55 protein-coding genes (2 of these 55 running past the window's edge) are annotated in these 55,410 nt (G+C 63.3%); 30 read left to right on the forward strand and 25 right to left on the reverse strand.

What is annotated here, in order from left to right; genetic code table 11:
- The 5 genes from XM53_RS01370 to XM53_RS01390 form a co-directional block, all read left to right on the forward strand.
- On the forward strand, positions 1-300 hold the 3' end of the coding sequence (locus XM53_RS01370; RefSeq protein ID WP_057789515.1) for an endonuclease/exonuclease/phosphatase family protein. 402 nt of this gene lie to the left of the window's left edge; only the last 300 of its 702 coding nucleotides appear in the window; its start codon lies beyond the left edge, outside the window; it ends in the stop codon at positions 298-300.
- 75 nt (positions 301-375) lie between these two features.
- A complete protein-coding gene (locus XM53_RS01375) occupies positions 376-789 on the forward strand; it encodes a Fur family transcriptional regulator (RefSeq protein WP_057789517.1) in 414 nt (137 codons plus the stop codon).
- Positions 790-873: 84 nt separating this feature from the next.
- Entirely contained in the window at positions 874-1,752 is an 879-nt protein-coding gene (locus tag XM53_RS01380) for a DMT family transporter (RefSeq protein WP_057789519.1), read from the forward strand.
- A gap of 100 nt (positions 1,753-1,852) precedes the next feature.
- Positions 1,853-3,130: a phosphopyruvate hydratase gene (gene eno / locus XM53_RS01385; RefSeq protein ID WP_057789521.1), complete on the forward strand. Its 1,278-nt coding sequence runs from the start codon at positions 1,853-1,855 to the stop codon at positions 3,128-3,130.
- A 1-nt stretch (position 3,131) separates the two neighbouring features.
- A complete protein-coding gene (locus XM53_RS01390; RefSeq protein WP_057789523.1) occupies positions 3,132-3,551 on the forward strand; it encodes a cupin domain-containing protein in 420 nt (139 codons plus the stop codon).
- Here XM53_RS01390 and pgi read toward each other — a convergent pair.
- The 3 genes from pgi to zwf are packed head-to-tail and all read right to left on the reverse strand — an operon-like array spanning position 3,548 to position 7,308.
- Positions 3,548-5,143, reverse strand: a complete 1,596-nt coding sequence (gene pgi, locus XM53_RS01395) for a glucose-6-phosphate isomerase (RefSeq protein WP_057789525.1) — start codon at positions 5,141-5,143, stop codon at positions 3,548-3,550. The genes XM53_RS01390 and pgi overlap by 4 nt on opposite strands.
- A gap of 42 nt (positions 5,144-5,185) precedes the next feature.
- Positions 5,186-5,857: a 6-phosphogluconolactonase gene (pgl, locus tag XM53_RS01400; RefSeq protein ID WP_057789527.1), complete on the reverse strand. Its 672-nt coding sequence runs from the start codon at positions 5,855-5,857 to the stop codon at positions 5,186-5,188.
- Entirely contained in the window at positions 5,854-7,308 is a 1,455-nt protein-coding gene (gene zwf / locus XM53_RS01405; protein ID WP_057789529.1) for a glucose-6-phosphate dehydrogenase, read from the reverse strand. Before zwf ends, pgl begins: the two co-directional genes overlap by 4 nt.
- Positions 7,309-7,436: 128 nt before the next feature.
- Here zwf and XM53_RS01410 point away from each other — a divergent pair, with 128 nt between their 5' ends.
- The 3 genes from XM53_RS01410 (at position 7,437) to XM53_RS01420 (ending at position 10,484) form a co-directional block, all read left to right on the forward strand.
- Positions 7,437-8,390 (forward strand): radical SAM protein, encoded by a 954-nt coding sequence (locus XM53_RS01410; RefSeq protein WP_057789531.1) that lies wholly within the window; start codon positions 7,437-7,439, stop codon positions 8,388-8,390.
- 194 nt (positions 8,391-8,584) lie between these two features.
- A complete protein-coding gene (locus XM53_RS01415; protein ID WP_057789533.1) occupies positions 8,585-9,733 on the forward strand; it encodes a M24 family metallopeptidase in 1,149 nt (382 codons plus the stop codon).
- Between the two features lie 49 nt (positions 9,734-9,782).
- Positions 9,783-10,484: a M48 family metallopeptidase gene (locus XM53_RS01420; RefSeq protein WP_057789535.1), complete on the forward strand. Its 702-nt coding sequence runs from the start codon at positions 9,783-9,785 to the stop codon at positions 10,482-10,484.
- Positions 10,485-10,512: 28 nt separating this feature from the next.
- On the opposite strand, the gene XM53_RS01425 is transcribed toward XM53_RS01420, so the two are convergent.
- The 5 genes from XM53_RS01425 to XM53_RS01445 all read right to left on the reverse strand — a co-directional run bounded on the left by XM53_RS01425 (position 10,513) and on the right by XM53_RS01445 (position 16,094).
- The gene (locus tag XM53_RS01425) at positions 10,513-11,058 is read right to left on the reverse strand and encodes an RSP_2648 family PIN domain-containing protein (protein WP_057789537.1); all 546 of its coding nucleotides are present in this window, start codon (positions 11,056-11,058) and stop codon (positions 10,513-10,515) included.
- Positions 11,055-12,251 (reverse strand): RSP_2647 family RNA methyltransferase, encoded by a 1,197-nt coding sequence (locus XM53_RS01430; RefSeq protein ID WP_057789539.1) that lies wholly within the window; start codon positions 12,249-12,251, stop codon positions 11,055-11,057. The genes XM53_RS01425 and XM53_RS01430 overlap by 4 nt, the downstream gene beginning before the upstream one ends.
- A 19-nt stretch (positions 12,252-12,270) precedes the next feature.
- A complete protein-coding gene (locus XM53_RS01435; protein ID WP_057789541.1) occupies positions 12,271-12,924 on the reverse strand; it encodes a DUF6778 family protein in 654 nt (217 codons plus the stop codon).
- Between the two features lie 127 nt (positions 12,925-13,051).
- Positions 13,052-13,315 (reverse strand): hypothetical protein, encoded by a 264-nt coding sequence (locus XM53_RS01440; protein ID WP_057789543.1) that lies wholly within the window; start codon positions 13,313-13,315, stop codon positions 13,052-13,054.
- Complete coding sequence (locus XM53_RS01445; protein WP_057789545.1) at positions 13,308-16,094, reverse strand: [protein-PII] uridylyltransferase family protein; 2,787 nt, start codon at positions 16,092-16,094, stop codon at positions 13,308-13,310. Before XM53_RS01445 ends, XM53_RS01440 begins: the two co-directional genes overlap by 8 nt.
- 176 nt (positions 16,095-16,270) lie before the next feature.
- On the opposite strand from XM53_RS01445, the gene XM53_RS01450 reads away from it, so the two are divergent.
- The 5 genes from XM53_RS01450 to XM53_RS01470 all read left to right on the forward strand — a co-directional run bounded on the left by XM53_RS01450 (position 16,271) and on the right by XM53_RS01470 (position 20,150).
- Positions 16,271-16,729, forward strand: a complete 459-nt coding sequence (locus XM53_RS01450; RefSeq protein WP_057789546.1) for a DUF2852 domain-containing protein — start codon at positions 16,271-16,273, stop codon at positions 16,727-16,729.
- 68 nt (positions 16,730-16,797) lie between these two features.
- On the forward strand, positions 16,798-17,247 hold the full coding sequence (locus XM53_RS01455) for an RDD family protein (RefSeq protein WP_057790283.1): 450 nt from the start codon (positions 16,798-16,800) through the stop codon (positions 17,245-17,247).
- A gap of 85 nt (positions 17,248-17,332) precedes the next feature.
- On the forward strand, positions 17,333-18,163 hold the full coding sequence (locus XM53_RS01460) for an arginyltransferase (RefSeq protein WP_057789548.1): 831 nt from the start codon (positions 17,333-17,335) through the stop codon (positions 18,161-18,163).
- 139 nt (positions 18,164-18,302) lie between these two features.
- Entirely contained in the window at positions 18,303-19,313 is a 1,011-nt protein-coding gene (locus XM53_RS01465) for a serine hydrolase domain-containing protein (protein WP_057789549.1), read from the forward strand.
- 120 nt (positions 19,314-19,433) lie between these two features.
- Positions 19,434-20,150, forward strand: coding sequence for a DUF1194 domain-containing protein (locus tag XM53_RS01470; RefSeq protein ID WP_057789551.1), 717 nt, complete (start codon positions 19,434-19,436; stop codon positions 20,148-20,150).
- A gap of 12 nt (positions 20,151-20,162) precedes the next feature.
- Here XM53_RS01470 and XM53_RS01475 read toward each other — a convergent pair whose 3' ends face one another.
- From XM53_RS01475 to XM53_RS01490, 4 genes are all read right to left on the reverse strand, one after another.
- A complete protein-coding gene (locus tag XM53_RS01475) occupies positions 20,163-20,705 on the reverse strand; it encodes an AAA family ATPase (RefSeq protein ID WP_057789553.1) in 543 nt (180 codons plus the stop codon).
- Positions 20,706-20,779: 74 nt separating this feature from the next.
- The gene (locus XM53_RS01480) at positions 20,780-23,134 is read right to left on the reverse strand and encodes a TRAP transporter large permease (RefSeq protein ID WP_057789554.1); all 2,355 of its coding nucleotides are present in this window, start codon (positions 23,132-23,134) and stop codon (positions 20,780-20,782) included.
- Positions 23,134-24,060 carry a TRAP transporter small permease subunit gene (locus XM53_RS01485; protein WP_057789555.1) on the reverse strand — a complete coding sequence of 309 codons (927 nt, stop codon included), beginning with the start codon at positions 24,058-24,060 and terminating at the stop codon, positions 23,134-23,136. The genes XM53_RS01480 and XM53_RS01485 overlap by 1 nt, the downstream gene beginning before the upstream one ends.
- Before the next feature lie 172 nt (positions 24,061-24,232).
- Entirely contained in the window at positions 24,233-25,318 is a 1,086-nt protein-coding gene (locus tag XM53_RS01490; RefSeq protein WP_057789556.1) for a TRAP transporter substrate-binding protein, read from the reverse strand.
- Positions 25,319-25,579: 261 nt separating this feature from the next.
- Between XM53_RS01490 and XM53_RS01495 the strand changes: the two genes are divergently transcribed.
- From XM53_RS01495 to XM53_RS01505, 3 genes are all read left to right on the forward strand, one after another.
- Positions 25,580-27,001 (forward strand): cache domain-containing protein, encoded by a 1,422-nt coding sequence (locus tag XM53_RS01495; RefSeq protein ID WP_057789557.1) that lies wholly within the window; start codon positions 25,580-25,582, stop codon positions 26,999-27,001.
- Positions 26,998-27,642, forward strand: coding sequence for a response regulator (locus tag XM53_RS01500; protein WP_057789558.1), 645 nt, complete (start codon positions 26,998-27,000; stop codon positions 27,640-27,642). Before XM53_RS01495 ends, XM53_RS01500 begins: the two co-directional genes overlap by 4 nt.
- 130 nt (positions 27,643-27,772) lie before the next feature.
- A complete protein-coding gene (locus XM53_RS01505) occupies positions 27,773-28,099 on the forward strand; it encodes a hypothetical protein (protein ID WP_144435413.1) in 327 nt (108 codons plus the stop codon).
- 63 nt (positions 28,100-28,162) lie between these two features.
- On the opposite strand, the gene XM53_RS01510 is transcribed toward XM53_RS01505, so the two are convergent.
- Complete coding sequence (locus tag XM53_RS01510; protein ID WP_057789562.1) at positions 28,163-30,067, reverse strand: PhoX family protein; 1,905 nt, start codon at positions 30,065-30,067, stop codon at positions 28,163-28,165.
- A gap of 378 nt (positions 30,068-30,445) precedes the next feature.
- Here XM53_RS01510 and XM53_RS01515 point away from each other — a divergent pair, with 378 nt between their 5' ends.
- Together XM53_RS01515 and ilvN are read left to right on the forward strand one after the other, a co-directional pair.
- On the forward strand, positions 30,446-32,203 hold the full coding sequence (locus XM53_RS01515; protein ID WP_057789564.1) for an acetolactate synthase 3 large subunit: 1,758 nt from the start codon (positions 30,446-30,448) through the stop codon (positions 32,201-32,203).
- A gap of 49 nt (positions 32,204-32,252) precedes the next feature.
- Positions 32,253-32,813, forward strand: a complete 561-nt coding sequence (ilvN, locus tag XM53_RS01520; protein WP_057789566.1) for an acetolactate synthase small subunit — start codon at positions 32,253-32,255, stop codon at positions 32,811-32,813.
- Between the two features lie 18 nt (positions 32,814-32,831).
- Here the strand turns inward: ilvN and XM53_RS01525 are convergent, their stop codons facing one another.
- Entirely contained in the window at positions 32,832-33,221 is a 390-nt protein-coding gene (locus XM53_RS01525) for a hypothetical protein (protein WP_057789568.1), read from the reverse strand.
- A 228-nt stretch (positions 33,222-33,449) separates the two neighbouring features.
- Here XM53_RS01525 and XM53_RS01530 point away from each other — a divergent pair, with 228 nt between their 5' ends.
- The 4 genes from XM53_RS01530 (at position 33,450) to XM53_RS01545 (ending at position 36,324) form a co-directional block, all read left to right on the forward strand.
- Positions 33,450-34,271, forward strand: coding sequence for a helix-turn-helix domain-containing protein (locus XM53_RS01530; RefSeq protein ID WP_057790285.1), 822 nt, complete (start codon positions 33,450-33,452; stop codon positions 34,269-34,271).
- Between the two features lie 134 nt (positions 34,272-34,405).
- A complete protein-coding gene (locus XM53_RS01535) occupies positions 34,406-35,566 on the forward strand; it encodes an aromatic ring-hydroxylating oxygenase subunit alpha (RefSeq protein WP_057790287.1) in 1,161 nt (386 codons plus the stop codon).
- On the forward strand, positions 35,563-35,778 hold the full coding sequence (locus tag XM53_RS01540; RefSeq protein ID WP_057789571.1) for a hypothetical protein: 216 nt from the start codon (positions 35,563-35,565) through the stop codon (positions 35,776-35,778). The genes XM53_RS01535 and XM53_RS01540 overlap by 4 nt, the downstream gene beginning before the upstream one ends.
- Positions 35,779-36,135: 357 nt before the next feature.
- On the forward strand, positions 36,136-36,324 hold the full coding sequence (locus XM53_RS01545) for a hypothetical protein (RefSeq protein ID WP_057789573.1): 189 nt from the start codon (positions 36,136-36,138) through the stop codon (positions 36,322-36,324).
- Here XM53_RS01545 and XM53_RS01550 read toward each other — a convergent pair.
- Both XM53_RS01550 and XM53_RS01555 read right to left on the reverse strand, forming a co-directional pair.
- Positions 36,321-37,037, reverse strand: coding sequence for an RlmE family RNA methyltransferase (locus XM53_RS01550; protein WP_057789575.1), 717 nt, complete (start codon positions 37,035-37,037; stop codon positions 36,321-36,323). The two genes, XM53_RS01545 and XM53_RS01550, sit on opposite strands and share 4 nt — an antisense overlap.
- Positions 37,037-38,167 (reverse strand): Ppx/GppA phosphatase family protein, encoded by a 1,131-nt coding sequence (locus XM53_RS01555; protein ID WP_057789577.1) that lies wholly within the window; start codon positions 38,165-38,167, stop codon positions 37,037-37,039. Before XM53_RS01555 ends, XM53_RS01550 begins: the two co-directional genes overlap by 1 nt.
- Positions 38,168-38,399: 232 nt before the next feature.
- Between XM53_RS01555 and XM53_RS01560 the strand changes: the two genes are divergently transcribed.
- The 4 genes from XM53_RS01560 to XM53_RS01575 all read left to right on the forward strand — a co-directional run bounded on the left by XM53_RS01560 (position 38,400) and on the right by XM53_RS01575 (position 42,481).
- On the forward strand, positions 38,400-38,705 hold the full coding sequence (locus tag XM53_RS01560; RefSeq protein WP_057789579.1) for a virulence factor: 306 nt from the start codon (positions 38,400-38,402) through the stop codon (positions 38,703-38,705).
- Positions 38,706-38,737: 32 nt separating this feature from the next.
- Complete coding sequence (locus XM53_RS01565) at positions 38,738-39,670, forward strand: methylenetetrahydrofolate reductase (protein WP_057790289.1); 933 nt, start codon at positions 38,738-38,740, stop codon at positions 39,668-39,670.
- Between the two features lie 3 nt (positions 39,671-39,673).
- Positions 39,674-40,735 (forward strand): methyltetrahydrofolate cobalamin methyltransferase, encoded by a 1,062-nt coding sequence (locus XM53_RS01570; protein ID WP_057789581.1) that lies wholly within the window; start codon positions 39,674-39,676, stop codon positions 40,733-40,735.
- Positions 40,736-41,089: 354 nt separating this feature from the next.
- Positions 41,090-42,481, forward strand: a complete 1,392-nt coding sequence (locus XM53_RS01575) for an Nramp family divalent metal transporter (protein WP_201455362.1) — start codon at positions 41,090-41,092, stop codon at positions 42,479-42,481.
- A gap of 109 nt (positions 42,482-42,590) precedes the next feature.
- Here the strand turns inward: XM53_RS01575 and XM53_RS01580 are convergent, their stop codons facing one another.
- The 4 genes from XM53_RS01580 to XM53_RS01595 form a co-directional block, all read right to left on the reverse strand.
- Complete coding sequence (locus XM53_RS01580) at positions 42,591-43,031, reverse strand: universal stress protein (RefSeq protein ID WP_057789584.1); 441 nt, start codon at positions 43,029-43,031, stop codon at positions 42,591-42,593.
- A gap of 13 nt (positions 43,032-43,044) precedes the next feature.
- Positions 43,045-44,331, reverse strand: a complete 1,287-nt coding sequence (locus tag XM53_RS01585; protein ID WP_057789586.1) for a TRAP transporter large permease — start codon at positions 44,329-44,331, stop codon at positions 43,045-43,047.
- 3 nt (positions 44,332-44,334) lie between these two features.
- On the reverse strand, positions 44,335-44,961 hold the full coding sequence (locus XM53_RS01590) for a TRAP transporter small permease (RefSeq protein ID WP_082630669.1): 627 nt from the start codon (positions 44,959-44,961) through the stop codon (positions 44,335-44,337).
- Between the two features lie 71 nt (positions 44,962-45,032).
- The gene (locus tag XM53_RS01595; protein WP_057789588.1) at positions 45,033-46,046 is read right to left on the reverse strand and encodes a TRAP transporter substrate-binding protein; all 1,014 of its coding nucleotides are present in this window, start codon (positions 46,044-46,046) and stop codon (positions 45,033-45,035) included.
- 444 nt (positions 46,047-46,490) lie between these two features.
- Between XM53_RS01595 and XM53_RS01600 the strand changes: the two genes are divergently transcribed.
- The 3 genes from XM53_RS01600 to XM53_RS01610 are packed head-to-tail and all read left to right on the forward strand — an operon-like array spanning position 46,491 to position 47,910.
- Positions 46,491-46,892 (forward strand): hypothetical protein, encoded by a 402-nt coding sequence (locus XM53_RS01600; protein WP_144435415.1) that lies wholly within the window; start codon positions 46,491-46,493, stop codon positions 46,890-46,892.
- A gap of 17 nt (positions 46,893-46,909) precedes the next feature.
- Positions 46,910-47,380 carry an SMI1/KNR4 family protein gene (locus XM53_RS01605; protein WP_057789592.1) on the forward strand — a complete coding sequence of 157 codons (471 nt, stop codon included), beginning with the start codon at positions 46,910-46,912 and terminating at the stop codon, positions 47,378-47,380.
- Entirely contained in the window at positions 47,380-47,910 is a 531-nt protein-coding gene (locus XM53_RS01610; protein WP_057789595.1) for a hypothetical protein, read from the forward strand. The genes XM53_RS01605 and XM53_RS01610 overlap by 1 nt, the downstream gene beginning before the upstream one ends.
- Positions 47,911-47,965: 55 nt before the next feature.
- On the opposite strand, the gene XM53_RS01615 is transcribed toward XM53_RS01610, so the two are convergent.
- The 3 genes from XM53_RS01615 to XM53_RS01625 all read right to left on the reverse strand — a co-directional run bounded on the left by XM53_RS01615 (position 47,966) and on the right by XM53_RS01625 (position 51,689).
- Positions 47,966-49,564: an ABC transporter substrate-binding protein gene (locus tag XM53_RS01615; RefSeq protein ID WP_057789597.1), complete on the reverse strand. Its 1,599-nt coding sequence runs from the start codon at positions 49,562-49,564 to the stop codon at positions 47,966-47,968.
- A 260-nt stretch (positions 49,565-49,824) separates the two neighbouring features.
- On the reverse strand, positions 49,825-50,574 hold the full coding sequence (locus XM53_RS01620) for a maleate cis-trans isomerase family protein (protein WP_057789599.1): 750 nt from the start codon (positions 50,572-50,574) through the stop codon (positions 49,825-49,827).
- Positions 50,571-51,689 (reverse strand): anhydro-N-acetylmuramic acid kinase, encoded by a 1,119-nt coding sequence (locus XM53_RS01625; RefSeq protein WP_057789601.1) that lies wholly within the window; start codon positions 51,687-51,689, stop codon positions 50,571-50,573. The genes XM53_RS01620 and XM53_RS01625 overlap by 4 nt, the downstream gene beginning before the upstream one ends.
- 63 nt (positions 51,690-51,752) lie before the next feature.
- On the opposite strand from XM53_RS01625, the gene tyrS reads away from it, so the two are divergent.
- Positions 51,753-53,006: a tyrosine--tRNA ligase gene (gene tyrS / locus XM53_RS01630; RefSeq protein WP_057789602.1), complete on the forward strand. Its 1,254-nt coding sequence runs from the start codon at positions 51,753-51,755 to the stop codon at positions 53,004-53,006.
- 89 nt (positions 53,007-53,095) lie between these two features.
- Here tyrS and XM53_RS01635 read toward each other — a convergent pair whose 3' ends face one another.
- Together XM53_RS01635 and XM53_RS01640 are read right to left on the reverse strand one after the other, a co-directional pair.
- Positions 53,096-54,580 (reverse strand): peroxidase family protein, encoded by a 1,485-nt coding sequence (locus tag XM53_RS01635; protein ID WP_057789604.1) that lies wholly within the window; start codon positions 54,578-54,580, stop codon positions 53,096-53,098.
- A gap of 289 nt (positions 54,581-54,869) precedes the next feature.
- Positions 54,870-55,410: the 3' portion of a zinc-binding dehydrogenase gene (locus XM53_RS01640; RefSeq protein ID WP_057789606.1), read on the reverse strand. The gene runs 440 nt beyond the window's last position; only the last 541 of its 981 coding nucleotides appear in the window; the start codon falls outside the window, past its right edge — the gene reads right to left on this strand; the stop codon is at positions 54,870-54,872.

Below are 55,410 nucleotides of genomic sequence, written 5' to 3' on the forward strand. Positions count from 1 at the left end.
CGGCTGTTGCAGATGAAGGCGGTGATGCGGGCCGTTGCCCGGAGCGAGGCGATGCCGCTGGTGCTGGCGGGGGATTTCAACGAGTGGCGCCCTCCTGCCGCGCTGCGCGACGCGGCAGGTGACGTGGAATTTGCGCCGACCCCGGCCAGCTATCCCGCGCTGCGCCCCGTGGGGCGGCTGGACCGGATCGCCCATTGCGCCCAGCTTGATGTCGCCGCGATAGGCGTGCACAGGGCCAAACCCGCGCATATCGCGTCGGACCACCTGCCCGTCTGGGCGGACGTGACACGGCATCCCTGAAGCGCGTCGCAAAAAGCTGGATTTCCGATGTCACACCCGTTATCCAACCCTCCGGAAAGCGCGAAGAAGGCCGGCATGACAGAGACCATCATCGACCGTTGCGAGGCAAAGGGCTTGAGGATGACCGACCAGCGGCGCACCATCGCTGCGGTCTTGGAAGACTCCGAGGATCATCCGGACGTGGAGGAGCTTTACTCCCGCGCCAGCGGCCGCGACCCCAAGATTTCGATCGCCACGGTCTATCGCACCGTGAAGCTGTTCGAAGAGGCCGGTATCATCGACAAGCTGGAATTCGGGGACGGGCGCGCGCGCTACGAGGATGCCGAGCGTGACCACCACGATCACCTGATCGACATGCATTCCGGCGAGGTGATCGAGTTCGTAGACCCCGACATCGAGAAGTTGCAGGAAAAGATCGCCGCCAAGCTTGGCTACAAGCTGAAGGGTCACAAGCTGGAACTTTACGGCGTACCGATTCGCAAAGGCTGACCGCGCATGGGCCTGGCGACGGCCTTGTATCGCCCCGCAAAGCCGCCTATCGCGGCAGGGTAACTTTCGGGCGGTGCGGCGATCATGGACAACATTCGCGGAATAATGCTGGTGATCCTGTCCATGGCGGCCTTCACCGTCGAGGACATGTTCATCAAGAAAATGTCGGCGGATATCTCCGTTGGGCAGATCCTGATCTTTCTTGGCATCGGCAGTGCGTCGATCTTTGCGATCGTTGCGCGGCTGGGCGGGCACCGTATTCTCGCGCCGGAAGCCTGGCGCAGACCGTTCCTGCTGCGCGCGGGGTGCGAGGCGGGAGCGGCGCTGGCCTTTACCACCGCGCTGTCGCAGGTCGATATCTCGGTCGTGGCCTCGGTATTCCAGGCGACGCCGCTGTTCATCACCATGGGCGCGGCGCTGTTTCTGGGCGAGGACGTGGGCTGGCGCCGGTGGAGCGCGATCCTGATCGGGTTCTGCGGTGTCCTGTTGATCATTCGCCCGGGCCTTGCGGGATTCGATCCATCGGCGTTGCTGGTTCTGGTGTCCGTGACCTGCGTGGCCGCGCGCGATTTGATCACCCGACGCATCGACGTCACCGTGTCCTCGACCGTGGTGTCGTTTCAAGGTTTTGCCGCAGTGGTCCCGGCTGGGATTCTGCTGATCGTGCTAGGGCCCCAGACGCTGTCCCCGCTGACGCCGCCATTGTGGGCCATGATAGGGTGCGGCATGGTGTTCGGGGCATTGGGGTATTACGGAATCGTTGCGGCCATGCGCATGGGCGATGCGGCGGTGGTCACGCCATTCCGGTACACCCGCCTGCTTTTCTCGTTGATCGTCGGCGTCGTGGTCTTTGCCGAGCGGCCCGACACCCTGACGTTGCTGGGGGCCACGCTGATCATCGTGACCGGGCTTTATACCTTTCTGCGCGAGCGGCGGCTGGCCCGGCGGGCGCGGGCCGCCTGAGCGGTCGAAAGATTACCGCGACACCGCCTTGCGTCGCAGTTCCCATTCGCGCGCGTTCTTGCTATGGGACCGGCAACTGCATTCTGCCAAAGGGTTCCAGATGAGCATCATTCTCGACATTCACGCACGCGAAATCCTCGACAGCCGCGGCAATCCGACGGTCGAGGTGGACGTGATCCTCGAAGACGGCACCATGGGTCGCGCCGCCGTCCCGTCGGGCGCGTCCACGGGCGCGCACGAGGCGGTGGAAAAGCGCGACGGCGATGCTGCCCGTTACATGGGCAAGGGCGTGCTGGAGGCCGTGGCGTCGGTGAACGGCGAGATCGCAGATGCCCTCGCCGGATTCGATGCCACGGAACAGGTGGCGATCGACGAGGCGATGATCGAATTGGACGGCACGCCGAACAAGGGGCGGCTGGGCGCGAACGCCATTCTAGGCGTCAGCCTTGCCGTGGCCAAGGCCGCGGCGGATTTCGCGATGCAGCCGCTCTTTCGCTATGTGGGCGGCACCTCGGCTCGCACCCTTCCGGTGCCGATGATGAACATCATCAACGGCGGTGAGCACGCCGACAACCCGATCGACATCCAGGAATTCATGATTATGCCCGTCAGCGCGGGCAATATCCGCGACGCGGTGCGTATGGGGTCGGAAGTGTTCCACACGCTGAAGAAAGAGCTGTCCGGCGCGGGGCTTTCGACCGGGATCGGCGACGAGGGCGGGTTTGCCCCCGACATCGCCTCGGCCCGCGATGCGCTGGATTTCATCCTGCGCTCGATCGAGAAGGCCGGCTACAAACCGGGCGAGGATATTTACCTTGCGCTTGATTGCGCCGCGACGGAGTACTTCAAGGACGGCAAGTACGAGCTTGCCGGCGAAGGAAAATCCCTGTCGCCGGACGAGAATGCGGCGTATCTGGCCGCGCTTGTGAACGACTATCCCATCATCTCGATCGAGGATGGCATGTCCGAGGATGACTGGGACGGTTGGAAGGCCCTGACGGACCAGATCGGCGACAAGGTGCAGCTGGTGGGTGACGATCTGTTCGTGACCAACCCGACGCGTCTGTCGGACGGGATCAAGCGCGGGGTCGCGAACTCTATGCTGGTCAAGGTCAACCAGATCGGCAGCCTGACAGAGACGCTTCAGGCGGTCGAGATGGCGCACCGCGCAGGCTATACCAACGTCATGTCGCACCGTTCGGGCGAGACCGAGGATGCCACCATCGCCGATCTTGCCGTGGCCACCAATTGCGGGCAGATCAAGACCGGCTCGCTTGCGCGCTCGGACCGGCTGGCGAAGTACAACCAGCTGATCCGCATCGAAGAGGCGCTTGGCGACACGGCGATATATGCCGGGCGCTCGATCCTGCGGGACTAACGTGACCGCCGACGAGATCATCGCCGCCCTGGACCTGTCCCCCCATCCCGAGGGCGGGTTCTTTCGCGAGACATGGCGCGCGTCCAATGACGGGCGCGCCCATGGTACGGCGATCTATTTCCTGCTGCGGGGCGAGGACGACAACCAGAGGCACAAGGTGGACGCGGCCGAGATCTGGCATTTCTACGCCGGGGCGCCCCTGGTGCTGTCGATCTCGGAAAGCGAGGCCGGGCCCGCACGGGACGCGGTGCTTGGCCCGGACCTAAGCCAAGGTCAGCTGCCGCAAGTGATCGTGCCGCCCGACGCCTGGCAGATGGCGCGTTCGACCGGGGACTACACGCTTGTCGGCTGTACGGTGTCCCCCGGATTCGAGTTCGAGCAGTTCACGCTTGCGCCTGAGGGGTTCGACATTCCGCGCTAGCCGCGGATGGCTTTGAGGAAGGCCAGAAGGTTCCGGGTCGAGCCGTCCTTTTCATCGGGCGCAGCCTCGCCCGACACCAGCGGCTCCATTTGCTTGGCAAGTTCCTTGCCCAGTTCGACCCCCCATTGATCGAAGGAGTTGATCCCCAGGATCACACCTTCGACAAACACCCGGTGTTCGTAAAGCGCGATGATCTGGCCGAGCCGGTAAGGTGTCAGCCTGTCATAGACCAGCGTGGTCGACGGGCGGTTTCCCGGAAAAACCCGGTGCGCGGCCTGCCGCTCCAGCTCGGTGCCCTCAAAACCGGCCTTGCGCATCATCTCGCGCGCAGTTTCGATGTCACGGCCTCGCATCAGCGCCTCGGACTGGGCGAGGCAATTGGCGATCAGCAGGCGGTGATGATTGTCCATCCCCGGCTCGAACCCTCGGGCGGCCACCATGAACTCGCAGGGTACGACCTGGGTTCCCTGGTGGATCAGCTGGTAAAACGCGTGCTGTCCATTGGTGCCCGGCTCACCCCAGACGATGGGGCCCGATCCGCCTTCCACCGGGTCACCCTGCATGGTCACGCCCTTGCCGTTGCTTTCCATTTCAAGCTGCTGAAGATAGGCGGGCAAGCGCGAAAAACGCTGGTCGTAGGGCAAGACGGCCCGCGTGGGATAGCCGCACACGTGGCTGTGCCACAGCCCGGTTAGCGCCAGCATCACCGGCATGTTCCGTTCAAGCGGCGCGGTCCTGAAATGGGTATCCATCGCTTCGCCGCCGGCAAGAAACGCGTCGAACTCCTCGGGGCCGATGGCCAGCATCAGCGACAGCCCGATCGGTCCCCACATGGAATAGCGCCCGCCGACCCAGTCGGCAAAGCCGAACACGCGCTCGGGCGCAATGCCGAACGCCTCGGTCTTGTCGAGCGCCGTGGAGACTGCGGCGAACTGCGCGTTCAGGTCCCCGCCGCCAAGCTGCACCCACGCCTTGGCGGTCTCGGCGTTGGTCATCGTCTCGATGGTGGTAAAAGTCTTCGAGGCGACGATGAAAAGCGTCGTCTTCGGATCCAGCCCGTCGAGACAATCGGCAATATCCGCGCCATCCACGTTCGACACGAAATGACAGCGCGGTCCGTCGTGATACGGGCGCAGGGCCAGGGTGCCCATTTCAGGGCCGAGATGCGATCCGCCGATGCCGATATTCACCACGTCGGTGATCGGGCCGCCCGCGCCCTTGTGCCGGCCCGACCGCACGTCATCGGCAAAGGCGCGCATTCGCGCCAGGACGTCGCGAACGCCGGGCATCACATCCTGCCCATCGACCTCTATCACCGCGTCGGGCCCTGCCCGAAGCGCCGCGTGCAGAACAGAGCGCCCCTCGGTCTCGTTGATCGGCGCGCCCGCAAACATCCCGTCCCGCCGCTCGGCAACGCCGCGGTCGGCGGCCAGTTGCAAAAGCGCCTCACGGGCCGTTTCGGTCATCGAGGTCTTGGCGTAATCGAACAACATGCCATCGGCCTGGACCTGAAACCTGGCAGCACGCTCGGACGATTGCATGAGATCAGAAATCGGCGTTCCGGTCTCAGATTTCAGCGCCGCCCAAGTCATGCGGTCTCCTCCTGTTTTGTCTCTGTCGGCCTCTGCGGCACGCTAGGGCGCCCAGTGCACATCAGTTTCGTCAAGGATCGCGGCCACGGGGGCCTGTTCGGGCCGGCAGGTGCGGGCGCGCTCGACCGCCTTGCGCTTGTCCTCGCCGGTGATCACCAGATGCTTGGCCACCGCCGCGTTCAGAACCCGTGCCGACAGGCTGATCCGGACATCCTCGACCTTGCTTGGCCGCAGGGGAACCAGCACCGGCGCGTCATGTGCCAGCGCCGCGTCCAGACCATCGGTGCCCGGAAAAAGCGAGGCGGTATGCATGTCGGCGCCCATACCGAGAAGCAGAACGGCGATCGGCAGGCGCGGCTGGATGACGGCCTCCAACTCCGCAAGCACGGCTTCGGGCGCCTCGGCACGGGCGTAAAGGGGCAGATAGCCGGCCTTGGCGGCACGCCCCACCAAAAGCCGTTCGCGCAGCATCCGGGTGTTGGAGCGGATATGCACCTCGGGGACCCAGCGTTCGTCGCTGAGGCAGATATCGACACGGGACCAGTCGAGGTCGGCATCGCACAGCACGTCGAAGACCGGACCGGGCGTGCTGCCCCCCGGTACAACGAAAAGCGCCCGGTCGTCATGCTCCAGCGCCGTATTGAGATCCCCGGCAAGCTGATTGGCGAGATCGATCGCCATCATTTCTTCGTCGGCGTATTCGATCAGCTTCATGCCCGTATCTCCCGCCAGCGACGGCCGTCGCGGTGCATAAGCATTAGCGCGTCATCCGGCCCCGAACTGCCGGTGGCATAGGTGAGCGGTGGACGGTCGGACTCCTCCCAAAGTGCGATAATCGGGTCGATCCAGGCCCAGGCGGCCTCGACCTCGTCACCGCGCATGAAGAGCGTCTGGTTGCCGCGGATCACGTCCATGATCAGCCGCTCGTAGGCGTCGGGGAAATCCGCCTCTTCGGGCCCCAGCGCCTCGGCGAATGTCATGTCGAGAGGCACGTCCACCAGCCTCATCCCGCCCGGCCCCGGTTCCTTGATGGTGACGCCCAGCTCGATGCCCTCGTTGGGTTGCAGCTTGATCGTCAGGATGTTGCGGTGGCGTCCGGCATCGGCACCGAAAATGGAGTGCGGCGCGTCCTTGAAGACCACGGCGATTTCGCTGGCCCGCTCGCGCAGGCGCTTGCCGGTGCGCAGGTAGAACGGCGTGCCGGCCCAACGCCAGTTGCTGATCGTGGCGCGCAGGGCCACGAAGCTTTCGGTCGTGCTGTCGCGGTTGCCGACCTCGTTGCGATAGCTGCCGGACTGGCCGGTGCCTTCGTACTGTCCGCGCACGGCGTCTTCTGGCGCGACCGGGTCCAGCGCGCGGATCACCTTGAGCTTTTCGTCGCGCACCGCGTCGGGGTCGAACTTGGCCGGCGGCTCCATCGCGATCAGGCACAGAAGCTGCATAATGTGGTTCTGCATCATGTCCCGCATCGCGCCCGAGCGGTCATAGTAGTCGCCGCGCCCGCCGACGCCTACTTCCTCGGCCACGGTGATCTGGATATGATCGACATACTGACTGTTCCACAGCGGCTCGAACAGCGTGTTGCCAAATCGGATCGCCATGAGGTTCTGGACCGTTTCCTTGCCCAGGTAATGGTCGATCCGGTAGATCTGTTGCTCGTCGAAATACTCGGCGATGGTGGCGTTCAGCGCCTTGGCTGTCTGAAGGTCGCGGCCAAAGGGCTTTTCCACCACGATCCGGCAGTTCGGGCAGTCAAGGCCGTGCTTGTGCAGGCGGTCAGCGAGATCTCCGAACAGGCTGGGCGCCACGGAAAAGTAGAAGGCGCGGATCTCGTCGTCGCGCAGCATACCGGTCAGCTCGGACCAGCCGGCATTGCCGCGGGCGTCGATCGTCACATAGTCGAGCTGTTGCAGGAAGCTGTCGAGATGCTCGGTATCTTTCGCCGCTTCAGGCTCGAATTCCATCACAGCCTTGCGTGCGAAATCGCGGTAGGCGTCGGCGTCCATGTCACTGCGTGCGGCGCCGATCACCCGGGCATCCCCGCCCATTTGGCCGGCCCGGAACCGGCGGAACAGGCCGGGCAGGATCTTGCGCTGCGCCAAGTCCCCCGTGCCGCCGAATATCACGAGGTCAAAGGGATCGACCGGGATGACGCGAGATACCATGGTTTTCTCCTGAACTCGGTGCAAGTCTAGGTCGCGATCACGAAGGTGTCACCTGCCCGACCTCGACTTTCAAGGGAAGAAAGGACAGGTTATGGCCGAAAGGCAAATGAAATTCGGAAGATAGACAGATGAAAGATGTGGCAGCGCCCCGTGCGAACGGTGGAAAATTCATCGACCCGAAGGTTACCGCCGATGGTGAGCCGCGGGCGCATGTCGCGCTGAGCAAGCCACAGACGCTTTGGTTCAATACCGGGACGCTGTGCAACATCACCTGCGCGAATTGCTATATCGAAAGCTCACCGGAAAACGACAGCCTTGTCTATATCACCACGGCCGAGGTCGAAGAGTTCCTGGATCAACTGACAGAGCGCGCCTGGCCAGTGACCGAGATCGGATTTACCGGCGGCGAGCCTTTCATGAACCCCCAAATGGTGGACATGGCGCGCGCCTGTCTGAGCCGTGGCTACGAGGTACTTATCTTGACCAATGCCATGCGTCCGATGATGCGCAAGCGCGTTCAGGATGGGTTGCGGGCGCTCCACGAAGAGTTCGGCGACAAGCTGACCCTGCGCATCTCGGTCGATCATCATCGCGAAGCGCTGCATGACGAAGAACGCGGCAAGGGCAGCTTTGCCCGGACGCTGGAGGGGATGCATTGGCTTCGGCAAACGGGAATCCGCATGGCAGTCGCCGGACGAAGCCTCTGGAGCGACAGCGAGGCGGGGTCACGCGAAGGCTATCAGGCCTTTTTCGACGCGCATGGGTTCGACATCGATGTGCACGATCCGGCAATGACGGTGCTGTTTCCCGAGATGGACGAAAGCGTCGAGGTACCCGAAATCACGACCGGCTGCTGGGACATCCTGGGCAAATCGCCCGACAGCGTGATGTGTGCATCATCGCGGATGGTGGTCAAGCGCAAGGGCGCGGAACGGCCTGCCGTACTCGCCTGCACCTTGCTGCCCTATGACGCGGAGTTCGAACTGGGTGAAACGCTTGCGGAGGCCGAGGGCGACGTGGCGCTGAACCACCCCCACTGCGCCAAGTTCTGCGTGCTGGGCGGCGCTAGTTGCTCGGGCTGATCCAAGCGCAACCGACCTACCTTTCCTATAAGTTTTCGGAAGCTTTTCGTGTCGACTCGGACAGTGCGATTTCGCTTGCCGTTTCGCCGGGCACGTCAGAATGTGCGCCAGGTCCTCAATAAAACATTGAACGCGAACCGGTTTCGCCGTCTGGTTTTGATCAGCGCTTCTGCCACTGCCTGAAAGATCCGGCCATGCCTATCCATTTCGATGACGCGGAATATGCCGCCCGACAAATGCGTGCCACTTCTGCGGTCAGGGAGGCAGGCCTCGACGCGCTCTTGATGTTCGCGCCCGAGAGCCACTACTGGATCTGCGGCTACGACACGTTCGGTTTCGCCATGTTCCAGTGCCTCGTGCTGACGGCGAATGGCGATCTGCACCTGCTGACCCGCCTGCCCGACCTGCGCCAGGCCCTGCACACCTCGACGCTGGACCGTGACCATATCCATGTCTGGACCCAGGTCGAGGGAGTGAACCCGGCAGACACCCTGAAGGCGCTGCTGTCCGACCTTGGCGTCGGCGAAGGTAGGCTGGGGTTCGAATCCGACACCGCAGGCCTGACCGATTTCAACGGGCAACTCCTGCGGACCGCCCTGCCCCGACTGAGCGATCACTCGGACCTGATCCGGGACCTGCGGCGCGTCAAATCGCCTGCCGAGATCGAGATGCACCGCCGCGCCGCGCAACTGTCGGATGACGCGATGGACGCAGGTCTTGCCGAAACGCGTGCCGGGGCGTTCGAGGGCGATATCCTTGCCGCCATGCAGGGGGCGGTGTTCAAGGGTGGCGGCGACTATGCGGGCAACGAATTCATCCTCGGCTCGGGTCCCGGTGCGCTGCTGGTGCGGTATTTCTCGGGGCGGCGGCATCTGGATGTGCAGGATCAGATGACTTGGGAATGGTCCGGCGCCTATGCCCGGTATCACGCCGCGATGATGCGCACGGTGGTGATCGGCGCGCCATCGGACGCACAGTGCCACATGCACGCCGCCGCCCGTGCCGCGCTCGAAGCCTGTGAAGACGCGATCCGCCCGGGCGACCCGATGGGGAACGTCTTTGATGCCCATGCAAAGGTGATGGACGATCACGGGTTGCGCCACGCCCGGATGCAGGCCTGCGGATACGGCATGGGCGCGGCCTATAACCCGATCTGGGTCGATTTTCCGATGTTCTATGCAGGCAATCCGCTGCCAATGCAGGCAGGCCAGGTGTTTTTCCTGCACATGATCCTGGCCGACAGCGAGGCGGGTTTGGGCTATTCGCTGGGGCATTCGGTGCTTGTGACCGAAACCGGGGTCGAGCGCCTGTCGCGCCAGCCACTCGACCTGCTGGTGCGCTAGCGGCGATGCGTCGCTTGCCCCGCCGGGCGACAGAGCCCATATCTGCGCCATGATCAAGTTCACCCCGATCCTTCTGGCGATCCTCTATGCCGTGGTCATGTACCGGTTCTCTGTCTGGCGCACCAAGCGCGAGCTGGACGCCCGGTCGACAGAGTTGGCCGATCCCAAGCTGACGCCGCTTTTCACGCGGCTGGCCAAGGCGCTCGATCTGCCGCGGATCAAGGTGCATATCTACGAGATCGATCCGGTCAACGGCTTGGCCGCGCCAGACGGTCGGATCTTCATCACGCGCGGCTTTTACCGTAAATTCCTGTCCGGAGAGGTCTCGGCCGAGGAGATGACAAGCGTCATCGCGCACGAGCTGGGCCACGTGGCGCTTGGCCATTCGCGCCGCCGGATGATCGATTTCTCGGGCCAGAACGCGCTACGCACTGCGTTGGCGATGGTGCTGTCGCGGTTTCTGCCCGGCATCGGCGTCTGGATCGCCAATGGCATCGCCTCATTGCTCGCGGCGCGGCTGTCGCGCGGCGACGAATACGAGGCCGACGAATATGCTGCGGCCCTGCTGACGAAGGCCGGGATCGGCACGGCGCCGCAAAAGTCCCTGTTCGAGAAGCTGGAGGCGCTGACCCAATCGCGCGCGGGTGCCATGCCGGCCTGGCTGATGAGCCATCCCAAAACGACCGAGCGCATTGCCGCGATCGAAAAGCTTGAAACGCGCTGGCAGGGTCTGCCCGACACTCAGGACTGACGGCACGGCGCTCTACCGCGTCGCCACCTCAGGCAAAGGCCAAGGCCTTTCCCAGGCGCGGCAGTCGCGCTTTTTTCATCAGTCGTCTGATGTCCCAGTCCTCGCCGCTCAGACGCCGTGCATCGGCCAGCACGGCGGCGGCAACATCCTGCATCACCTCAGGTTGAGACTCGAAGACCCCAAGCAGGAAGGTGTCGGGATCGGCCCGGCTTATCCCCTCCTCGGCCAGGATGTTGCGTGGGAAATCCTTGGCGTTGACCGTCAGGATCAGGTCGGCAGACCCGGCGATGGCAGCGGCCAGCACGTGGATATCCGCCGGATCCGGCAGCCATAGCCGCGACTCGAGCGAAGGTGGCCAGGTCACCTCGGCGTCGGGCCACTCGACCGTCAGCATCGCCGCTTCGGCCTGCGCTTGCGCAATGCCGTCGGGGCCCAGCTTGACGACCGCACGCTGCCATTCCTCGATGATGCGGGCGGACCAAAGCGGTTGAAAAACGCCCCGCTTCGCCGCGCCAAGCAGCATCTGGCGCATCACGGTCGGATAGATCACGCAGGTGTCAAGAACCGCCCTCATAGTCGGAAAAAGAGCGACTTGAGATACCCGCTTTCGGCCAGTTGCGGATGCAGGGGATGGTCCGGGCCGGCAAAGCCCGTATGGATCAGCGCGCCCTCGCGCCCTGCTCGGCCGATGCCCCGCGTGCAGGCCGTACGGAACTTATCCAGCGTGGCGGCATGGGAACAGGAGCAAAGCCCCAGAAATCCGCCTTCCGCCACCAGCGGCGTGGCCAGCCGCGCGACCCGTTCGTAGGCGCGAAGGCCCTTTTCCAACGCTTGTTTGTTGGGCGCAAAGGCGGGTGGGTCGCAGATCACGACGTCGAATTTCTCGCCTACTTCTGCAAGAGAGGTCATGACGTCAAAGGCATCGCCGCGCCGCGTGGCGAAGTGCTGCGTGAAACCCATGCGCGCGGCGCCCTCCCCGGCAAGCTCCAGCGCCGGCTGCGAGCCGTCAATCGCAAGCGCCGCCGAGGCTCCTGCCGCGAGTGCCGCGAGAGAGAAGCCGCCCACGTGACTGAAGACGTCGAGCACACGGCTGTCTTTGGCCAGGGTCGCCGCGAACGCGTGATTGGTCCGCTGATCGTAGAACAGTCCTGTTTTCTGACCGCCGGTCAGGTCGGCCATATAGGTCGCCCCGTTCATCGGCACCGGCAGAGGTGCGTCGGGCAGGTCGCTCATCAGCGCCACGGTTTCGTCGTCGAGCCCTTCCAGCGCGCGGGCCCGGCCAGACGCGTTCTTGATCACGCACGTCACCGCCGTGACCTCGACCAGAGCCGCCACGATCTGGGGCAGAAGCACCTCGGCCCACGCCGCGTTGGGCTGGATGACGGCGATGTCGCCAAAACGGTCGATGATCAAACCTGGCAGCCCGTCAGCCTCGGCATGAACTAGGCGATAGAACGGGGCCTCGAACAGCCGCTCGCGCATCTGGAAGGCGCGGCGCAACCTCAGTTCAAGCCACGTCTGGTCGATCTGCGCGGCAGGATCAAGGTCCAGCACGCGTGCCATGATGCGGGATTTCGGGTTCACCGCGACGGTGGCAATCGGCGTGCGTTCGCCATCTTCCAGAACCGCCACGGTCCCCGGCGTCAGCGCTTTCGTGCGACGGTCGGTGACGAGTTCATTGTCGAAAACCCAAGGAAACCCGTGCCGGATGGCGCGGGCCTGCGTCTTGGGTTTCAGGCGGATGGAAGGCAAAGAGGACGGCGTCATGCCGTCCCCTTAAGCCGTTTCAGTTTTTGTTGGAAGCACCGAGTTGGTTCAGCGCACCCATCAGGCCCAGGTTTGCCGCCTGGTACCCGCCGGGGCTGGTCAGCTGGCGCTGGATCACCCCGGCCAGGTGATTGGTGATACGGTATTTCTGGGTGATGCCCTGCTGCTCGGCCTTGATCGCCGCCTGCCCGCCAAGCGCCTTGAAGTCGGCCTTCACGAATTGCGGCTCGCCATAGGCCATGCCGGTTTCAGGGTTGCGCAGTTGCATGTGGAATTGAAGCGAGTGAACGCCGCCGACGGTATAGCGCGCCTTTTCCGTCAGGGCGTGGAACCGTGTGACCTGGATGTCCAGCACGGCGGGCACGTGACCGGGTTGCATCGCCTTCACGCCCTGCATCATCGCCGCCTCGAAGATCGCCTTGACCTGCGCGTGGCGGTCGCCTGCCGGGTCCTCGCGCCAGACGATATCGCCGCCCGGGTAATAGCGGTTGGCTTCGGATACCTTCAGGGTCTTGGGAACGCTGACGCGGATCTCCTGAATGGCATAGGCCGGTGCCGCTACCGTCGCCGTGGAGGTGTCGAGCGGGGCGTTGCGCGTGGCGGTTTCGGGCGCAGAACACCCGGCAACGGACAGGCCCATGATCATGGCGGCAATGGCGTGACGGGTCAGCATGTCTTCCTCCTGTGCGCAATCCTGGCGCGTTGGTCGAAGACTTTATGACTACGAATTGAGGCAAGTTTTCGGCGAGTTCGGTACTTAACCAAGGATACTGGTAAAACCACGTGGCGACTCCAGCGGGTCAGCGCCCCCGTCCGCGAGATCCGCCGCGGCGTTTCGGCGCCTCTGCGGCCTTTAGCCCTTCGTGCAAGACGGCGGTCATTGGGTGATCCGGGTTGGCAACGCCGTAACGCTTGATCAAACCCTCGATCTGCGTCCGTGTGTCACCGTCACCATCTACCGACAGCGCCCAATCCAGAAAGATCGACCGGCATTCGCCGGGCGTGATGCCGTCAATCCTGTAGGATTCCCGGATCAGCCCCTTGGGATCCAACGTGTCAGCCATCTTCGGTTCCTCGCTTCAATGCCGCATCGATCACCACCGCGGCGTCTGCCGTTTTCCGTTCCAGTTCTGCGCGCAGGTCTTCCATACGCTCCATCCCGGTCTGTCGCAGGACAAAGGCCTTGGCACCGTCGCCCAAAGCGTCCTCGTCCAGTGGCTTGTCGCCCAATAGACGCGCCGCCTGTGTCACTTGCCAGCAAAGCGCATAAGCGGCACCCAGTGCTGCTTCTTCCGCGTCATCCAACCAACCGGCGGCGACACCGGCGGCCAATCCGGCCTCGACGCTGCGTTCCGGCCGCCCGGCAAGCAGGCACCCGGCCTGTGCGATCAGCTCGATCTCCTGCATCCGGCCATCGCCCAACTTGGTCTCCCAAGGGCCGCTGGAACTTTTGGCGGCCTTGATGCGTGCGCGCATGTGGTCGACTTCCATCAGAACGGTTTCGCGGTTGCCCTTTCGCGGCAGCAACGCGCAACGGAACGCCTCGACATCCGAGGCCAGCGCATCGGGGCCAGCGACGACGCAGGCGCGGGTCAGCGCCAGATGCTCCCACACCCAGGCCTCGTTTTCCTGGTAGGTTTGGAAAGAGGCCCAACTGGTGGCGACCGGACCCTGGTTGCCCGAGGGGCGCAGGCGCATGTCCACCTCGTAAAGCCGGCCTTCGGACATGGGCGCGGTCAGGGCGGTGATCAACGCCTGGGTCAGGCGGGCGTAATAGATCCGCGTCGCCAATGGCCGGCGACCGTCGGACCCTTCGACCCCTTCGGCATCATAGATCACGATCAGGTCCAGATCCGAGCCTGCGTTGAGCTTGCCCGCGCCAAGCGATCCCATGCCCAGCACCACGGCCCCACGACCGGGCGGCGGGCCGTGTTTTTCACCGAACTGGGCGCAGACCACGCCCCAAAGTTCGGCAAGGATCACGTGGGCCAGATCGGCATATTGCGCGCCGGCCTTGTCGGCGTCGATCAGGCCGCGCAACAGGTGAACACCCGTGCGGAAGTGCCATTCCTTCAACCAGCGGCGGGCGGCGTCCAGCTTGCGCTCGTAGTCGTCTTCGCGGTCCAGCCGCGCCGCCAGTTCGCGGCGCAGATGCGGCCTATCGGGCCAGGGCGCAAAGAAATCCCCGGCAATCACCGCGTCGAACACGCCGGCGTGGCGCGACAGATAGCTGGCCAGCGCAGGCGACACGCCCGCGATATCGACCATCAGGTCGATCAGCTGCGGATTGGCTTCGAACAGCGCGAAAACCTGCACCCCTGCCGGCAGGCCGGCGAGGAAGCCGTCGAAAGCCAGCAAAGCCTCGTGCGGGGCCGAAGACCGGCTGAGGCGTTCCAGTATTTCGGGCTTTAGCCGGTCGAAGATCGTGTTGGCCCGCTCGCTACGCAGAGCCGGATAGCTGCGCCAGCGCGCGATGATCTCGTCGTCCAGTCCCTCGAAGGTGACCGGCTTTTCTGTGCCGCTGTCGGGAGCAAAGAACCCCTCGATCAGGTCATGCACCTGTTGCAGCCTGTCCGTCAGCTCGTCGCGGAACGCGGATTCGTCGCGGTCGCACAGCGCGGCCAGGCGCGCCCAGCCGTCGGGATTGTCAGGCAGAACCTGCGTTTGCGCGTCGCGTAGCATCTGAAGCCGGTGTTCGATTTCGCGATGAGCGCGATAATGCTCGGCCAATGTGTCAGCCGCATCCGAAGGCACCCAGTTCTTTTCCGCCAGCCGCGACAGCCCATCGACCGTGCCACGCACCCGCAGATCGGGGTCGCGTCCACCAGAGATCAACTGGCGGGTCTGGGTAAAGAACTCGATCTCGCGAATGCCGCCCCGGCCCAGCTTCATGTTGTGACCGTCAAGCCGGATCGGACCATGAAGGCCCTTATGCTCGCGAATGCGCAGGCGCATGTTGTGCGCGTCCTCAATAGCGGCGAAATCCAGGTGCTTGCGCCAGACGAAAGGGCGCAGGGTATCGAGGAAACGCGCGCCCGCCGCAATGTCGCCCGCAGCCGGACGCGCCTTGATATACGCCGCGCGTTCCCACGTTCGGCCTAGGCTTTCGTAATAGGTCTCGGCCGCCCCCATCGCCATGCACACCGGCGTCACGTTGGGATCGGGGCGCAGGCGCAGATCGGTGCGGAACACATAGCCGTCCGCCGTGCGGTCGTTCAGCGTGGCCGCCATCCGGCGCGTCGCGCGCACGAAGCCGGCCCGTGCCTCGTGATAGCTGTCGGTGTCGAACCGCTCTTCATCGAACAGGCAGATGAGGTCGATATCGGAACTGTAGTTGAGCTCGTGCGCGCCCATCTTGCCCATGGCCAGAACGACCATTCCGGCGGCATCTTCCAGCGCATCCTCGTCCTGTCCGGGTATCTTGCCACGCCGCAATTCGGGCAGCAGGGCCGCGCGCAGGGCCTGCGTCACGGCAAGGTCCGCAAACCTGGTAAGGGCGCCTGTCACGTCTTCTAGTGTCCAGACGCCAGAGAGATCGGCAAGTGCCGTCAGGAGTGCCACCCTGCCCTTGGCCCGTCTCAGGCGTGCGCCCGTCTCGTCCGGTGGGATCGCCGCAACCTCTTTCAACAACGCGTCGAAGGCATCCTCGGGGTCGTCGAAGACTTCGGGCAACCAGTCGCGCTCCTTCAGGCAGAGGGATTGCAGGAACGGGCTGGATCCTGCGGTGCCTTCGACAAGCGCCGCAACGTCAGGCGAAAGACCCTGAACCGCGTCGCGGGCCTCTTGCCCGGGGGCCGTCTCGAAGGGGCGCGGACAACGGGTCATGCGATCGGAAAAACTCATGGATGCAGTGATACACCCCCTGCAGGTCCGGTCAACGGCCTGCGCGACAGGGTCTTTTGCGGTGAATGTGAAATTCTTTAACATACCCCCTTGCAACGGGCGCGGCCGCATCCCATCTCGCAAATGTAAAGACGCTTCACATACCAACCTCAGACCCGGACCGAAAGGAAATCTTGATGACGACATATACTTACAACTCGCCCGCCACAGGCATCTCGGGCTGGTTTGCCCGGACCGAAGCCTGGCTTGACGACAAGGGCAAGGCCGCGTGGATCGCGGCGCTTGTTGCCTCGATGATCGTATTCTGGCCCGTCGGCCTTATGCTGCTGGCCTACATGATCTGGCGCAACAAACTGTCCTGCCCGTCCGGTCGAGCGGCACGCCGCCACCATATGCGCCCGATGAACGGCTCGTCCGGCAACACCGCGTTCGACGCCTACCGCGACGAGACCTTGCGCCGGCTTGAAGAAGAGCAGCAGAACTTCGAGGCTTTCCTGGAGCGACTGCGCGCGGCACGCGACAAGGCAGAGTTCGACCAGTTCATGGACGAGCGCGCCCGCAAGGCCGACAACGCTACCGCCGAGGATGCCGACGGCGACGCGCAGGACGACCGCGGCCCCGCACGCGCCAACTGAGCCGCGAAAACCATACGCTTCCCGTGCCGACACCTTTCACGGCGCGGGCGCAAACCTATATGATGAAAATGACAGATACGACTTGGCAGATCCCCGACCCCGATACGCAGCCCGACTTCTATGCGGACGTGCCGCTGAAGCGGTTCTTTGCATGGCTGGTGGACAGCGTCCTGGTGCTGATCCTCTGCGTTCTGGTGCTGCCCTTCACGGCTTTCACCGGCCTGTTCTTCCTGCCACTCCTGTTTCTTGCCGTGGGTCTGGTCTATCGCACCGCGACCATCGCAAACGGCTCCGCCACTTGGGGAATGCGCCTGTTTGCACTGGAATTCCGCACCGCGTCGGGCCATCGCTTTGATGGAACCACGGCCTTCATGCACTCGATGGCCTTCACATTGTCCTGCGCGGTGCCGCTGGTGCAACTGGCGTCGATCCTGCTGATGCTGACGGGCGCACGGGGTCAGGGCCTGACCGACCTTGCTCTTGGAACCGTTGCCATTAATCGTCGCGCGGCGTGCTGACACAGGCTGCGCCGCAGCGGATTTGACCTCTTGGCGCAGCGTCACATCGTTGTTATCGTCGGTTCCGAAAGTTGCGAAACCTGCCATGCGTCACACCCTTCCTATAGCGCCCCAGTTCTACGTGACGGCGCCCCAGCCCTGCCCCTATCTGGAAGGCCGGATGGAGCGTAAGCTGTTCACGGCGCTGCAAGGCGACGGGGCGCAACGCCTGAACGACACGCTGTCGAAACAGGGGTTTCGTCGATCGCAGAACGTGCTCTACCGTCCATCCTGCGCGGATTGCGCCGCTTGCCTGTCGGCACGCGTGAACGTCGAGAACTTCACCGCCTCGCGCAGTCAGCGCCGCACGATACGGCGCAACCGGCATCTGGACCGGCGCGCCACCTCACCTTGGGCCACCGAGGAACAATACGCGCTTTTTCGCGAATATCTCGAAGATCGGCACGCCAATGGCGGCATGGCGGACATGGATACGTTCGAATTCGCCGCGATGATCGAGGAAACGCCGATCCGCACGCGCGTGGTTGAATATGCCGACGGCGAAACCGGCGAACTGGTCGCGGTCTGCCTGACGGATGTGTTCGACGACGGCGTCAGCATGGTTTACTCGTTTTACGATCCCAACAGGCCACGCGACAGTCTGGGCACTTACATCATCCTCGATCATATCGACATCGCGCGCGAGGCCGGTCTGCCGTACGTCTATCTGGGGTACTGGGTGCCGGGCAGTGCGAAAATGGGATACAAGGCGGCGTTTTCCGGGCTGGAGGTCTACTCGGGCGGAGAATGGCAGCCGATGCGCGATCCGGCCGATTTCGAGTCGCACCGCCATCCGCTTTCCAATGATCCGATTGCCGAGCAGGTGGCGAATATCGCGCTTCCCGACGGAAAACCCCTGCGTAACAGAAAATACTGAAGCGCCTTGCCGGTTGCCGACGACGCTGTGACTTCGCGTCAGAACACGTTCCCGTGTGCCACGGTCGTTTGAGGCTCGCCGCTCTGGTCGTTCGCAGCAACCGTGATATTTCGTGGATGGCCAAGACACACGAGGTTGCATGTTCCGTCCCCACCGTCGTCATTTTCTTGCCGGTTCTGCCGCTCTTGCCGCCTGGCCCGCCAGGGCGCAGCCTGCCGCGTGGCGGGCCGTGGCGGATGTCGCAGGCGCTCTGGACCAATGCCACGCCGTTCTTATTCATCAGCACGGGGCCGAGGTTTTCGCCGAAGCGTTTCGCGGTCCGGTCATCGGAACGCCCGTGCCGATCAAGTCGGTCTCGAAAACCCTTGTTGCCGCCTTGACCGGCGCGGCGCTCGATCGCGGCGAGATACCGACGATGCAGGCCACCATCGGGCAGCTTGCCCCCGGCCTGATCCCGCAGGATGCCGAACCGGGCGTCTCGGAGATCACCGTCGAAAATCTGATCACGATGCAGGCCGGACTGGAACGCACATCCGGGCCCAATTACGGCGAATGGGTCAGCAGCCGCAACTGGGTCGCAAACGCCCTGTCACGTCCCTTCGAGACGGAGCCCGGAGCACGTATGCTTTATTCCACGGGGTCGTTCCACGTGCTGGGCGCGATCCTGTCCGAAGTCACTGGGCAAAGCCTGCTGGAGCAGGCGCGCGACAGGCTTGGTGCCCCGCTTGAGATCAGAATCCCACCTTGGACTCGTGATCCGCAGGGGCGCTATCTTGGCGGCAACGAGATGTCGCTCAGCCTGCCCGCGATGATCCATTTCGGTGAAATGTACCGGCGTGGCGGCATTTGGGACGGCACGCGCGTGCTGAGCGAGGATTGGGTCACCCGGTCCTTCGAGCCGGTAACACGGTCGCCCTGGTCAGGGCTGCGTTATGGCTATGGTTGGTTCCTGGGAGAAGCCCAGGGCGACAAGTTCGCCCTCGCGCGCGGATATGGCGGCCAGGTGATCTGCGTCGTACCCGGGCTGGGTCTGACGCTCGCGATCACCTCGGACTCGACCCGCCCGGCCCGCAGCATCGGGTATTTTGGTGACCTGATGAATTTGATCGAAGGCACGATCCTGCCACTGGCCCGCCGCGACACGACCTGACAGCGGCAAAACCGCATCTGACGCCCATTTTCAGGACACTTGGCTGTATGATGCCGGACCACACGCGGATGTGACCGCAAGCCGCTTGCTCTGGTACGCGATGCAGGGAAGGATTAGAGGATGCGTGTTCTGGCTTGCCTTATCTGCCTGCTTGCCGGTCCCGCCCTTGCCGAGACCCGGCAGGAGGTCGGGCTGGAGCTTGTTCTTCTGGCGGACGCATCGGGGTCGATTGACGACATGGAACTCTCGTTCCAACGCCAGGGCTACGCCAGCGCCATCACCGACCCGGAAGTTCTGAAGGCCATCCAGGATTCGCTTTATGGCAACGTCGCCGTGACCTACGTGGAATGGGCCACCAACACCGCGGTGGTCGTGCCCTGGACGGTGATCGACGGCGAAGATTCGGCGCGGGCCTTTGCCGACGCGCTGTCCGGGCCGCCGCGTCAGGCCTATGGCAGCAACGCCATCGGCGGCGCCCTGCTGGACGCCAAACGCCTGATCGAGACGAACGACATCATCGCGCCCCGCGCGGTGATCGACTTTTCCGGCGACAGCATCCGCAACTCTTCCGGGCCTTCCATCGCAGCGGCGCGGGCTGAGGTTCTGGCGGCGGGGATCGTCATAAATGCCCTGCCGATCCTGCGCGCGGAGGACGGACGGCGCGCCGGCGCCAATCTTGAGGTAGAATATGCCGAGCGGATCATCGGCGGTCCCGGCGCCTTTATGGTGACGGCCGAGGGCCGCGACAGTTTTGCCCGCACGGTGCGCCGTAAGTTGGTGCTGGAAATCTCCGGACGGACACCGGCCCCCGGCACCGGGCGCATCGCCGCGCGTTAGGTGACGCGCGGGTCAGTCCAGACGGTTCAGAACGAAGACCGTCCGCTCGGCGACGCCGGTTTTTGGCAATATAACAAGCTTGTATCCAAGTCGATCATAGGCCCCGCACAAGCGGTGATACTCGGCGACGGCATCATCGAAACCGTGGCGCCGCTCGCCGTCGATTCGGTGTATTTCAGGCCAAGGCGGCGCCATGAAGACCAGAGGGTGAAATCGCGCGGAACCGGCAAGGGTCTCGGACACCTCGATGCCCGCTTCATGTTCCAGCGCGACGGCGGCATCTATCAGGCCACGATCGAAAAAGACCCAGCTAGAAGCGTCGCCGAGCCCGGCCCTGTCCTGCTTGGCCATATCCACGGCGCGACGAGCGAAGGCAGCGGGATTGACCCATGGAAGCGCGGCGCCACGACCCGCCGTCTCTTGCGCGACGATGCGCCGGCCCGGCTCGGCCACGGTTTGGAACCCGGCACGGCCCAATGCCGCCAGCAGCGTGGACTTGCCGCCGCCGGAACAGCCCGAAAGGATGACGTGCCGGTTGCAGGCCTTGTTTGTCATGACGTTCGCGATGTCCGAGCCAAGAAAGAGGGCCCTGTGTCTGCCGGACCCTCGTCAGGGAAAAGATGCCGGGATCAGCCGCCCAGCAGATCGGGGAAGATCGTGACGATATCCGGGAAGAACCACAGGATCGCCAGTCCGACCACCTGGATCAGCACGAAGGGTGCGACACCACGATAGATATGGCCCGTCGTTACCTCCTTGGGGGCGACACCCCGAAGATAGAACAGAGCGAAACCGAAGGGCGGCGTCAGGAACGACGTCTGAAGGTTGACCGCGATCATGATCGTCACCCATTTCGGATCGAACGTTCCGCCATAAATCACCGGCCCGACAATCGGGATCACGATGTAGATGATCTCGAGGAAGTCGAGCACGAAGCCAAGGATAAACAACACCAGCATCACGATCAGGAAGACCTTGTATTCGTTGTCGAACGAGCGCAGGAACTGCTGGATGTAGTGTTCACCGCCGAACGAGATCACCACGAGGTTCAGAAGCTGCGAGCCGATCAGGATGGTGAAGACCATGCTGGTCACCTTGGCGGTCTCGCGCACCACCGGACTGAGCACGCCGCCGGCAAAAAGCACCCAGCAGGCAAACAGCAGCCCGAAAAGGGCATAGAGATAGGCCGCCTTGGCCACGATGAACGCGATCCAGCTTTCGGCCGAGGCGCCCTCGACGTTGATCCGCAAGTCGAAATTGATGCCGACGATGATCGCGATGATGATCGCGAAAGTGGCGAAGATGATGATCTTGCCCGACCGCTCCTGGTCTCTCAGCTTGCGATAGGCAGCCAGCATGATCGCCCCGCCCGCGCCCAGGGCCGCGGCCGGTGTGGGGTTGGTGATCCCGCCCAGGATCGAGCCTAGAACCGCCACGATCAGTACGAGCGGCGGAAAGACCACGCGGATCAGTTCGTTCTGCGCTAGCCGCACCACGGCATGGCTGCATCCATAAAGCGCTATTGCCACGGGAATGGCCATGATCGCGAAAGTGGCGCCCGAACTCCATTGCGGGCCGATCAGCAGGATATCGATCAGCAGACCCAGCACGATCCCGATTCCCCCGACGATCAAGGGCATGGGGCTTTCCGATGGCAGGACGCCGCGCGCCAGCGTCAGCACAAGCGCGAAGATCAGCATCATGACGGCGATGCCTGTGCCGATGGGCGCCGCGTTCGCGATCTTGCGCTCCAGCATCTCGGCGCGTTCTTCCTCGGTCAGACGCACGCTTTGGGTCACGCCGCCGGACTCGTCGATCGACTTTTGTTCGGCCACAGCCCGGTCCCAGGCCGCCTGACCATGCAGTTCGATCATCGATTCCTTGCATTCAGCGCCCACGGCCGTACGCAGACTTGCGCTCTCGCCCTGTTCGCTGAAGCTGTCGATGGTCGTGCTTTGGCTGCCGATCACGTTCATCTGGCCCAGCACCAGCATTCCGGCGACGAGCGCGACCGGAATGCCCAGGAACCAGGTGAACGCTTCGCCGCGGGTGATCGCCTCGGCGTTGGTGGCGCCCAGTTCGACCGCCGGCGCCTTGCTGGGGTTCAGCAGAGCGTAACCGAAGGCGTAGAGCGCATAGAGCAAGGCCAGAAGAATGCCCGGAAGCAGCGCCGCCTGGAAAAGCGTCCCGACCGAAACCACGGCCGGTTCGCCCAAATAGGTCAGTGCGTCGGTGCAGCCCGCTTCTTGCGCCCGCGCTTCCTGTGCGACCGAATAAAGATCGCCGGCCAGCGTGCCCAGCAGGACGATCACGATCGAAGGCGGAATGATCTGCCCCAGCGTGCCCGAGGCTGCGATCACACCCGTGGCAATCTCGGGGCTGTAATTGTTGCGCAGCATCGTCGGCAGGCTGAGCAGGCCCATGGTGACCACGGTGGCCCCGACAATACCGGTGGAGGCGGCAAGGAAGGCACCCACGACCACCACCGACACGGCAAGGCCGCCCGGCAGCGGGCCAAAGACCCGCGCCATGGTGGTCAACAGGTCGTTGGCAACCTTGGAGCGCTCCAGCGTGATGCCCATGAGAACAAACATCAGCACGGCCAGCAGGGTCTCGATCGACTGGCCCGCGAAGACCCGTTCGTTCATCCTGTTGACGACGAAACTCACGTTCCGGTCAAGCGCCGTTTCCCATCCCTGCGGGAACACCGGCTCGCCCACACGCGGCAGGTCCGGGTATCGGAAAATAGACACCGACTCGGGCTTCACGCCCGATCCGACCAGGGTGCGATAGGCCTCGCTGCCCCTGTCGATCGCCTGGTGGATCAGCAGGCCGGCGCTGTCCAGACCGGCGATGATCGCGAAAGATATGACCCCCGCGCCACCGATGGCGAAGGCCACCGGAAAGCCGGACAGGATGCCCCCGAAGAGGCACAGGAACACGATGATCAGGCCGATCTCGACGCCATCAAGTCCAAACAACATCAGTGTGTCCCCTCATAGGCTTCTTCGCCTTCTCCGAGGCTGTCCTTGTCAAGGTATTTGCCGTCGCTTTCCGGCCCCTCCTTCCATTCAAGATAAGAGCGGTAGAAGAAGGCGACGGACTGGATGAACACCATGCCCGCGAACGCGACCATCAGAACCTTGAACAGGAAATATCCGTTGAACCCGTTCGGGCTGAAGCCGATGGTCTCGACGTTCCAGCGGACCGCGCGCGCCTTCATCATCAGACGGTCCAGCGATTCCGACGCCGAAGGCTTCGGCGTGATCAGGTGGCGCCACATGAAATACCAGCCGTACATCCAGATCAGCACGGCCATGGGGGCCATGAAGACGACACAGCCGATCATGTCGATAAGGCGTTGCGTGCGGAATTTCACCGCGGCATAGATCAGGTCGACCCGCACGTGCCCGCCCTGGACGAAGGTGTATGTGCAGCACAGCGCGATCACCAGCGCGTTGTGGAATTTCAGCGCTTCGGCCCACCAGCTGATGTCGAAGGTCAGCGGAACACCGAAACCAAACGAGATGTCCGGCCGCACGAATATCCGCTGAATGAAGACGATGACGATCTGCTGAAGCACCATGATCAGGCCCGCCCAGGCAAAAAGCCGGCCGGTGATGTTGGCAAACCCCTCCATCACCCGCACACAGCCCCACATGAAGCTGTTGCGCCATATCCCGATGGCGGTCAGGATCAGGATGAAGGTGAAGACGACGAAGAAAAACTCGACCGATCCGCCGTAATAGACGAACCGCATGATGGCTTCCTTGTCGGCCCAGTTCAGCCACAGCCCGGGATGCGTGATAGCATATGCGAAGTCGTAGAACGATCCGACAATGCTGCCGAAGAACCAGAGGATCGCATCCAAAATGGCGAACCCGGTTCCGGTTGCTTCAGTCTCGCCCATCTACCATTCCCCCATGTCCTGCGAATTGGACCCGCCCGGACGCAACGGCACCAACCTGACCGTGTATCCCGAAGGACGATCGGCCGCCCGTGCGCAGGACTCACACTTCTATGCGCGAAATGCCCCCGCGCCGGTCATGGCGCGGGGAGCGTAGGTTTCGATCAACTGGCGATCAGATGTCGAGCACGCGGTCGCGCTGCGAACGGAAGCTGCCTTCGGAGCGGCTGATCCACGAGGCCGAGCTTGCCAGCGACTCGCGGTAGCTGTCATAGGCTTTCTTGTAGAGTTCGTCGCCCATGTTCTGTTGCAGCACTTCCTGTGCCGCGGCACCAAACGCGTCCCAGACCTCGTCGGGGAATTCGCGCAATGTGACGCCCGACGATTGCAGACGCTGAAGCGCCGCACCGTTGTTGGCCATGAACTGAGACATGTTCCAGATGTTGGTGGCTTGTGCCGCGTTCGAGATGATCGACTGCTGCGCCGGGGTCAGGCTCTCGTAGACTTCGAGGCCGACGACACAGTTCAGGTTGGGGCCGGGCTCGTGGAAGCCGGCGGTGTAGTAGGTCTTGGTGATCTCCTGGAAACCGGCCTTTTCGTCCGCCCAGGGGCCGATCCACTCGGTGCCGTCGATAGCACCGGACGACAGCGCCTGGTACACTTCCGAGCCGGGCAGGTTCTGAACGCTGGCGCCGAGTTTGCCCAGCACCTCGCCGCCCTGGCCGGGCATACGGAAGCGCAGGCCCTGGAAGTCCTCGGGCGAGTTGATTTCCTTGGCGAACCAGCCACCCGATTGCGGGCCGGTGTTGCCGCAGGGGAATGCTTTCAGGCCGAAGATCGAGTAAAGCTCGTCACCCAGCTCCTTGCCGCCGTCGATATACCACCAGTTGGAATATTCCTGGAAGGTCATGCCGAAGGGGATCTGCGAGTAGAATGACAACGCCGGGTGCTGGCCGAGGAAATAATAGTCCACGCCGTGGTACATGTCGGCCTGGCCGGCGGTGACGGCGTCGAACACTTCGAACGCACCCACCAGTTCGCCCGCCGCTTTCAGGTCGACGGTCAGCTGGCCATCGCTCATCGCGGTGATCTGGTCGGCACAGTACTGAGCGGCGTCATGGACGCCGGCAAGACCCCGGCCCCAAGTTGTGACCATGGTCAGCGTGCGGTTGCCCTGGGCATAGGCCGGAGCCGCCAGCGACGTGGCTGCCGCGGCCGAGCCGCCCAATGCGGTATTCTTCAAAAATGAACGACGATCCATAAGGTATATCCTCCCAATTGATAAAGCGCACATGCCGTCCCTAGCAGCCTGCGCGCGGACCGTTGCAGGTGTCGGGACACTATCGTGTACACGGATCAAAGGGAATACCGAGTAGTGCGTAGCTTTTGTGCCGAACACATCCGGAAATAGCTGAATCCGATCAGAATTCGGGCGTCCTCGCGGCGGCGCGGCATTTCCCTACGACGCGCAAAGCTAGGCTTCGGACAAGATTCGCATTAACGATTCGCAAAAGGAGAATCGATGACCAGACCGCAGCTGAATTACGGTCAGAAACTTTTTCTGACAGCGACCCTGCCCCTTATCCTGGCCATGGTGACGATTTCCGTACTGGTGACGTTGCAGTCGCGGCAGATGGCAGAGCGCGAGATCCACACGCTGGAAGAAAAACTGATTGCGGCCAAGCGGGACGAATTGAAAAATTATCTTTCGCTCGCGCGTACGGCGGTCATCAATATCTACGGGCGCGCGGCACCGGATGACGAGGCGGCCAAGCTGGTCGTCACGCAGATCCTGTCCGCCATGATTTATGGTCAGGACGGCTATTTCTTCGTCTACGACTATGACGGAAACAACCTTGTCAGCCCTCGCCATACCCAGCTGATCGGACGCAACTGGAGCGGAATGCAGGATGGCGCCGGCATTCCGATCACCGATGAATTGATCCGCATCGCCCGCACAGGCGGCGGCTATCACAGTTATGAATGGACCAAGCCGTCGACCGGCGAGACGGCACAGATGGTCACCTATGTCATCGGGTTCCAGGATTGGCGGTGGGCCATCGGCACGGGGGTCTTCATCGACGATGTCATCGCCGCCGTGAACAGCGCGCGCGCCACCGTGGAAGATCGCGTTCAGCGCACGTTTCTCTATATCGGCGGTCTGACCATGGGCGCGCTTCTGCTGGTGTTCACCTCGGGGCTGTTCATCAACATACGAGAGCGACGGGTCGCGGACGCCAAGCTGAAGAAATTGACCCAACGGGTGTTCGACGCCCAAGAAGAAGAACGTGGACGCGTGGCGCGCGAATTGCATGACGGGATCAGCCAGATCCTGGTCGGTGTCCGCTATGCGCTCGACAGCGCCCGCCGCCGGTTCGAAACCGGAGACGCGCGCGCCGGAGAGACGCTGGACCGTGGCATCCTGAACCTTTCGGGCGCGATCCAGGAAGTGCGCCGCATTTCGCGCGACTTGCGCCCCGGTGTGCTGGACGATCTGGGCGTCGGTCCCGCGCTGAAATCGCTGGTCGAGGACTTTGGCGCGCGCACGGGCCTCAGAACCGAGTTCCGCACCGTGCCGTTCCGCAACCGTCTGGACGATGACGCCAAGACCGCGCTTTACCGCGTGGCACAGGAAGCCCTGACCAACATCGAACGCCACGCCGATGCCACCTGCGTCTCGGTCGATGTGCGCGGTCACAAGAACGGCGCGACCTTGCGGATTTCGGACAATGGGCGCGGGATGGATCCGGGTCGGTCCTTTGCCACGAATTCGCAAGGCTTGGGCCTGCGCAACATGCAGGAGCGCATCGAACAATTGGACGGCACGCTGCGCATTCTGGGCTCGAAGAGCGGGACCGTGATCGAGGCCAACGTGCCGCTGACCCATATGCTGCAACCGGAAGACGGCTCTGGCTCGAACACACAAACAAGGGCAAGCGCATGACCGACCCCATCCGTATCGCCATTGTCGATGACCACCCCATGGTGGCCGAAGGCATCGAGGCCATCCTTGAAAGCTATGACGATATCGAAGTGGTGGCGACCCTGTCCTCGGGGCAGGATATCATCGACAAGGCCCCTGCCCTTGACCCCGATGTGATCCTGCTGGACCTCAACATGCCGGGGATCGGCGGGCTGTCCACCACCGAAATCCTGCTGGAGCGGCGTCCCGACACACGCATCCTGATCCTGTCGATGCACGACAGCCCCGAATACATCAGTTCCGCTCTGGGCCACGGCGCCATGGGCTATGTGCTGAAGGACGTACCGACCGAAGAGATCAAGCGCGCCATCGACGCGGTCGGCAGGGGCGAGCGCTATCTTTGCACAGGCGCCCAGGGCTCGCTTGCGCCCGACACACGGGACGGCCGCGTTCAGTTGACCAACCGCGAACAGACGATCCTGCTGCAACTGGCGCAAGGCAGGTCGAACAAGGAAGTGGCGCAGGCGCTGGACATCTCGGTGCGCACCGTGGAAACACACCGCAAGAACATCAAGCGCAAGCTGGGAATAAGTTCGACCGCCGGCCTGACGCGCTATGCGATGGAACATGGCGTGCTCCAGGGAACCGGCGTCTCGCTCTAGCCACGAGCCACCCGCCCCCTGATCAACTTTTCGGCACCTGATGCCGCGGCGCAGAAAAATTTATGCTGCACCCCTTCCATATTTTTACGAATCTGTCATCGTTAACTCATTCTTGGCCATGGGGGACACCATGCAGGACGTTCAAGAAGACTACGGCGAAAGCACGGTGGAGTTCGCCGATTTCACCTTCGACCGCCAGAAAGCCGTGTGTTACGGCCTTCAGAATAACGCAGGCGGCACCACGACGATCATCAACTTTGCATCGCAGCGATTGGCCGACAGGTTTCGCACGGCCTATCTCAACGAGTTGAACATCCGCATCATCCAGAACGAGGCGCAGCTGATCTGTTTCGCGGATTACGACACGGTGATGCGCAAATCCCAGGATGATCCGCGGGTTCAGTCTCTCCACTACAACCGCGACTACATGATGGGCGCGCTGGGCCACATGATGTAGGGCTTGTGACCCAAGAGTCTTCGTCCGAAGTCGCTTGGGTCAGAAAATTCGTACGAATTTTCTTCAACCCAGCGGCGCGCCGTCGTCGCGCTTGACGGCCACGATTGCCGAGCGGGGCAACTTGCCCTCGCCATCAGGGAACGGCGCATCGGGATGCTGGATGCCCACGAACATCGTGCGCCGGTCGGTCGACCAGGTCAGCCCCGTCACCTCTGACCCTTTCGGCCCCGTAAGGAACCGGGCGATTTCACCGGTCACCGAATCGCCCGCCAGCATCTGGTTGTTGCCCATGCCTTCGAATTCGCCCTCGTTGCTGTCATCGCCATCGGTCTGGATCCAAACCAGCCCCGCACTGTCGAAGGCCATTCCGTCGGGCGAGTTGAACATGTTCCCGGCGGTAACGTTGTCGGACCCGCCATAGACGTTGTTGTAGACCTCGGGGTTGCCCGCCATCACGTACAGATCCCAGGTAAAGCGGTCATCGGCGTGATTGTCATTTTCCGGCCGCCAGCGGACGATCTGACCGTAATTGTTGGTCTCGCGCGGATTGGGCCCGTTGACGGGCGTCTCGTCGCCGCCAGCGTTCGGTTTGACGCCTCGGTTCTTGTTGTTGGTCAGACAGCAATAGGCCTCGACCGCATGAGGGTTCGCGGCGATCCACTCGGGGCGGTCCATCGTCGTGGCACCCACCGCCGAGCCCGCCTGACGGGCAAAGATCAGGATCTCGGCAAGGCTGCCCATGCCCGTCGTCTCGGGCGTAAGGGCCAGCCACTCGCCGCTCTGGTCATCGTTGAACTTCGCCACCGAAAGCGTGCCGTCATCCAGCAGACCCTCGGTCGGGCCGCCCGGCGTGTAGGTGCCGTTAGAGACGAACCGATAGAGGAACTCGCCGCGTTCGTCGTCGCCCATATAGACCACGACCCGCCCATCGGGCGCCAACACCGCCTCGGCATTCTCGTGCTTGAACCGGCCAAGTCCGGTATGTTTGACCGGTGTGCTGTCAGGATCGGCGGGGTTGATCTCGACCACCCAGCCGGCCCGATGCGGCTCGTTGGGGTTTTTCGAGACGTCGAAACGCGCGTCCCACTTGTGATAGTCATAGTCCCAGCCATCCGGGCCGATGCCGTACCGTTCGTACCCCGCAGTGACCGCTTCGCCGGCCTCTATCGGGCCAGTGGCGCCGAAATAACCGTTGAAGTTTTCCTCGCAGGTCAGATAGGTGCCCCAGGGCGTCTTGCCCGACCCGCAATTGTTGAAGGTCCCAAGGCTTTCGGTGCCGGTGGGATCGGCTTCGGTCTGCATCAATTCATGCCCCGCCGCCGGTCCGGCAATGGTCATCGGCGTCAGGTGCGTGATGCGGCGATTCAGCGGGCTGTCCTTGACCACGCGCCAACCATCGGTGTCTTCGGCCACCTCGATCACCGCGACACCCTGAAGGTTTTGCAGCTTGCGCACGTCTTCAAGGCCCGTCGGCGTGCCGTCCTCGGTATGGGGCAGGTTCACCTCTGGATTGGTGTATTCGTGGTTTATGGCCAGAAGCTGGCGACTGCCGATCTGGAAACTTTCCATCCCGTCGGTGTTTTCACCAAAGACGCGGTCGGCGCTGCCGGCGGCGCCGCCGGTGTCATGATCGAACTCCGGCGCGTCCGGGAAAATCGGATCGCCCCAGCGCACCAGTACGTCCCAGTTGTAGCCTTCGGGCACATGAACGGTGTTGTCGGTCTGGATCGCGATCGGGGCAAAGGCGAAACGGCTGGCCGCTTGAGCCTGCGCAGAGGTGCCCGACAGCAGCGCGGCCCCCGTGCCCATTGCCGCGGCCCCCGAGCCAAAGGCCAGCACCCCGCCCAGAAAGCCGCGGCGCGAAATGGCGGCCTCGACCACGCGGTCAAACCCGTTCTCTTCGGGACGCGGGTGCATCTTTTCGTCCCATTCGTCGGCACTCAGGCGGGTGTGGTCGGCGTCTTTCATGGCTGGTCTCCAGGATGGTGATGGCGTGGGATCATCCCAAGGTTGTCACATGAGTGTAACAGCTCTCGGACGGGTTCGTGACGATCGTGCAAACCTGCGCGTTTCTGCCGCGCCATTTTTCGCGCAACAAATGCAAAGAAATCGCCCTCTCGCGCGACATTTATCGCGGAAAGCCTGTTGACGCTTCTGACACCCGCACATAATGTCCCCGAACGCAGCAAGGAGTCGCCAATAATGGCATCGCTAATCGTAGTCGTAGGTGAATGGCGCATGGGCCGGTAACGGACACCATAACGGTACCCCATGCGCCCTCGGAACCCTCCGGGGGCTTTTTTATGCGTAACGCAAAGACACACATGTCATGAACGGAGCAAAACGATGACACGTCAGATGACCGGAGCGAAAATGGTGGTTCAGGCCTTGAAGGATCAGGGTGTGGACGTCGTATTCGGATATCCCGGCGGTGCCGTGCTACCGATTTATGACGAGATCTTTCAACAGAACGACATTCGCCACATCCTTGTCCGGCATGAGCAAGGCGCGGTGCACGCCGCCGAAGGCTATGCGCGCTCGACCGGCAAGCCCGGCGTCGTTCTGGTGACATCCGGCCCCGGCGCGACCAACGCCGTCACGGGCCTGACCGACGCGCTGATGGATTCGATCCCGCTGATCGTTCTGACAGGCCAGGTGCCCACCTTCATGATCGGATCGGACGCCTTTCAGGAGGCGGATACAGTCGGCATCACCCGTCCCTGCACCAAGCATAACTGGCTGGTCAAGGAAACCGAGCGCCTGGCGCAGACCATCCACGAGGCTTTTCATGTGGCGACCTCGGGCCGGCCCGGGCCGGTGCTGGTCGATATTCCCAAGGACGTGCAATTCGCTTCGGCCAAGTACCTGGAGCCGGCGCAGACCAAGACCTCGCATTACCAGCCGCAGACCAACGGCGATATCGACACGATCACCGAACTGGTCGAGGCGTTGGAACAGGCCGAACGCCCCGTCTTTTACACCGGCGGCGGCGTTATCAATTCCGGCGACGAGGCGAGCGCGCTTTTGCGCGAACTGGTCGATGCCACGGGCATCCCGATCACCTCGACCCTGATGGGTCTCGGGTGTTATCCGGCCTCGGGCAAGAACTGGCTGGGGATGCTGGGGATGCACGGCCTTTACGAGGCCAACATGGCGATGCACGACTGCGACCTGATGATCAATATCGGCGCGCGTTTCGATGACCGGATCACCGGGCGGCTGGACGCTTTCTCACCTGGGTCGCAGCGGGCGCATATCGACATCGACCCGTCCTCGATCAACAAGGTGATCCGAACCGATTTCCCCATCGTGGGCGACGTCAAGGAAGTTCTGCGCCAGATGCTGTCGGTCTGGAAGGACCGCGGGGCCAAGGTCAAACGCGAGGCCATCCAGAACTGGTGGGGCCGGATCGAGGAATGGAAGAAGATCAACTGCCTGGCGTTCACGCAGACAGGCAAGACGATCAAGCCGCAGCACGCGGTGCACCGTCTGGAGGAGCTGACCAAGGGGCATGATCGCTACATCTGTACCGAGGTTGGCCAGCACCAGATGTGGGCGGCGCAATACCTGGGCTTCGAGCACCCCAACCGTTGGATGACCTCCGGCGGGCTGGGCACCATGGGCTATGGCTTCCCGGCGTCGATCGGCGTTCAGGTGGCGCACCCCGAGGCATTGGTGATCAACGTCGCGGGCGAGGCGTCGTGGCTGATGAACATGCAGGAAATGGGTACGGCAGTGCAGTATCGCCTGCCGGTCAAACAGTTCATCCTCAACAACGAACGCCTTGGCATGGTGCGCCAGTGGCAGGAACTGCTGCATGGCGAGCGGTATTCGCATTCGTGGTCCGACGCCCTGCCCGATTTCGTCAAGTTGGCCGAGGCGTTTGGCGCCAAGGGGATCCAGTGTTCGGACCCGGCGGATCTTGATGACGCGATCATGGAAATGGTGAACTACGACGGGCCGGTCATCTTCGACTGCCTGGTCGAGAAGCACGAGAACTGCTTCCCGATGATCCCGTCGGGCAAGGCCCATAACGAGATGCTGCTGGGCGAAAATGCGTCCACCGCCGATGCCATCGACGCAGGCGGGGGGGTGCTGGTGTAGACCAGTCCCGTTCCCGCTCTGCACGACACACTTAAAAGGACCAAGGCCGATGTCAGCCCTGAAACTCAAGAAAGGCGCTTCCAGCCACTCCGCCTATAATCTACGGCCCACTTTCTCGGACGCCGAAGAGCGTCACACTCTGGCCGTCATCGTGGACAACGAACCGGGCGTGCTGGCGCGCGTCATCGGGCTCTTTTCCGGACGCGGCTACAACATCGACAGCCTGACCGTGGCGGAGGTAGATCACACCGGACACATGTCGCGCATCACGATCGTCACCACCGGCACGCCGCAGATCATCGAGCAGATCAAGGCGCAGCTGGGCCGGATCGTGGTGGTGCATGACGTGCATGACCTGACCGTCGAAGGACGCACGGTAGAGCGCGAACTGGCCCTATTGCGCGTCACCGGCACCGGCGACAAACGGGTCGAGGCGTTGCGGCTGGCGGATATCTTCCGCGCAAACGTGGTGGACAGCACTCTGGACAGCTTTGTCTTCGAGATCACCGGCACGTCTGAAAAGGTCGACGCCTTCGCCGACCTCATGCGCCCGCTGGGGCTGGAAGAAATCGCTCGCACAGGTGTCGCCGCCCTTTCGCGCGGAACCTGAGCGACGCCGAAACCTGTCTCAGCGGGACTGACGCAGTTTTTCAAGGCTGTTGCCGGTGTTCCGCGATATCGCTGCATCACGGCCACGTGTTCCGGTCGGGGCCACAAAAGGAAGTATCTTTCGCTCCGGCGCCGCCGGCGAAGCCGCGGCAACATCCTTTGACGCGGCGCCGCGCAAATCTCGGGCAAGGCGCGGATATTCATCACTCGTGACGACCTTCACCTCGAACGCGAGGCGCATCCCGCGACCGTCGCGGATCTTGAACGCAACGAAGTCGCCCTCCTCGAATGTAGAGGCATCCGACATATTGGCCGGCTCCCCCTCGAAAAAGGCCAGGTCGCCGTGATCTTCGCACCAGATCAGCGCACGGTTTGTGCATCGATCAGCCCACAATACTGCGCCGTACATAGCACCCTCGCTTCCATCCTGAATTCAGGATAGGACACCGACCTGATGCGATCACTGGAAATTTGAAGCTTAGTCACCACCCATTTGTGTCAGCCTCACACAAACCTGACGCTAAAGCGCGTCAATTTCTGGACAGAATCGTCTATCTTCGTGTATCGAGTGCATTACATGCCGTCGCACTGCTTCGAGTGGTGTATCGGAAAATCCAGAATCGGTGCTGTTTTGAACGTGAAAACGCCATCATCCGGGTCGCCGAGCAAGGCCACCGATCCCGCGGTCCTACGCGGCATCTTCGGGCGGAACCTGCAGATCCTCAGCTCCCCTTACAAGTCGGTCTCCGGCTTGTGTCGCGATATCGGGATCAACCGCACGCAGTTCAATCGCTACCTGTCGGGCGAAAGCTTTCCACGGCCGGACCAGCTGCACCGGATCTGTGAGTTCTTCGATGTGGATGCCCGCATTCTTCTTGAGCCGGTCGAAGGAATTTATACGACCTCGCCGGAACTTCTGGGCCACGCGTTTTTGTCGGGGTTCTTCGGCGCGGCCCCTACAGCCGTGCCGGAAGACATGTTTCCCAGCGGGTTCTACAGCTTCGTCAGGCGGTCTTTCATCGATGATTTCCTTTTCACGATCGGCCTCGTCCACGTGCACCGCGAGGCACCCTATACGTTTCTGCGCGGGTTCGAGCCGCGCGATGCCATGCGCAATCAGGGTCTGTCGACGGAACCCGGCCACCGCGAGTTCCGCGGTCTGATCATGCGGCAGGAGGAAGGCGTCGCGGCGCTGGTCACGCATCGCAACTCTCTGGCCTGTTCGTTCAATTTCCTGACGCCAGAAACCTCGTTCCAGTCGAATATCTGGGAAGGGTACGCGACACGCACCGTGCGCGAAAAGGTGACAGGGCGGCGCGCGGCGCGGATGGTCTACGAGTATCTGGGCACCGGACTGAAAAAGGCGCTGCCGGTGGCCCGGCAGGCAGGCCTCGTGTCGCTGGAAGACGTGCCGGCCTTCCATGCACGCCTGCTGCGCCTGAATGAGGAATTCCGCTAGGACACGGCAAGTACCCGGACCCTGATCGAACGCACCGTGGTCGGATCAAGCAATTTGATGTCGTGAATCGTCGGTTTCTCAAGGACTGTTTCATGCAATCGGAGAGCATCACCAGCCAAGGGGATGTGTTACCGATGTCTGCAACGATCACCGATCTCTCTGCCGTACGCGCCAGTGTCGACAAAGCCAATGGCCTGCCCAACGCACATTACATCGACCCCGCCGTTTATGCCGAGGAACGTCAGGCGCTGCTCTATACGCAGTGGGCCGGGCTGTCTGTGGCCGCTGACGTGGCGGAGCCGGGGGATGCAAAGCCGATCGAGTTTCTGGGGATGCCCCTGCTGCTATTGCGTGACAAGGACGGGGACGTCCGGGTGTTTCAGAACATCTGCCGCCACCGGGGCATGATCCTGGTGGACGCGCCGCGCAAGATCGAGGGCGCGATCCGCTGCCCCTATCATTCCTGGTGCTATTCGACCAAAGGCAAGCTGGTCTCGACCCCGCATGTGGGTGGGCCGGGCCACAACACGCACGAGGCGATCAAGCGCGACGACCTGGGCCTGATCGAGGTGCGCAGCCATGTGTGGCGTGATGTTGTCTGGGTCAACATTTCAGGCGATGCGCCGGCCTTCGAGGACGCCATGAAGGACGTCATGGAGCGCTGGTCGGAATTCGAACTGCCGGTCTATCACGGCGGGATCGACAGCAAGATCGAGTTCGAGGTCAACACCAACTGGAAGCTTGCGGTCGAGAACTACTGCGAGAGCTATCACCTGCCGTGGGTGCATCCGGGCCTGAACAGCTATTCCAAGCTGGAAGACCACTACAACATCGAAAAGCCCGGTGCATTCTCTGGCCAGGGCACCATGGTCTATCGTCAGCTGACCAACGAGAACGGCGAAAAGTTCCCGGATTTTGAAGGGGTTGGCGCGAAGTGGAATGAGCAGGCCGAGTATATTGCGGTCTACCCGAACGTTCTGCTGGGCGTGCATCGCGACCATGCCTTCGCCATCATCCTGGAGCCGAAAGGCCCCGAGAAAACGGTCGAGCATATCCACCTCTACTATTCCGTTCCCAACAGCGATGAAGGGCTGCGGATGCGCAACACGCAGCTTTGGAAGACGGTGTTCGAGGAAGACATCTTTGTCGTCGAGGGGATGCAGCGCGGGCGCCACGCGGACCAGTTCGACGGGGGGCGTTTCTCGCCGGTGATGGACAGCCCGACCCATTGTTTTCATGACTGGGTCGCCGGCAAGGTCGAGGCCTATCGCGGCATGGGAAAGGCGGCGGAATGAGTGCCGTTCTGGACAACGCAATGATCGCCGCGCACGAGGCGCATGACAGCGTCGCTCTGGTGCGGCTTTACACCGAAGCCGCAGATGCGGCGAACGATCTGGACGCGTCGTGCTTTTACTTGACCCATGCGTATGTCTTTGCGCTGGAGGCCGGGGCGCCGGCGGCGCGGCGGCTGCATCAGCGGCTGGTGCGGCACGGGCGCGAGGCGTGAGGCGACTCGGAGGTTAATTTTGAGGAACGCCCGATTCCGGCGTCGGTATCGCGTCGGTATTTGGGTGGTACCCGCGTCGGTGCGGTTGTCACGGGGCCCAAGTTAACAGGGCGTGCGGTGCGGTGGCGCGATCAGGCGGAGGTGAAGATCGGGTGAAGGGTGCGCGCGGTGGGGGACGCGTGGGTTTTCACCCACCCTACGCGGAGGGGGACGGGGCATCCCGGACCTGATCCGGGATCTCTTGCGTTGGGAAGCATTCCGCCCTGCCCGCAAATCGAACGATGAACGGGCCAAAACCGCCTTAATGGGATGGCAGGCATTTCGCGCGACACTGAGCGAAACACCTGTCGAGGCCACATGCAGAGCAGACCGGACAATACCCCGATAACCCGCCACGCGCGGCTGTTCGAATTGCTGCGGCAGGAGAACGTCGCGCGGCGGGTGCGTGACAGGGCCGATGCCGGCCAGATCGGCGACGGCAACGCGGCGCTGGCGTTTCGCGAACTGGCGGAGCTGTCCTTTGAGGCGCGGCCCGCGGTGCTTTAGCCCCGGAAGCCCGTGGCCACGACGAATTTCTCGGAACTGTCCGAGCGCGAGGCGGGCGGCTTGACGTTGGCGACCTTGGTGAAGCGTTGCTTCAGCAGTTTCTGCAAATCGCCCTCGGCCCCGCCGGCGAGGACCTTGGAGACGAAGGTGCCGCCCTCTTCCAGAACGTCGAAGGCCAGATAGGCGGCGGCCTCGCAAAGGGCGATGATGCGCAAATGGTCGGTCTGCTTGTGCCCCGAGGACGCGGCGGCCATGTCGGACATGACCACGTCCGCGCGGCCCCCAAGCCACTCCTTCACTTTTTCGTCAGCGTCGTCTTCCATGAAGTCGAGCACGTGCAGCTCGACGCCCGCGATGGGCTCGACCTCTTGCAGGTCGACGCCGAGGATATAGCCCTGCGCCTTGCCGGATTTCTCGCCCAGGGCGTTCACGCGCGGCACCGCCACCTGGCACCAGCCGCCGGGGGCGCAGCCAAGGTCCACCACCCGCGCGCCGGGGACGAGAAAGCGGAACTTGTCGTCCAGTTCCATGATCTTGTAGGCGGCGCGGCCACGATAGCCTTCGGCCTGGGCGCGTTTCACGTAAGGATCGTTCAGCTGCCGTTGCAGCCAGCGGGTGGAACTGCTGCGGCGGCCCTTGGCGGTCTTGACCTTGACGGTCAGGTCGCGCTGGCCGCGGCCGGAGGTGTTCTTGCCCGTGGGTTTCTTCGTCATCAGTCCTGTCCTTCGATCAGCACGCCGTCGGCGGCCATCTGGGCGTAGAGCATCCCCTCGCGCAGGCCGCGGTCGGCCACCGACAGGCGGTCGGTGGGCCAGCAGCGCAGAAGCGCCTGAAGGATCGCGGCGCCCGACATGATCAGCGCCTGCCGGTCCAGCCCGATGCGCGGGTCGCGGCGGCGCCCAGCGGGGCCCATGGCGAGGTAGTCGCGAATGACCTTGTCGATCTGGTCGGAGGTCATGCGCAGCCCGTCGACCTTGTTGCGGTCGTACCGCTTGAGGCCGAGGTGGCTGGCGGCCACGGTCGTCACGGTGCCCGAGGTGCCGACGATCTGGAAACCTGCGCGCGGCGGCTCGTCCTTGTAAGGGGCGAATTCGGCGAGGTTTTCCTCGAAGAACCAGCTCATCAGGGCAAAGCGGGCGGCGTCATCCTCGACATCGTTGAACTGGTCGCGCAGCGTCGCCACCCCGAGCGGCACGCTGATCCAGTCGACCACGCGGGCCGAGGGGCCGTCGCTGCGCCGGGCGTCGGGAAAGCCGCCATGCATCCGCATGATGGCCGAAGCCCGTTCGCGCGGGCGCACGTTGGTGAGGTCGATCCAGACAAGCTCGGTCGAGCCGCCGCCGATGTCGACGACCAGCAGTTGTTCGGTCTTCTTGCTGACCAGTGGCGCGCAGGAGACGACGGCCAGCTGCGCCTCTTCCTGGGGTTCGATAATGTCGAGGCGCAGGCCGGTTTCCCGCTCGACCTTTTTCATGAAGGCGGCGCCGTTGGAGGCGCGGCGGCAGGCCTCGGTCGCGACGAGCCGCATCCGGCGCACCTTGTTGCGCTTGAGTTTCTGCTGGCAGACGCGCAGGGCCTGAATGGTGCGGTAGATCGAGGCGCGCGACAGCTTGCCGGTCTGTTCCAGCCCCTGGCCCAGTTGCACCGATTTCGAGAAGCTGTCCACGACCTTGAACTGAGCGCCGTCCGGTCGGGCGATCAGCATACGACAGCTGTTCGTTCCCAGATCCAGCGCCGCGTAAAGCGGGCCGGATTCGGGCGAGATCAGTGCGGGGCTTTCGACCTTTGGCCGTCCATTTGAACGAGGGACCGCGCCCGCACTTTCGGGACGCTTGGGCGCCATAACACACGCCCTCCATTTCGAGTTGATATAAAGGTAGTGGTTGCAGGCGGTCCGCGCAAGCTTTGAGCCGTGCGGAGGTTAAACTTGACTCATTTTCCGGTGGCTTGCAGTGGCCTTGAAACGACATGCCGGTTAGGGTGACGTCGCTGGAAGATGCCGTTAAGTCGAAAAACGACCCTGTCGGGCGCGGCTGGTGAATTAGAGAGAGTCAACCGAGGTAGAGGAATCAGCGATGGTTGATGTGACTGTGGTATACTGGCGGGACATCCCAGCGCAGGTGATCGTCGGCAAGGGCCGGCGCGGGTCCAAGCGCCCCCTGCCCGAGCGGTTCGAGCAGGCCATCGACCGTGCCGCCATGAAGGTCGGCGCCGAGGATACCGATGCCTATCTCGCCGAATGGCGCAAGGCCGCCCCCTATGAGGTGGAGGGCGAGGCCGATGCGGTGGCCGAGGCCGAGGCGGCACGGCTGGACAGGGAATACGATCAGGCGCGCATCAAGCAGCTGATCGCGAATGACGGTTGGGCCGGCTCGTCGTGAGTTCGGGCCGCAAATCTTTCTGGGAGGCCGCGATGGCGCTTTTGAACTTCAAGAAACGTGAGACCCCGGGCGCACGCACGGTCAACCCGCAGGTGGAGGCGTTGCTGGACGGCTATTCCATCGAGGTGATGCCGCGCACCGCCGAGAAGGTGGACAATTTCCGCGACCTGCTGCCCGAAGGCACGCGGGTCTATATCGCGCATATCGAAGGCACGCCGATCGAGGACATGGTCACCACCGCCAAGCGCGTGGCCGCCGAGGGCTACAAGGTGATGCCGCACTTTCCGGCGCGGATCATCAAGGACCAGGCCACGCTGGAGGACTGGATCGCGCGTTACCAGGGCGAGGCGGGCGTCAGCCAAGCGCTGGTGCTGGCCGGCGGCGTGAAAGAGCCGCATGGCGATTTCGACAGCTCGATGCAGCTACTGGAGTCGGGCGCGTTCGACCGTGCGGGCTTTAAGCGGCTGCACGTGGCGGGGCACCCCGAGGGCAACCGCGACATCGACCCCGATGGCGGCATGAAGAATGTCGAGGATGCGATGCAGTGGAAGCAGAAATTCTCGGAGCGGACCGACGCCGAGATGGCGCTGGCCACGCAGTTCGCGTTCGACGCCGACCCGATCATCAAGTGGGCGAACGACCTGTCGGCCGCGGGCATCACCCTGCCCATCCATATCGGCATCGCGGGCCCGGCGAAGCTGCAGACGCTGATCAAGTTCGCCATTGCCTGTGGCGTGGGCCCGTCGCTGAAAGTGCTGCAAAAGCGCGCGATGGACGTCTCCAAGCTGCTGTTGCCCTACGAGCCGACGGATGTTCTGACCAAGCTGGCGGCGCACAAGGCGGCCAACCCGGATTTCAACATCACCAACGTGCACTTCTTCCCGCTGGGCGGCATCAAGACCAATGCCGAGTGGGCGATCGAAAACGGTGGCGCGTCGACCGTGCCCGCCGCCAAGCAAGGATAAATCATGACGCGTACCATCGTCGAAAGCAAAACCAAGACCGCCATCATCGGGTTCGACCAGCCGTTCTGCGTGATCGGTGAACGGATCAACCCGACGGGCCGCAAGAAACTGGCCGCCGAGCTGGAAGCGGGTGATTTCTCGACCGTTGAGGCCGACGCCATCGCGCAGGTCGCGGCGGGGGCGACGGTTCTGGATATCAACGCGGGCGTTGTCTACAACTCGAACCCCGATCCCAACCAGACCGAACCGCCGCTGATGCGCAAGGTCGTGGAACTGGTGCAGGGGCTGGTGGATGTGCCGCTGTGCATCGACAGCTCGGTGCCCGGTGCGCTGGAAGCGGGGCTTGAGACCTGCGAGGGCCGCCCGCTGCTGAACTCGGTCACGGGCGAGGAAGAGCGTCTTGAGCTGGTTCTGCCGCTGGTCAAGAAATACAACGTACCGGTGGTGGCGATTTCCAACGACGACACCGGGATTTCGGAAGATCCCGACGTGCGCTTTGCCGTGGCCAAGAAGATCGTGGAACGGGCGGCCGATTATGGCATCCCGGCGCATGACATCGTGGTCGATCCGCTGGTCATGCCGATCGGCGCGATGGGCACGGCCGGATTGCAGGTCTTTACCCTGGTGCGCCGTCTGCGCGAAGAACTGGGTGTGAACACCACTTGCGGTGCGTCGAACATCAGCTTCGGCCTGCCCAACCGGCACGGCATCAACAACGCGTTCCTGCCGATGGCGATGGGCGCGGGCATGACGTCCGCTATCATGAACCCGATCGCCCTGCCCGTGAAGGAGGCAGACAAGGCGGCAAAGCGCGCCGAGGCCGAGGCCGCGGGGATCATCGTCCCCGAGGACATGGACGACGAGACCTTTTGCCAGCTGTTCGGGCTGGGCAGCACCAAGCCACGCGCGGGCAAGGAAATGGAGGCCATCCGCGCCGCCAACTTCCTGACCAACAACGACCCGCATGGCGGCGAGTGGATCAAGTTCAACAAGGCCCCGCCGAAAGCCGGCGAAGAAGAGGCCGGACGTGGTGGCCGTGGCGGACGCAGGCGTCGCCGGGCCTGAACACCCGGACAGTGAATTCTGGAAAGCCCCGGTCTCGCGCCGGGGCTTTTTCATTGTGCGAGGGCGGTGAGCGAGCTTCAGACATGCCCGAAATCCTGGTAGCTGTCCGTTGGCACAGGGGGTCGCAATAGCCGGTTTCTGCGCGTAATTATATTTGCCTTGATATTTGGTGTGTGGGATGCCAGCCTACCAGCGTGGGCAAAAAAACAGCGCGTACGAGGAGGTTCGCGCTGCCTCAATTTGCCCTGACAACAAAGAGTATCGCCCGACGCGTGTCACGGACGACCCGAGCGGCCTCAGGGCGCATCGAGCTGGTCCTGCGAAGGGCTTGCACGATGTCTGGGAGGACAAGAGTTGAGTGACATTTCAATACCAGCGGGAGGCAAGGATACCGCCGAAAGCGGATCCGATGCCGTGCCAGGCGAAACGATCTACCTCGATGCGCCGGGAACGACGCTGAAGGACACCTGGAAGAACGCAGGCCCGGGCATCGCCGCCGCGATGACGGGCATCGGGGCGAGCCACATCATGCACGGTCCGACCGCCGGCGCGCAGTACGGTTACGCCCTGCTGTGGATCATCCCGGCGGCCTATATCCTGAAATACTGCTGTTTCGAATTCGCGCACCGCTACACGATGGTGAAGGGCGAAAGCATTATGAACGCGTATGCCCGCGTCGGCCAGTGGCCGTTCTGGTATCTTGGCTTCCAGTCGCTGGCCAACACCTTTGGCATTGCGGGGCGGGCCCTGGGGTGCGGTGCGCTGCTTTGGGCCGCGTTTCCCTTCATGTCGCTGGAAATGTGGTCGATGTCCGTCCTGCTGATCAGTGTCGCGATCCTGTGGCTGGGCAAGTACGAGGTGTTCGAAGGCGTGGTGAAGGTGGCGATCATCGTCTTCGCGCTGTCGTCCTTCATCGCCTTCGCGCTGCAGGCACCGCCCCCGGGCGAGTACCTGTCGCGGCTGATGCCGAGCCTTCCTCCGGCCGGGGCCATGATCCTGTTCGGGGCGATGTTCGGGTATTTTCCGACCACGACCGAGGTGTCCGCGATGCAGTCCAACTGGGCCGTCGACAAGAAGAGCGGCATGGTCTACGTCAAGGAAATGCGCGAGAAGGGCCACAAGGTCGAAGTGCATCCCGACTACATGAAGAACTCGATGATCCTCTATCGCCGCGACATGAACGTGTCCTATATCGTCGCGGCGCTGACCGGCATGGTGTTCCTGATCGTGGGTGCAGTGGTGCTGAACCCGATCGGTCTGGTTCCCGCGGGGCGTGAAATGGGCGTGACGATCGCGCGCATCTATACCGACACGTTCGGCGCGTGGGTCTTCCCGATCATCATCGCGGGCGGTATCGCGGCGCTGTTCTCGACCGTTTTCACCTATTTCGACGGTCAGGCGCGGGTGTTCGAGGAATGCTGTGTGCGGCTGAAGACAAGCTGGGACACGCCCGGAACGCGCAAGCTGATCAACCGCGGGTTCCAGGTGTTGTGGGTCATCGGGGGGGCTGCGGTGATGTTCGGATTGCCGAAGCCGATCCTGGTGGTGCAGCTTGCCTCGATCCTGGCGCTGGTCTTCTCGCCGGTCATCTACTGGCTGACGATCAAGGCGATCACCGACGGCTTCCAGACGCCCGAGGAGCGCGAGCACATGCCCGGCCGCTTCATGATGGGGCTGGCCTGGGCCGGGACGATCGGCCTGACCCTGGTGTCGATCTACGTGCTGTTCATGATGGCGACGGCCTAGCGCGCCCCGACCTTGTACGAAAAGGCCGCGCCACGGGATACCGTGGCGCGGCTTTTTTCATGGGCGGGCCGGATGCGACACCCCTGCCCCGGACGCGCGTGCTGCCGCGTCAGACGATGAGCACTGGCACGGGCGAGAGATACGTCACCTTCTGCGAGACGCTGCCGAGAAGATAACCTTCCATCGAGCCCATGCCGCGGCGGCCGATCACGACCAGGTCGATGCCGTGATCCTCGACGAATTTCACGATGTTGCGCGAGGTGGGCCCGGCCTTGACGAAGGCGCGCACGTCGGTCTTGCCCGCATCCTGGGCGCGTTTCTTGGCGGTGCCCACGACCTCTTCGGCGTGGGTGCGCATGGCGTCGTCCATGTTGCCCGGATCGTCGGGACGGACCATGGAGAGCGACGCCTCGAGCATCGAATGGTGGCGGTAGACGGTCAGGATCGTCAGTGCGGCCCCGCCGCAGAGCGCGGCCATTTCGATGGCCTTGTCCACGGCCAGCTCGGAATTGGGCGACCCGTCGAAGGGCACCAGGATGGATTTGTACATGTCTCTCCTCCGGTTACTTGTCGAAGGCCAGGTCCCGCAGGAACAGGGCGATCTGGGGGAAGAAGATCAGCAGCACGGCGACCGACAGCAGGATGAAGATGAAGGGCGGCGTGCCGCGGATCACCTCCATGTACGGACGCTTGAAGACTGCTATGGCGGTGAAGATGTCACAGCCGAAGGGCGGCGTGGCCGAGCCGATGGCGACCTGAAGCGTGATGATCGTGCCGACCAGCACCGGGTCGAGGCCGACGGAGTCGACCACGGGCGCGAAGATCGGAACCAGCACCAGGATCACAACGATGGGGTCGACGAACATGCAGCCCACGAAGAAGGCGATGGAGATGACGAAAAGCACGCCGATCTGGCCCATCTCGTCGATGCCGATGGAGCCGAGGATTTCCTGCGGGATCTGGGCGAAGGAAATGACCCAAGAGAACGCGGCCCCCACGCCGACGAGGATGAACACCACGGCGGTGATGAGGCCGGTGGACTTGGCCGTCTCATAGACGCCCTTGAGGTCCATCTCGCGGAAGATGATGACCTCGAGCACCAGCGCGTAGAGAACGCAGGCCGCCGCCGCCTCGGTCGGGCTGAAGATGCCGCCGTAGATGCCGCCGATGATGATCACCGGAAAGCCCAGCGGCCAGAGCGCCTTGCGCGCGGCGTTGAAACGTTCGCCCCAGCTGTATTTCGGCTCGGTCGGCACGTTGTGGCGCACCGCGTAGATCCAGGCGTAGACCGAGAACAGGAACAGGATCAGCAGGCCCGGCCCGATGCCGGCGATGAAAAGCTCGGCGATGGAGGTGTTGGAGACGACGCCGTAGATGATCATGCCGATGGAGGGCGGGATCAGGAAGGCGATGTCCGAGGCGTTGACGATGAGCGCGAGGATGAAGCTGTCGTTATAGCCCGCCTTTTGCATCCGGGGGCGCAGGGGCGAGCCGACGGCCACAACGGTGGCCTGGGTGGAGCCCGAGACCGCGCCGAACATGGTGCAGGCCGCGGCGGTGGACACGGCAAGCCCGCCCTTGAGATGCCCCACGAAGGCCATGACAAGGTCGATCAGGCGGTTGGCGGATTGTCCGCGCGTCATGATGTCGGCGGCGAAGATGAACATCGGCACCGCGATCAGGGACGCGGGCCGGATGCCGGCCATGATCTGCTGGATCATGGTTTCAAGCTGACCGAAACCGCCGAACATGGTGTAGAAGCCGACGAAAGCGGCGACGATCAGCGGGATCATCATCGGAAAGCCCAGGAGCAGAAGGACGACCATGATGGAAAAGATGGTAAGGGCCATCGCTCAGACCTCCTTCTCGGTGTCGTCATACCCTTCGAGCACGGCGGTCGAGAGGTAGATATCCTTGTCGATGATGTTCTTGATGGCGGTCAGCAGGTACTGCACCCCCGTCATGAAGAAGCCGATGGGCACCCAGACAAGGGTGATCCAGACCGGTATCTGAAGCGAGGGCAGGACGCGGCCCCTGCCCGACTGTGTGAGGATGTAGCCGTAGGCGTAATAGGCCAAGCCGAACATGAAAACGGCGGTAACCAGCGTGATCACGATCATCATCAGCTTGCGCGCCTTGGGGGGCATGGTGTCGTAGATCGCGGACATGCGGATATGCCGGCCATGGCGGGCGGCATAGCTGATCCCGGCAAACGTGATCAGGATGATGAGGATGCGGTTCAGCTCTTCGGAAAAGAAGATGCTGTTCTGAAAGACGAAGCGCCCGACCACGTTGGCGATGGTGTTGGCCGCCATCAACAGAACACCGACGGCAAGCATCACCGCCTCGATCTTGCTGATGAGAATGTCGATGGTGCCCAGGATCCCGGGCAGCGTGGAGACGTATTCGCCCGTGGGTTCGTCGTCCACTCCGGTGGTGTCGGTCTGCGACTGGATCTGAGAGCCGTGTTCGTCTGACATAGGCTGTCCCCGCGTTCAGTAGACTGGAACGGCGGCCACGCGGGAAGGCGCAGCCGCCGAACGGGTTATCGTTATTGCACGGCTTCGAGGTCGGCCTTGAGCTGATCGAGGATCTTCTTGCCGCCATCCCCGGTCATTTCGAGGAAGGTTTCCTCGACCGAGGCGCCGGCCTCGACGAAGGGCTGGCGCTCTTCCTCGGACAGGGTGTTGACCTGCATCGAGGGCTTGGCTTCCTTGATCTTCTCGATGCTCTCTTCGTGCAGGCCCTTCTGGTAGTCGATGATGTGGTCGAAGGCGACGTCGATCGCATTCTGGATCACCGTCTGGTCCTCTTCCGACAGACCGTCATAGAAGTCCTTGTTGGCCATCACGGCGGTGGTGAAGTTGTTGTGGCCGGCACAGGTGATGACCTCGGTCACCTCGTACATCTTGGTCGACTCGATGAAGAACATCGGGTTTTCCTGGCCCTGGATGATGCCGGTCTGAAGCGCGCCGTAGACCTCGCCCCAGGGCAACGGCGTGGGCGTGGCACCGAAGGCCTTGTAGCTTTCCACCAAGAGCGGGTTGGTCATGACGCGGAACTTGACCTGGTCGAGATCGGGCGGCCCGGTGACGGGTTCCTGCGTGGTCATGCAGACCTCGCCTTCGGGGAACATGGTCAAGAGTTCCAGCCCCTGCTCGGCGTAAAGCTCGGGGAACATCTCGTTGATGGCCTTGGAGGTGCGGAAGAACTCGCCCAGTTTTTCGGTGTCCTGCGGCAAGAGGTAGGGCACGAAGAAGACCTGCGCCTCGGGGATCAGCGAGCCGGTGAAGCCCGGGCTTTGATCGACGAATTGCAGGATGCCGGTCTGGGCCTGTTCCATCGTGTCGGCGGATTCACCCAGCGTGCCGTAGGGGAAGAGCTGCACGGTGTGGTCGGAATTGGCCTCGACCTCTTCCTTGAACTTCTGGGCATAGACGCCCTGCACCTCGTCGAGCGCCTCCTCGAAAGCGTAGCGCCAGGTCTCGGCATTCGCGACGCTTGCGCTGAGCGCAATGCCGGCGGCGACCGCGGCGGCAAAGGATTTGGGCAAAACTCTAGCCATGTCATATCTCCCATTTCATTCTTGACTGACCCTAGGCTGAGGGGCGCGCGGTGAGGTGTCAATCCACTTGTCCGCGCCGCCGGACGCGCTACACCGCCGGCTGGGCCGCCTTGTGCCATCAAACTTATCGTTTTATAACAATGTTTTGCTCATGAATTCGCCTGAAGTTTTCGGGCGCGACGGATTGCCTGAAAATTAAGCGGCGTTTGTGGTCAACTTGGTGTTTCCCATCGAAATCAGGAGGGAAAAGCGCGCATTTCGCGGTGAATGCGAACTGTGTCGCGCCGGGACGGGCGCGCCAGAAGAGCGGGCTGAAGCGGCCTGACGCGGGCTGCCCACTGGGCAAAGAACCGTCGCGGCCCCGGTGTTGTTTGCCGCTTGACGCGGCACCGGAAAGGGCGGAAGGATCGTGCGTTCGGCCCCTTGCGACAGGAGTTTCGCGCCGTGAATAAAGACGCGTTCGTGGAAGCGCTGACCGCGGCCGCCTATGATGGCGGACGGGTGGCGGGCGACATCCTGCGCGGGGCGGAACATCCCGTCGGGCGCGGCGTGTCGACCGAGCGTAAGGCCCGTGCCGCGTGGCTGGCCGGGCTGGACGAGGAAAGCCGCGCACGGGTGCGGCAGCTGGTGGACGAAGGCGTTCATGCCGGTGTCTTCGGTGTGCTGGCGGTGCTGGACGGGGTGCGCGCGATCGAGGATGGCGCGGTGGCGGGAAAGCTGATGCTGAGCCACGTGGCGCTGGACGGCACGGAGACGCCGCTGAACCCCGATAGCGGCGAGATGCTGCATGACCTGTTCAACTGGTTCAGCCGAGATGGGGTGGCCAGCGCCCCGTCCGGTGGCTGAGCGGCAGAGGAAGGTCCATGGCCCAATGCCGCGAGACCCCCGCGAGCCTGTCGCCTGACGCGTTGGATCTGTTGCAGCGCGTGCTGGGGGCGTCGCTGCCGCCCGCATACCGCACGCATCTGGCCACCCGGAACGGCTGGATGCCCGAGAAGACGGTGTTTGCCTTTGCCGGGAAAACCGGCACGCGCCGGTCGAACCTGCACGTGCTTTATGCGGTGAATGCCGCTGAGGATTGGGCCGACCTATGGGCCGTGAACCGGACCTTTGCCGAGGACACCGGCCCGTGGCACCTTTGCATCGGCGCGGATGACGGCGGCAACCAGCTGGTGCTGGCGCTGAAAGGCCCGGAGCACGGCAAGGTGTTTTTCTGGGCTGTCGACCTGCCCTTTGCGGAGGGGCTGCGCGTGGTCGCGCCGGATTTCGGCGCGTTCCTGTCGGGGCTGACGGGGCCGGACCCCCTGCCCGGCCGCGCCGACGCGGCGCGCTGATGCCGCGCTGCACCTACTTTTACGCCACCGCAGGGGATTTCATTCAACTGATGCGCCCGGTAGAGGCCGAGGCGGCCTTCAGCTATGTCTGGCTGGCGAATGAAGAGACACCGGCGCTTGAGCGCCGTTCGAGCGCCGCCGACATACCTGACCTCTTGCGGGGCTTTCCCGGGCATTTCACGCAGACGCTTTGCCTGGTGCCGTGCGGGGCCGTTCTGATGCCGGAGTGCCGGGAGACGTCGCGAGGACCGCGGTATTTCCTGTACCCGAAAGACGTGGATGCGGCGGTGGTGTTTCAGCTTCAAGGCGCGCGTGAGGGCGGCGCGTTGCTGCGGTCGCGCTGGTGGGTGCATGGCGACGCGGAGCACGCGGTGGCCCTGGGACGGGTCATCGCCCGGCACATGCGACGGGAGTTTCAAAACCTGCGCGGGCCAAAACTGGGGCCCGAGGCGTTTGCGGTGTTGCAAGCCGGAGGGCGGCTGACCTTTGACGTGAACGCCCCGCCAGAGCAGGATCTGCGGCTGGTCTAGGCCGCGCAGCGGGATGGCGGCGCCGGTGGCCCGGCGCCGCCCCTTCGGTGTCAGGTCAGGCGTTGAGCCACCAGCGTTCCATGTAGCGCTCGCCGTCGAGATCCCAGTTGGTGGCGAGGTTTTCGGGCATTCCGACATCGTCGCCCACGCCGAATACGTAGGACGCGAACATCGGGATTGCCGAGCCGCCCTGCTCGTTTAGGATCTTCTGCATCTCGAAATACATGTCGCGGCGCTTGGCCTCGTCGAGTTCGGCGCGCGCCTCGATCAGCAGTTTGTCGAAGCGTTCATTGGACCACTTGGACTCGTTCCACGCCACGCCGGTCTGGTACGTGGTCGAGAACATCTGGTCCTCTACCGGACGGCCGCTCCAGTAGCTGGTAATGAAGGGCGACTTGATCCAGTGGTCGGCCCAGAAGCCGTCATTGGGCTGACGATTGACCTTGAGGTCGATGCCCGCCCCCTTGGCAGAGTTCTGAATGAGGATGGCCGCGTCGACCGCCCCGGCAAAGGCGGCCTCGGAGGCCATGATTTCCAGCTGGATCGAGTCCATGCCGGCCTCCTTGAGGTGGAACTTGGCGCGGTCGGGATCGTAGGTGCGCTGTTCCAGCTCGTCGTTGTAGAAGCGCTGGCCGGAACCGATGGGGTGGTCGTTGCCGACTTCGCCGTAGCCGAAGAGGATCTTGTCCACCAGTTCCTGCCGGTCGATGGCGTATTTCACCGCGAGGCGGATGTTGTTGTCGGTATAGGGATCGACGTCGCAGAGCATCGGCAGGGAATAGTGCAGCGTGCCGGTGGTGGTTTTCAGGTTGACGCCGGGGCGGCGGCCCAGGAGCGCGGCTGTCTTGAGGTCGACCCGGTCGATCACGTGCACGTCGCCCGAGACCAGCGCCGAGGTGCGCGCGTTCTGGTCGATGATCGACAGAACCTCGACGGTGTCGAAGAAGGCCACGTCGTCGGACCAGTGGTTGGCGTGGCGCGAGAGGCTGGAGCTGACACCGGCGTCGTAATTGTCGAGCACGTAGGAGCCGCAGCCGATGTAGTCCTGCCAGTTCATCGTGCCGTCATCGTTGGCGGGCATGACCGGCAGATGGTAATCTGTCATGATGAACGGAAAGTCGGCGTTGCCGCTATCGAGTTCGACCACCACGATCAGGTCGCCATCGGCCTTTAGGTCGACCACCGGCGCCACGAGCGGACCGGCGGCGGAGGTGTTGCCCTCGCCGCGGTGGTGGTTGATCGAGGCGATCACGTCACTGGCCTTGACCGTGCGGCCGTTATGGAACTCAAGCCCGTCGCGCAGCTTGAACGTCCAGGTCTTGGCGTCGGGCGAGGATTCCCAGCTTTCGGCGAGCGAGGGTGCGAGACTGCCGTCGGGGGCGATTTCGGTCAGGTAGCCCTGGTAGCCGCCGAGCGAGAGGCCGATGGTATAGCCGTTCTCGATCACGCCGGGATCCAGCTTGTCGGTGGTGGCGCCGTGGCCGCGGGCGACGCGCAGGTGGCCGCCCTTTTTCGGGGTCTGGGCCTGGACCATGTCGGCGGTCAGCGACAGCGCCGAGACGGTCGCGCCGGCGGCGAGGCCCTGTTGCATGAAGCGGCGGCGCGATATGCGGCGCGTGCGCAGGTCGCGCGTCAGTTTGTCGAGGAAATCCATTCTCTTCTCCTTGTTGGACCGGCCTTTTGGTGGCCGTTTTTATATTGCCGGGGCTTGTGACGGGTGTGATGCCGCCCCTTGAGGCGCAGCTTAACGCGACTTTTCGCGATCTGTCTCGTGGATGTTTGCGCGATGCGCGATTTCCGCCGGCAAGTGGCGGGTTTTTCAGCGCCCTGCCCGCCCTTGCGGCGGTGCAAGCGGATGCCGGGCGGCCACACGTGGGCGATATGCCCGCGTGGGTTGTCACCCACCCTACGCGGTCAGGCGACGGCGGTGCGCACGCCTTCGGTCTGAAAGAGCCGGCCCGGCCCCCAGCCGCGGGCATCCGTGCCCGCGCGGCCCAGCACGTGCCAGATCAGCGCCTGGTTGGAGCTGATGACGGGCAGGCCCAGTTCGGATTCCAGCGCGTCGATCACGCCGAAGGTGCGCAGGTTGGTGCAGGAGGTGAAGATCGCCTGCACGCCCTTGGCCCGGGCCGCCTCGGTGACGGCGGCGTGGGTGGAGGATTCGGTGATGCGGGCGACGCGGCGGTCGTCGGTTTCGCCGAAGCTGAGGTTGTGGACCACCTCGATGCCGCGCGACTCCAGGAAGTTGCGCATGGGGGCGATCACCTGCGCCGAATAGGGCGTGACCATCGCGATGCGGGAGGCGTTGAGCGCGCGGAGCCCGGCCACGACCGCGCTGATCGGGTTGGTCACGGGCACGCCGGGATGGGCCAGTTGCACCTGTCCCTCGACGAGGTCGGGGCCCATCAGGGCCGAGGCGGAGGTACAGCCATAGCCCACGGCGTCAAGCTCGCCCGGCAGAAGGGCTGCGGAGGCGGCCATGCGTTCCTGCATCGAGATCAGGTTTTCGGCCGTCACCTCGTTGTCGGAAAAGATGCGGGTGTGGTGCGCGGCGACGTCGCGGCCCGAAAGGACATGACGCGCCTCGGTTTCCAGTGTTTCGTCGGTGCTGAGCACCACGAGGCCGATGCGGGTGCCCATGCCGGTGTCGAGGTCGTATTTCATCGCGAGCTTCCGTCCGGCCAGCTGACGGTTCCGCCCGCCACCGCCGCCGCGACGCCGGTTGTCGCGGGGCAGGATGTCGGCAATCCTCTTAACACGCGGACGGCGAGGTGACCAAAGGCTTGTGCTTCGAGCATGTCACCGTCGAGGCCCACCGCCTCGACCGGGTCGACCACCGCGTCGAGGGCGGCGCGCAGCATGGCCATCATCACGGGGTTCTTGCGCCCGCCGCCGCAGACCAGCAGGCGTTCGGGCGGGGATGGGCAATGTTCCATCGCCTGCAGCACCGCCGCCGCGCTCATCGCCGTAAGAGTGGCGGCGGCGTCGGCGTCGCTGAGTTCGTGCACGAGGGTGTAGAGGTCGGAGAACGCGTCGCGGTCGAGGCTCTTGGGCGGGATCTTGCGAAAGTATGGCTCATCGAGAAAGAGCTCGAGCGCGCCTTGGGCCACGGTGCCTTGCAGCGCCAGCGCGCCGTCGCGGTCGCAGGGCTGGCCCCGTCGCTGCATCATTAGGTCGTTGATGGGGGCGTTGGCGGGGCCGGTATCAAAAGCCAGCAGCGCACCGTTCTGGTCGGGGCGGTCGCGGCTGGGGTCGATCCAGGTGATGTTGCCTACGCCGCCAAGGTTAAGAAAGGCCAGCGGGCGGTCGGCCCCCATCCACTTGGCGCAGGCGAAGTGGAAGAACGGGGCGAGCGGCGCGCCCTCTCCGCCCAGGCGCACGTCCGCGCTGCGGAAATCCCAGATGACCGGCAAGCCGAGATGCATGGCCAGCGCCTCGCCATCGCCCAACTGGTGCGTGCCGCGCCCTTGAGGGTCGTGCGCGAGGGTCTGGCCGTGAAAGCCGACGATCTGCGCGCCCTCGAAACGCGACAGGACGTCGACATGGGCCTGCTGGACGAGCGGCAGAACCTCCTGGCCCACCTCGCCCGGCCATTTGCCCAGGGCGTCGCGCAGAACGGCCTCTTCGGTGGGGGAATACGCGCGATAGGCGCTGTCGCCGAAGGCAAAGATCGTCTCGCCGTCAGTCTGGACCATGGCGGCATCGACCCCGTCGAGAGAGGTGCCCGACATCGCCCCGAGCGCCCACACCGGGCCGCTCTTCAAACCGGGCTTCAACATGGCCTTTTCCTTCGCCTGAACCATCCCTATACATGCCGCGCAAAACCAGCTGGGACAAGCGATATGACCTACCACGCCAAATCGGATTTCATGGCCACGATGATCGAGCGCGGCTACCTGGCCGACTGCACCGATTACCAGGGGCTGGACGACGCGCTGAGCGCGGGCGTGGTGCCGACATATATCGGTTATGACGCGACGGCGCAGTCGCTGCATGTGGGGCACCTGCTGAACATCATGATGCTGCGCTGGTTGCAGAAGACGGGGCACAAGCCGATCACCCTGATGGGTGGCGGGACGACCAAGGTGGGCGACCCCAGTTTCCGGTCGGACGAGCGGCCCCTGCTGGGGCCCGAGCAGATCGATAGTAATATCAGGGGGATGCAGCAGGTCTTTGCACGGTACCTGTCCTATGGCGACGGGGCCACAGATGCGCTGATGCTGAACAATGCCGAATGGCTGGACGGGCTGAATTACCTGGAATTCCTGCGCGATATCGGGCGGCATTTTTCCGTCAACCGGATGCTGTCGTTTGAATCCGTCAAGTCGCGGCTGGACAGGGAGCAATCGCTGAGCTTTCTCGAGTTCAACTACATGATCCTGCAGGCCTATGACTTTCTGGAGCTGAACCGCCGCTATGGCTGCCTGTTGCAGATGGGCGGGTCGGACCAGTGGGGCAATATCGTCAACGGGATCGACCTGACGCGGCGGGTGCTGGACCACGAGATCTATGGCCTGACCTCGCCGCTGCTGGAAACGGCGGACGGGCGCAAGATGGGCAAGTCGGCGGATGGCGCGGTGTGGCTGAATGCCGACATGCGGTCGCCCTACGAGTTCTGGCAGTTCTGGCGGAACACGATGGATGCCGATGTGGGCCGGTTCCTGAAGCTTTACACCGAGTTGCCGGTGGACGAGTGCGAGCGGCTGGGCGCGCTGGCGGGGGCGGAGATCAACGAGGCCAAGATCATTCTGGCCAACGAGGTGACGACGCTGCTGCACGGGGCGGAGGCGGCACAGGCGGCCGAGGCCACGGCGCGGGAAGTGTTCGAGAAGGGCGGCGTCGGGGACGACCTGCCAACGCTGGAATTGTCGCGCGAAGATGTCGGTGACGGGATTTCCATCGTGCAGCTGATCGTGAAGTCCGGCCTGGCAGGTTCGGGAAAAGAGGCCAAGCGCCTGATTGCCGAGAACGGGGCGAAGATGGACGACCAGCCGTTGACCGATGCGGGGCTGATGGTTGACGCGCAAGCGCTGGCCAGCCCGATCAAGCTATCGGCGGGCAAGAAGCGGCACGCCTTGGTGAAGATCACCGGGTAAGGCATTGGCGCCCCGGAATTTTTGAAAAATTCCGGGGCGTTTTCTTTGCAAGGAAACGGCGTGTTAAGCTTGGGGGCTACCCTGCCTGTTCAGCCGCATTTCAGCTTGTCGGGGTGCAGGATATGGCTGCGATGTGCCTCGACATAGGCGATGATCCCGGCCATGCAGGACGGTTTGCCGCCAAAGCCCGACCACGGCTTGAAGTGCGGGATATGAACATAGGTGGTCGAATCGCGCTTGAGCAGGTTGGCAAAGACCGAGGCGACGATGGTGCCGCCCACGCCGGTTAGCTTGCCTCCGCCATGTTCTTTTGCCTCTTGCAGGGCATAGAACCACAACGGCGTCTTCTTGAAGCCCTTGTCCTTCAGTTCGGGTGGAACCTCGACCGTGTCGGTGCCCAGGTGCGCCGCGAACTGCTGGCCGCTGGCCAGTTGATAGGTGTAGCGGTCGCGTACCATGTTGCGCAGGGCGAGGTTTTTCGACTGTGCCTCGGTCAGGGTGACGTTCACGTCCTTAAGCTCTATCTGGCCGGAGACGAAGGGCAGCTCCAGAAGCGCCGCGCCCAGTTTCGGGCCGACCGGACGCGCCTTTTGCGATTGGGTGCCGCCGCCCATCTCGAAGAAAAGATCGTAATCGAGGTTCTGATCTTCGGGCCGCTTGCCGAAGCCTTGCGTGGCGAAGAGCGGCACCGGGCTTCCGGCGTCGTTCATCTTGTACTCGAATTGCGTCGTGGCATGTCCGAAGCGATAGCAGGCCCCGGTGAATTCAACCGGCATGACCGGCGCGTCCCAGCCGAAGGCAGGTGCTTGCATGGCCGCATCGAGGCAGCTTTGGTGGACGAAGGCGTCGAGCAGCTCGTTCCAGACGATCCATTGGTAATGCAGGCGGATGAAGCGGCGCACCTCCTGAAAGCTGGTGAGCGCGGGCGAGACGTGGTCATCCCAGACTTCCTGGCTCATGCCGTCATGGGCGCAGGCCTTGATGTCGGCCGCTTCGGAGCCGCCCTCGATCACTTTGCTCATGAGGATATTGTGCAGTTCGATGAAGATGCCCTGGATCTGAGCCACGATGATGTTCTCGTCATTGCGCGGATCTCCGATCAGCGCCTTGCCCGCGCAGGTCCGGGCCAGATCGAGCGCGTTCTCCTGTCGTCCGAACATCAGCATGTGATCCTGCTCGCCCGCGCCGTAGAGATGCGGCGAGGCCTCGGGGCCGTCGCCGTAGACGCAATCGAGATCGAGGCTGGGCGTGCGAATGTTGCGGATCGTCGACGGGTCGATCCGAGTACCAAGGGCGGAGGTGGCATCAAGGGTGATGTCGTGATCGACGAACTGCCCCAGGAAGGTCATGCCGGCATCGGCCGGACCGTTTTCGTTACTGGTGGCGCGCATGGATTGCGACAGGGCGTCGAGCGCGTCGACAACGTCCTGATGGGTGATGTTCTCGATGAAGACCGGGTTGGCCGGCTTGAGTCGTCCCAGCGTTTGCACGAAGGGCTTGGCGGGACCTTCGTTCTGAAGACAGGTCTTAACGAGTTGATCGAGGCGCGTAAGGCCGTGATGGATTCCTGACATGAGGAATGCTCCTTGTGGAAATGAATTGAAAAAAAATCTGTCACTGTGATTCCGGGAAACAAACCGGATACCGCGCAGATAGCATGTTTTGGCGTTCTGATCTACTCTGACTTGTTTGCGGCAAGCGATCGGCCAAAATTCGCGCTCAACCTCGACGCGCACAGCCGTCATGATCTTCCACGCGGCACCTCGGCGCTCAATGGCGAAAGTATTGAGATATCGGTATTCCCTCCAAAACGTCGCAAAGCTCCGAAAGGGTTCATACCGGTACCACGGACCTGTCGCGGCCTCAGGGTTTCAGCATCACTTTGCCGTTGCGGCCCGGTGTCAGCGACGTCTCGACGGCCTGCGCGATCTGATCGAGGCGATAGGTGGCCTCGGTCGTGAGCGGCAGCTTGCCCTTCACGGCGAGGCCCACCAGTTCGGACATCAGGCTGTTGCGGCGCTCGGGCTCCATTTCGGAAATCACGCGGGCACCCCAGAAGCCCTTGACTGTGACCTGCTTCATGATGAGCGGCCCCGAGGACAGCGGCATCGGTTCGCCGGTGGCGGTGCCGAAGACGATCATCTCGCCGTCGCTGGACAGAAGATCGACGAGATGCGTGGCGATATCGCCGCCGACGGAATCGATGGCCGACACCAGTTTGCCCTCGCCCACGGTATCGCGGACCTGATCGGTCCAGTCGTCGTCCGAGGTCGAGATGACGTTTTGAGTGCCGTTGTCGCGGAGACCCTGCGCGGCGGCGTCGCGGCGCACGAGGTTGACGAGGTTGATGCCACGCGCCTTGGCCAGAACGGTCATGATGCGGCCCACCGCGCCGTTGGCGGCG

The organism is Roseovarius atlanticus (assembly GCF_001441615.1).
GTDB classification, from domain to species: domain Bacteria; phylum Pseudomonadota; class Alphaproteobacteria; order Rhodobacterales; family Rhodobacteraceae; genus Roseovarius; species Roseovarius atlanticus.

What these genes read in the sequence shown, in the direction of transcription:
- ilvN (WP_057789566.1), top strand. Translation starts at nt 32,253, where the DNA reads ATGTCAGCCCTGAAACTCAAGAAAGGCGCTTCCAGCCACTCCGCCTAT.
- eno (WP_057789521.1), top strand. Translation starts at nt 1,853, where the DNA reads ATGAGCATCATTCTCGACATTCACGCACGCGAAATCCTCGACAGCCGC.
- XM53_RS01445 (WP_057789545.1), bottom strand. Translation starts at nt 16,094, where the DNA reads ATGAGTTTTTCCGATCGCATGACCCGTTGTCCGCGCCCCTTCGAGACG.
- pgi (WP_057789525.1), bottom strand. Translation starts at nt 5,143, where the DNA reads ATGACTTGGGCGGCGCTGAAATCTGAGACCGGAACGCCGATTTCTGAT.
- XM53_RS01590 (WP_082630669.1), bottom strand. Translation starts at nt 44,961, where the DNA reads ATGTCAGACGAACACGGCTCTCAGATCCAGTCGCAGACCGACACCACC.
- XM53_RS01525 (WP_057789568.1), bottom strand. Translation starts at nt 33,221, where the DNA reads ATGTACGGCGCAGTATTGTGGGCTGATCGATGCACAAACCGTGCGCTG.
- XM53_RS01485 (WP_057789555.1), bottom strand. Translation starts at nt 24,060, where the DNA reads ATGGGCGAGACTGAAGCAACCGGAACCGGGTTCGCCATTTTGGATGCG.
- XM53_RS01625 (WP_057789601.1), bottom strand. Translation starts at nt 51,689, where the DNA reads ATGTTGAAGCCCGGTTTGAAGAGCGGCCCGGTGTGGGCGCTCGGGGCG.
- XM53_RS01595 (WP_057789588.1), bottom strand. Translation starts at nt 46,046, where the DNA reads ATGGCTAGAGTTTTGCCCAAATCCTTTGCCGCCGCGGTCGCCGCCGGC.
- XM53_RS01465 (WP_057789549.1), top strand. Translation starts at nt 18,303, where the DNA reads ATGTTCCGTCCCCACCGTCGTCATTTTCTTGCCGGTTCTGCCGCTCTT.
- tyrS (WP_057789602.1), top strand. Translation starts at nt 51,753, where the DNA reads ATGACCTACCACGCCAAATCGGATTTCATGGCCACGATGATCGAGCGC.
- XM53_RS01450 (WP_057789546.1), top strand. Translation starts at nt 16,271, where the DNA reads ATGACGACATATACTTACAACTCGCCCGCCACAGGCATCTCGGGCTGG.
- XM53_RS01545 (WP_057789573.1), top strand. Translation starts at nt 36,136, where the DNA reads ATGCAGAGCAGACCGGACAATACCCCGATAACCCGCCACGCGCGGCTG.
- XM53_RS01505 (WP_144435413.1), top strand. Translation starts at nt 27,773, where the DNA reads ATGCAGGACGTTCAAGAAGACTACGGCGAAAGCACGGTGGAGTTCGCC.
- XM53_RS01605 (WP_057789592.1), top strand. Translation starts at nt 46,910, where the DNA reads ATGGCCCAATGCCGCGAGACCCCCGCGAGCCTGTCGCCTGACGCGTTG.
- zwf (WP_057789529.1), bottom strand. Translation starts at nt 7,308, where the DNA reads ATGGTATCTCGCGTCATCCCGGTCGATCCCTTTGACCTCGTGATATTC.
- pgl (WP_057789527.1), bottom strand. Translation starts at nt 5,857, where the DNA reads ATGAAGCTGATCGAATACGCCGACGAAGAAATGATGGCGATCGATCTC.
- XM53_RS01415 (WP_057789533.1), top strand. Translation starts at nt 8,585, where the DNA reads ATGCCTATCCATTTCGATGACGCGGAATATGCCGCCCGACAAATGCGT.
- XM53_RS01550 (WP_057789575.1), bottom strand. Translation starts at nt 37,037, where the DNA reads ATGACGAAGAAACCCACGGGCAAGAACACCTCCGGCCGCGGCCAGCGC.
- XM53_RS01555 (WP_057789577.1), bottom strand. Translation starts at nt 38,167, where the DNA reads ATGGCGCCCAAGCGTCCCGAAAGTGCGGGCGCGGTCCCTCGTTCAAAT.
- XM53_RS01440 (WP_057789543.1), bottom strand. Translation starts at nt 13,315, where the DNA reads ATGGCTGACACGTTGGATCCCAAGGGGCTGATCCGGGAATCCTACAGG.
- XM53_RS01515 (WP_057789564.1), top strand. Translation starts at nt 30,446, where the DNA reads ATGACACGTCAGATGACCGGAGCGAAAATGGTGGTTCAGGCCTTGAAG.
- XM53_RS01425 (WP_057789537.1), bottom strand. Translation starts at nt 11,058, where the DNA reads ATGAGGGCGGTTCTTGACACCTGCGTGATCTATCCGACCGTGATGCGC.
- XM53_RS01435 (WP_057789541.1), bottom strand. Translation starts at nt 12,924, where the DNA reads ATGCTGACCCGTCACGCCATTGCCGCCATGATCATGGGCCTGTCCGTT.
- XM53_RS01480 (WP_057789554.1), bottom strand. Translation starts at nt 23,134, where the DNA reads ATGTTGTTTGGACTTGATGGCGTCGAGATCGGCCTGATCATCGTGTTC.
- XM53_RS01490 (WP_057789556.1), bottom strand. Translation starts at nt 25,318, where the DNA reads ATGGATCGTCGTTCATTTTTGAAGAATACCGCATTGGGCGGCTCGGCC.
- XM53_RS01380 (WP_057789519.1), top strand. Translation starts at nt 874, where the DNA reads ATGGACAACATTCGCGGAATAATGCTGGTGATCCTGTCCATGGCGGCC.
- XM53_RS01470 (WP_057789551.1), top strand. Translation starts at nt 19,434, where the DNA reads ATGCGTGTTCTGGCTTGCCTTATCTGCCTGCTTGCCGGTCCCGCCCTT.
- XM53_RS01410 (WP_057789531.1), top strand. Translation starts at nt 7,437, where the DNA reads ATGAAAGATGTGGCAGCGCCCCGTGCGAACGGTGGAAAATTCATCGAC.
- XM53_RS01375 (WP_057789517.1), top strand. Translation starts at nt 376, where the DNA reads ATGACAGAGACCATCATCGACCGTTGCGAGGCAAAGGGCTTGAGGATG.
- XM53_RS01580 (WP_057789584.1), bottom strand. Translation starts at nt 43,031, where the DNA reads ATGTACAAATCCATCCTGGTGCCCTTCGACGGGTCGCCCAATTCCGAG.
- XM53_RS01455 (WP_057790283.1), top strand. Translation starts at nt 16,798, where the DNA reads ATGACAGATACGACTTGGCAGATCCCCGACCCCGATACGCAGCCCGAC.
- XM53_RS01430 (WP_057789539.1), bottom strand. Translation starts at nt 12,251, where the DNA reads ATGACGCCGTCCTCTTTGCCTTCCATCCGCCTGAAACCCAAGACGCAG.
- XM53_RS01540 (WP_057789571.1), top strand. Translation starts at nt 35,563, where the DNA reads ATGAGTGCCGTTCTGGACAACGCAATGATCGCCGCGCACGAGGCGCAT.
- XM53_RS01635 (WP_057789604.1), bottom strand. Translation starts at nt 54,580, where the DNA reads ATGTCAGGAATCCATCACGGCCTTACGCGCCTCGATCAACTCGTTAAG.
- XM53_RS01615 (WP_057789597.1), bottom strand. Translation starts at nt 49,564, where the DNA reads ATGGATTTCCTCGACAAACTGACGCGCGACCTGCGCACGCGCCGCATA.
- XM53_RS01460 (WP_057789548.1), top strand. Translation starts at nt 17,333, where the DNA reads ATGCGTCACACCCTTCCTATAGCGCCCCAGTTCTACGTGACGGCGCCC.
- XM53_RS01565 (WP_057790289.1), top strand. Translation starts at nt 38,738, where the DNA reads ATGGCGCTTTTGAACTTCAAGAAACGTGAGACCCCGGGCGCACGCACG.
- XM53_RS01510 (WP_057789562.1), bottom strand. Translation starts at nt 30,067, where the DNA reads ATGAAAGACGCCGACCACACCCGCCTGAGTGCCGACGAATGGGACGAA.
- XM53_RS01570 (WP_057789581.1), top strand. Translation starts at nt 39,674, where the DNA reads ATGACGCGTACCATCGTCGAAAGCAAAACCAAGACCGCCATCATCGGG.
- XM53_RS01585 (WP_057789586.1), bottom strand. Translation starts at nt 44,331, where the DNA reads ATGGCCCTTACCATCTTTTCCATCATGGTCGTCCTTCTGCTCCTGGGC.
- XM53_RS01475 (WP_057789553.1), bottom strand. Translation starts at nt 20,705, where the DNA reads ATGACAAACAAGGCCTGCAACCGGCACGTCATCCTTTCGGGCTGTTCC.
- XM53_RS01560 (WP_057789579.1), top strand. Translation starts at nt 38,400, where the DNA reads ATGGTTGATGTGACTGTGGTATACTGGCGGGACATCCCAGCGCAGGTG.
- XM53_RS01610 (WP_057789595.1), top strand. Translation starts at nt 47,380, where the DNA reads ATGCCGCGCTGCACCTACTTTTACGCCACCGCAGGGGATTTCATTCAA.
- XM53_RS01495 (WP_057789557.1), top strand. Translation starts at nt 25,580, where the DNA reads ATGACCAGACCGCAGCTGAATTACGGTCAGAAACTTTTTCTGACAGCG.
- XM53_RS01620 (WP_057789599.1), bottom strand. Translation starts at nt 50,574, where the DNA reads ATGAAATACGACCTCGACACCGGCATGGGCACCCGCATCGGCCTCGTG.
- XM53_RS01535 (WP_057790287.1), top strand. Translation starts at nt 34,406, where the DNA reads ATGTCTGCAACGATCACCGATCTCTCTGCCGTACGCGCCAGTGTCGAC.
- XM53_RS01420 (WP_057789535.1), top strand. Translation starts at nt 9,783, where the DNA reads ATGATCAAGTTCACCCCGATCCTTCTGGCGATCCTCTATGCCGTGGTC.
- XM53_RS01500 (WP_057789558.1), top strand. Translation starts at nt 26,998, where the DNA reads ATGACCGACCCCATCCGTATCGCCATTGTCGATGACCACCCCATGGTG.